60 protein-coding genes (1 of these 60 running past the window's edge) are annotated in these 57,671 nt (G+C 36.7%); 52 read left to right on the top strand and 8 right to left on the bottom strand.

What is annotated here, in order from left to right; translation table 11 throughout:
* Nucleotides 1–17 precede the first annotated feature (17 nt).
* The 5 genes from B4D49_RS08710 to B4D49_RS08730 are packed head-to-tail and all read left to right on the top strand — an operon-like array spanning nucleotide 18 to nucleotide 1,757.
* Nucleotides 18–200, top strand: a complete 183-nt coding sequence (locus tag B4D49_RS08710) for a hypothetical protein (protein WP_286784130.1) — start codon at nucleotides 18–20, stop codon at nucleotides 198–200.
* Nucleotides 201–236: 36 nt separating this feature from the next.
* Nucleotides 237–482 (top strand): hypothetical protein, encoded by a 246-nt coding sequence (locus B4D49_RS08715; RefSeq protein WP_286784132.1) that lies wholly within the window; start codon nucleotides 237–239, stop codon nucleotides 480–482.
* A gap of 56 nt (nucleotides 483–538) precedes the next feature.
* Nucleotides 539–1,006 carry a hypothetical protein gene (locus tag B4D49_RS08720; protein ID WP_132869095.1) on the top strand — a complete coding sequence of 156 codons (468 nt, stop codon included), beginning with the start codon at nucleotides 539–541 and terminating at the stop codon, nucleotides 1,004–1,006.
* Nucleotides 1,007–1,033: 27 nt separating this feature from the next.
* Nucleotides 1,034–1,537, top strand: a complete 504-nt coding sequence (locus tag B4D49_RS08725; RefSeq protein WP_199543139.1) for a DUF2975 domain-containing protein — start codon at nucleotides 1,034–1,036, stop codon at nucleotides 1,535–1,537.
* 10 nt (nucleotides 1,538–1,547) lie between these two features.
* Nucleotides 1,548–1,757 carry a helix-turn-helix domain-containing protein gene (locus B4D49_RS08730; RefSeq protein ID WP_014335241.1) on the top strand — a complete coding sequence of 70 codons (210 nt, stop codon included), beginning with the start codon at nucleotides 1,548–1,550 and terminating at the stop codon, nucleotides 1,755–1,757.
* A 47-nt stretch (nucleotides 1,758–1,804) separates the two neighbouring features.
* Here B4D49_RS08730 and B4D49_RS08735 read toward each other — a convergent pair whose 3' ends face one another.
* Nucleotides 1,805–2,767 carry an asparaginase gene (locus B4D49_RS08735; RefSeq protein WP_199543137.1) on the bottom strand — a complete coding sequence of 321 codons (963 nt, stop codon included), beginning with the start codon at nucleotides 2,765–2,767 and terminating at the stop codon, nucleotides 1,805–1,807.
* A gap of 70 nt (nucleotides 2,768–2,837) precedes the next feature.
* On the opposite strand from B4D49_RS08735, the gene B4D49_RS08740 reads away from it, so the two are divergent.
* Nucleotides 2,838–4,241, top strand: a complete 1,404-nt coding sequence (locus B4D49_RS08740; protein WP_199543134.1) for a Cof-type HAD-IIB family hydrolase — start codon at nucleotides 2,838–2,840, stop codon at nucleotides 4,239–4,241.
* Nucleotides 4,242–4,318: 77 nt separating this feature from the next.
* Here B4D49_RS08740 and B4D49_RS08745 read toward each other — a convergent pair whose 3' ends face one another.
* Nucleotides 4,319–4,771, bottom strand: coding sequence for a universal stress protein (locus B4D49_RS08745; protein ID WP_074482515.1), 453 nt, complete (start codon nucleotides 4,769–4,771; stop codon nucleotides 4,319–4,321).
* A gap of 318 nt (nucleotides 4,772–5,089) precedes the next feature.
* On the opposite strand from B4D49_RS08745, the gene B4D49_RS08750 reads away from it, so the two are divergent.
* From B4D49_RS08750 to B4D49_RS08875, 26 genes are all read left to right on the top strand, one after another.
* Nucleotides 5,090–6,856, top strand: a complete 1,767-nt coding sequence (locus tag B4D49_RS08750) for a glycerophosphodiester phosphodiesterase (protein ID WP_286784134.1) — start codon at nucleotides 5,090–5,092, stop codon at nucleotides 6,854–6,856.
* Nucleotides 6,857–6,892: 36 nt separating this feature from the next.
* Nucleotides 6,893–8,107 (top strand): pyridoxal phosphate-dependent aminotransferase, encoded by a 1,215-nt coding sequence (locus tag B4D49_RS08755; RefSeq protein WP_132869385.1) that lies wholly within the window; start codon nucleotides 6,893–6,895, stop codon nucleotides 8,105–8,107.
* A gap of 205 nt (nucleotides 8,108–8,312) precedes the next feature.
* The gene (gene codY / locus B4D49_RS08760; RefSeq protein ID WP_003066268.1) at nucleotides 8,313–9,098 is read left to right on the top strand and encodes a GTP-sensing pleiotropic transcriptional regulator CodY; all 786 of its coding nucleotides are present in this window, start codon (nucleotides 8,313–8,315) and stop codon (nucleotides 9,096–9,098) included.
* Nucleotides 9,098–9,646: a cysteine hydrolase family protein gene (locus tag B4D49_RS08765; protein ID WP_004233137.1), complete on the top strand. Its 549-nt coding sequence runs from the start codon at nucleotides 9,098–9,100 to the stop codon at nucleotides 9,644–9,646. The genes codY and B4D49_RS08765 overlap by 1 nt, the downstream gene beginning before the upstream one ends.
* Before the next feature lie 177 nt (nucleotides 9,647–9,823).
* Nucleotides 9,824–10,129 carry an Asp-tRNA(Asn)/Glu-tRNA(Gln) amidotransferase subunit GatC gene (gatC, locus tag B4D49_RS08770; RefSeq protein ID WP_286784135.1) on the top strand — a complete coding sequence of 102 codons (306 nt, stop codon included), beginning with the start codon at nucleotides 9,824–9,826 and terminating at the stop codon, nucleotides 10,127–10,129.
* Complete coding sequence (gene gatA, locus B4D49_RS08775; protein ID WP_286784136.1) at nucleotides 10,129–11,595, top strand: Asp-tRNA(Asn)/Glu-tRNA(Gln) amidotransferase subunit GatA; 1,467 nt, start codon at nucleotides 10,129–10,131, stop codon at nucleotides 11,593–11,595. The genes gatC and gatA overlap by 1 nt, the downstream gene beginning before the upstream one ends.
* On the top strand, nucleotides 11,595–13,037 hold the full coding sequence (gene gatB / locus B4D49_RS08780; protein WP_286784137.1) for an Asp-tRNA(Asn)/Glu-tRNA(Gln) amidotransferase subunit GatB: 1,443 nt from the start codon (nucleotides 11,595–11,597) through the stop codon (nucleotides 13,035–13,037). The genes gatA and gatB overlap by 1 nt, the downstream gene beginning before the upstream one ends.
* Nucleotides 13,038–13,279: 242 nt before the next feature.
* Entirely contained in the window at nucleotides 13,280–14,188 is a 909-nt protein-coding gene (locus B4D49_RS08785; RefSeq protein ID WP_286784138.1) for a DMT family transporter, read from the top strand.
* 119 nt (nucleotides 14,189–14,307) lie between these two features.
* Nucleotides 14,308–14,835: a YqeG family HAD IIIA-type phosphatase gene (locus B4D49_RS08790; RefSeq protein WP_199543116.1), complete on the top strand. Its 528-nt coding sequence runs from the start codon at nucleotides 14,308–14,310 to the stop codon at nucleotides 14,833–14,835.
* Nucleotides 14,835–15,953 (top strand): ribosome biogenesis GTPase YqeH, encoded by a 1,119-nt coding sequence (yqeH, locus tag B4D49_RS08795; protein WP_286784139.1) that lies wholly within the window; start codon nucleotides 14,835–14,837, stop codon nucleotides 15,951–15,953. Before B4D49_RS08790 ends, yqeH begins: the two co-directional genes overlap by 1 nt.
* A 114-nt stretch (nucleotides 15,954–16,067) precedes the next feature.
* Nucleotides 16,068–16,382 carry a ribosome assembly RNA-binding protein YhbY gene (gene yhbY / locus B4D49_RS08800; protein ID WP_074482503.1) on the top strand — a complete coding sequence of 105 codons (315 nt, stop codon included), beginning with the start codon at nucleotides 16,068–16,070 and terminating at the stop codon, nucleotides 16,380–16,382.
* A gap of 66 nt (nucleotides 16,383–16,448) precedes the next feature.
* Nucleotides 16,449–17,087, top strand: a complete 639-nt coding sequence (locus tag B4D49_RS08805; RefSeq protein WP_199543098.1) for a nicotinate-nucleotide adenylyltransferase — start codon at nucleotides 16,449–16,451, stop codon at nucleotides 17,085–17,087.
* Nucleotides 17,077–17,676, top strand: coding sequence for a bis(5'-nucleosyl)-tetraphosphatase (symmetrical) YqeK (gene yqeK / locus B4D49_RS08810; RefSeq protein ID WP_286784140.1), 600 nt, complete (start codon nucleotides 17,077–17,079; stop codon nucleotides 17,674–17,676). Before B4D49_RS08805 ends, yqeK begins: the two co-directional genes overlap by 11 nt.
* Nucleotides 17,673–18,185: a cysteine hydrolase family protein gene (locus B4D49_RS08815; protein ID WP_199543079.1), complete on the top strand. Its 513-nt coding sequence runs from the start codon at nucleotides 17,673–17,675 to the stop codon at nucleotides 18,183–18,185. The genes yqeK and B4D49_RS08815 overlap by 4 nt, the downstream gene beginning before the upstream one ends.
* Nucleotides 18,186–18,539: a ribosome silencing factor gene (gene rsfS / locus B4D49_RS08820; protein ID WP_003066240.1), complete on the top strand. Its 354-nt coding sequence runs from the start codon at nucleotides 18,186–18,188 to the stop codon at nucleotides 18,537–18,539. It begins immediately after the preceding gene.
* Nucleotides 18,540–18,599: 60 nt separating this feature from the next.
* A complete protein-coding gene (locus B4D49_RS08825; RefSeq protein WP_199543077.1) occupies nucleotides 18,600–19,337 on the top strand; it encodes a class I SAM-dependent DNA methyltransferase in 738 nt (245 codons plus the stop codon).
* Between the two features lie 31 nt (nucleotides 19,338–19,368).
* Nucleotides 19,369–20,292, top strand: coding sequence for a hypothetical protein (locus tag B4D49_RS08830; protein WP_286784141.1), 924 nt, complete (start codon nucleotides 19,369–19,371; stop codon nucleotides 20,290–20,292).
* Nucleotides 20,289–21,383, top strand: a complete 1,095-nt coding sequence (locus B4D49_RS08835) for a nucleotidyltransferase (RefSeq protein WP_286784142.1) — start codon at nucleotides 20,289–20,291, stop codon at nucleotides 21,381–21,383. The genes B4D49_RS08830 and B4D49_RS08835 overlap by 4 nt, the downstream gene beginning before the upstream one ends.
* A gap of 218 nt (nucleotides 21,384–21,601) precedes the next feature.
* Nucleotides 21,602–22,318, top strand: a complete 717-nt coding sequence (locus tag B4D49_RS08840) for a YebC/PmpR family DNA-binding transcriptional regulator (protein ID WP_024343611.1) — start codon at nucleotides 21,602–21,604, stop codon at nucleotides 22,316–22,318.
* A gap of 174 nt (nucleotides 22,319–22,492) precedes the next feature.
* A complete protein-coding gene (locus B4D49_RS08845; RefSeq protein WP_199543073.1) occupies nucleotides 22,493–23,179 on the top strand; it encodes a gamma-glutamyl-gamma-aminobutyrate hydrolase family protein in 687 nt (228 codons plus the stop codon).
* 25 nt (nucleotides 23,180–23,204) lie between these two features.
* A complete protein-coding gene (locus tag B4D49_RS08850; protein ID WP_286784143.1) occupies nucleotides 23,205–24,002 on the top strand; it encodes a transporter substrate-binding domain-containing protein in 798 nt (265 codons plus the stop codon).
* Nucleotides 24,003–25,151 carry an amidohydrolase gene (locus B4D49_RS08855; protein ID WP_286784144.1) on the top strand — a complete coding sequence of 383 codons (1,149 nt, stop codon included), beginning with the start codon at nucleotides 24,003–24,005 and terminating at the stop codon, nucleotides 25,149–25,151.
* 104 nt (nucleotides 25,152–25,255) lie between these two features.
* Nucleotides 25,256–26,095 carry an amino acid ABC transporter substrate-binding protein gene (locus B4D49_RS08860; protein ID WP_286784145.1) on the top strand — a complete coding sequence of 280 codons (840 nt, stop codon included), beginning with the start codon at nucleotides 25,256–25,258 and terminating at the stop codon, nucleotides 26,093–26,095.
* Between the two features lie 107 nt (nucleotides 26,096–26,202).
* Nucleotides 26,203–27,084: a MetQ/NlpA family ABC transporter substrate-binding protein gene (locus B4D49_RS08865; protein WP_286784146.1), complete on the top strand. Its 882-nt coding sequence runs from the start codon at nucleotides 26,203–26,205 to the stop codon at nucleotides 27,082–27,084.
* Nucleotides 27,085–27,290: 206 nt separating this feature from the next.
* On the top strand, nucleotides 27,291–28,355 hold the full coding sequence (locus B4D49_RS08870; protein ID WP_199543066.1) for a methionine ABC transporter ATP-binding protein: 1,065 nt from the start codon (nucleotides 27,291–27,293) through the stop codon (nucleotides 28,353–28,355).
* Nucleotides 28,356–29,048 (top strand): methionine ABC transporter permease, encoded by a 693-nt coding sequence (locus tag B4D49_RS08875; protein ID WP_132869949.1) that lies wholly within the window; start codon nucleotides 28,356–28,358, stop codon nucleotides 29,046–29,048.
* A gap of 30 nt (nucleotides 29,049–29,078) precedes the next feature.
* On the opposite strand, the gene B4D49_RS08880 is transcribed toward B4D49_RS08875, so the two are convergent.
* Nucleotides 29,079–29,519 carry an Rrf2 family transcriptional regulator gene (locus B4D49_RS08880; RefSeq protein WP_132869948.1) on the bottom strand — a complete coding sequence of 147 codons (441 nt, stop codon included), beginning with the start codon at nucleotides 29,517–29,519 and terminating at the stop codon, nucleotides 29,079–29,081.
* A gap of 184 nt (nucleotides 29,520–29,703) precedes the next feature.
* Here B4D49_RS08880 and B4D49_RS08885 point away from each other — a divergent pair, with 184 nt between their 5' ends.
* The gene (locus B4D49_RS08885; protein WP_199543063.1) at nucleotides 29,704–30,333 is read left to right on the top strand and encodes an NAD(P)-dependent oxidoreductase; all 630 of its coding nucleotides are present in this window, start codon (nucleotides 29,704–29,706) and stop codon (nucleotides 30,331–30,333) included.
* A 46-nt stretch (nucleotides 30,334–30,379) separates the two neighbouring features.
* Here B4D49_RS08885 and brnQ read toward each other — a convergent pair whose 3' ends face one another.
* Complete coding sequence (gene brnQ, locus B4D49_RS08890; RefSeq protein ID WP_286784147.1) at nucleotides 30,380–31,753, bottom strand: branched-chain amino acid transport system II carrier protein; 1,374 nt, start codon at nucleotides 31,751–31,753, stop codon at nucleotides 30,380–30,382.
* 317 nt (nucleotides 31,754–32,070) lie between these two features.
* On the opposite strand from brnQ, the gene sstT reads away from it, so the two are divergent.
* The 4 genes from sstT to B4D49_RS08910 all read left to right on the top strand — a co-directional run bounded on the left by sstT (nucleotide 32,071) and on the right by B4D49_RS08910 (nucleotide 36,642).
* Nucleotides 32,071–33,291 (top strand): serine/threonine transporter SstT, encoded by a 1,221-nt coding sequence (sstT, locus tag B4D49_RS08895; RefSeq protein WP_199543057.1) that lies wholly within the window; start codon nucleotides 32,071–32,073, stop codon nucleotides 33,289–33,291.
* Between the two features lie 181 nt (nucleotides 33,292–33,472).
* Nucleotides 33,473–34,021 carry an ECF-type riboflavin transporter substrate-binding protein gene (locus B4D49_RS08900; RefSeq protein WP_074482484.1) on the top strand — a complete coding sequence of 183 codons (549 nt, stop codon included), beginning with the start codon at nucleotides 33,473–33,475 and terminating at the stop codon, nucleotides 34,019–34,021.
* A 121-nt stretch (nucleotides 34,022–34,142) separates the two neighbouring features.
* Nucleotides 34,143–35,819, top strand: a complete 1,677-nt coding sequence (locus tag B4D49_RS08905; protein ID WP_286784148.1) for an ABC transporter ATP-binding protein — start codon at nucleotides 34,143–34,145, stop codon at nucleotides 35,817–35,819.
* Nucleotides 35,812–36,642 (top strand): energy-coupling factor transporter transmembrane component T family protein, encoded by an 831-nt coding sequence (locus B4D49_RS08910; RefSeq protein WP_199543050.1) that lies wholly within the window; start codon nucleotides 35,812–35,814, stop codon nucleotides 36,640–36,642. Before B4D49_RS08905 ends, B4D49_RS08910 begins: the two co-directional genes overlap by 8 nt.
* A 42-nt stretch (nucleotides 36,643–36,684) precedes the next feature.
* Here the strand turns inward: B4D49_RS08910 and ktrA are convergent, their stop codons facing one another.
* The 3 genes from ktrA to rsmG are packed head-to-tail and all read right to left on the bottom strand — an operon-like array spanning nucleotide 36,685 to nucleotide 39,532.
* Complete coding sequence (gene ktrA, locus B4D49_RS08915; RefSeq protein ID WP_132869523.1) at nucleotides 36,685–37,356, bottom strand: potassium uptake transporter gating subunit KtrA; 672 nt, start codon at nucleotides 37,354–37,356, stop codon at nucleotides 36,685–36,687.
* A 12-nt stretch (nucleotides 37,357–37,368) separates the two neighbouring features.
* Entirely contained in the window at nucleotides 37,369–38,760 is a 1,392-nt protein-coding gene (locus B4D49_RS08920; RefSeq protein ID WP_286784149.1) for a TrkH family potassium uptake protein, read from the bottom strand.
* Nucleotides 38,761–38,818: 58 nt separating this feature from the next.
* Nucleotides 38,819–39,532: a 16S rRNA (guanine(527)-N(7))-methyltransferase RsmG gene (rsmG, locus tag B4D49_RS08925; protein WP_286784150.1), complete on the bottom strand. Its 714-nt coding sequence runs from the start codon at nucleotides 39,530–39,532 to the stop codon at nucleotides 38,819–38,821.
* 307 nt (nucleotides 39,533–39,839) lie between these two features.
* Here rsmG and B4D49_RS08930 point away from each other — a divergent pair, with 307 nt between their 5' ends.
* The 15 genes from B4D49_RS08930 (at nucleotide 39,840) to greA (ending at nucleotide 57,012) form a co-directional block, all read left to right on the top strand.
* Nucleotides 39,840–40,391 (top strand): LemA family protein, encoded by a 552-nt coding sequence (locus B4D49_RS08930; protein WP_132869960.1) that lies wholly within the window; start codon nucleotides 39,840–39,842, stop codon nucleotides 40,389–40,391.
* A 117-nt stretch (nucleotides 40,392–40,508) separates the two neighbouring features.
* A complete protein-coding gene (htpX, locus tag B4D49_RS08935; protein ID WP_132869959.1) occupies nucleotides 40,509–41,408 on the top strand; it encodes a zinc metalloprotease HtpX in 900 nt (299 codons plus the stop codon).
* Nucleotides 41,409–41,554: 146 nt separating this feature from the next.
* A complete protein-coding gene (locus tag B4D49_RS08940) occupies nucleotides 41,555–42,088 on the top strand; it encodes a YceD family protein (RefSeq protein WP_286784151.1) in 534 nt (177 codons plus the stop codon).
* Nucleotides 42,089–42,329: 241 nt separating this feature from the next.
* Entirely contained in the window at nucleotides 42,330–43,022 is a 693-nt protein-coding gene (locus tag B4D49_RS08945; RefSeq protein ID WP_199543042.1) for a response regulator transcription factor, read from the top strand.
* Nucleotides 43,022–44,491, top strand: coding sequence for a sensor histidine kinase (locus tag B4D49_RS08950; protein ID WP_288941083.1), 1,470 nt, complete (start codon nucleotides 43,022–43,024; stop codon nucleotides 44,489–44,491). Before B4D49_RS08945 ends, B4D49_RS08950 begins: the two co-directional genes overlap by 1 nt.
* 181 nt (nucleotides 44,492–44,672) lie before the next feature.
* On the top strand, nucleotides 44,673–45,167 hold the full coding sequence (gene nrdR, locus B4D49_RS08955; protein ID WP_199543028.1) for a transcriptional regulator NrdR: 495 nt from the start codon (nucleotides 44,673–44,675) through the stop codon (nucleotides 45,165–45,167).
* Complete coding sequence (locus B4D49_RS08960) at nucleotides 45,154–46,305, top strand: DnaD domain protein (protein ID WP_286784153.1); 1,152 nt, start codon at nucleotides 45,154–45,156, stop codon at nucleotides 46,303–46,305. The genes nrdR and B4D49_RS08960 overlap by 14 nt, the downstream gene beginning before the upstream one ends.
* 10 nt (nucleotides 46,306–46,315) lie before the next feature.
* Nucleotides 46,316–47,218: a primosomal protein DnaI gene (gene dnaI, locus B4D49_RS08965; RefSeq protein ID WP_132868745.1), complete on the top strand. Its 903-nt coding sequence runs from the start codon at nucleotides 46,316–46,318 to the stop codon at nucleotides 47,216–47,218.
* Between the two features lie 137 nt (nucleotides 47,219–47,355).
* Nucleotides 47,356–48,666, top strand: a complete 1,311-nt coding sequence (der, locus tag B4D49_RS08970) for a ribosome biogenesis GTPase Der (RefSeq protein WP_132868746.1) — start codon at nucleotides 47,356–47,358, stop codon at nucleotides 48,664–48,666.
* Between the two features lie 145 nt (nucleotides 48,667–48,811).
* Nucleotides 48,812–51,904 carry a DEAD/DEAH box helicase gene (locus tag B4D49_RS08975; protein WP_286784154.1) on the top strand — a complete coding sequence of 1,031 codons (3,093 nt, stop codon included), beginning with the start codon at nucleotides 48,812–48,814 and terminating at the stop codon, nucleotides 51,902–51,904.
* 249 nt (nucleotides 51,905–52,153) lie between these two features.
* Nucleotides 52,154–52,747, top strand: coding sequence for a hypothetical protein (locus tag B4D49_RS08980; protein ID WP_132868748.1), 594 nt, complete (start codon nucleotides 52,154–52,156; stop codon nucleotides 52,745–52,747).
* 33 nt (nucleotides 52,748–52,780) lie between these two features.
* Nucleotides 52,781–54,112, top strand: a complete 1,332-nt coding sequence (murC, locus tag B4D49_RS08985; protein WP_286784155.1) for a UDP-N-acetylmuramate--L-alanine ligase — start codon at nucleotides 52,781–52,783, stop codon at nucleotides 54,110–54,112.
* 54 nt (nucleotides 54,113–54,166) lie between these two features.
* The gene (locus tag B4D49_RS08990) at nucleotides 54,167–54,661 is read left to right on the top strand and encodes a GNAT family N-acetyltransferase (RefSeq protein ID WP_286784156.1); all 495 of its coding nucleotides are present in this window, start codon (nucleotides 54,167–54,169) and stop codon (nucleotides 54,659–54,661) included.
* A gap of 96 nt (nucleotides 54,662–54,757) precedes the next feature.
* Nucleotides 54,758–56,446 carry an endolytic transglycosylase MltG gene (gene mltG / locus B4D49_RS08995; protein WP_286784157.1) on the top strand — a complete coding sequence of 563 codons (1,689 nt, stop codon included), beginning with the start codon at nucleotides 54,758–54,760 and terminating at the stop codon, nucleotides 56,444–56,446.
* An 83-nt stretch (nucleotides 56,447–56,529) separates the two neighbouring features.
* Nucleotides 56,530–57,012, top strand: a complete 483-nt coding sequence (greA, locus tag B4D49_RS09000) for a transcription elongation factor GreA (RefSeq protein WP_132868752.1) — start codon at nucleotides 56,530–56,532, stop codon at nucleotides 57,010–57,012.
* Between the two features lie 162 nt (nucleotides 57,013–57,174).
* Here the strand turns inward: greA and yidC are convergent, their stop codons facing one another.
* Nucleotides 57,175–57,671, bottom strand: partial view of a membrane protein insertase YidC gene (gene yidC / locus B4D49_RS09005; RefSeq protein WP_286784158.1) — the 3' portion only. The gene runs 418 nt beyond the window's last position; the window shows 497 of its 915 coding nt (coding positions 419–915); the start codon falls outside the window, past its right edge — the gene reads right to left on this strand; the stop codon is at nucleotides 57,175–57,177.

A 57,671-nucleotide genomic window follows, 5' to 3' on the forward strand; every position in this document is an offset into this window, starting at 1 on the left:
TTTTTAGGAGATTTATCATGAACACAAAAACTATCGAAAACATCGTCAAAACAGTTGCTAAAGTTGCTATTAATCTTACAAATGTCGTTTTAGTCTTAACAATTTTGGCAGATTTAATTTCACATATTTATGGATATGATACAGTCAATGTTGGTCATTACGTGATTGATTGGACAATTGGAAAAGAAACGAATACTTGATTAGTAACAGCTCTGACAATTGTAACAAATAGCGCTATGATTTATGGATTGACACAACTCAAACACTTTATTGCCAACTTTACAGTAAAAGATATTTTGGCTGATAAAACCTACCGTTTCTTAAAACAAGCTAGCCTTTATACATTCTTTGTATCATTTCTTCAAAATATGCTATCAACATCAATGCATCAAGCACATCTTATTTTTGATTTTTCAATTTGCGCTTATTTCGTTCTTGTTTATCTACTTGTTAAATACCTACGTGCACGTCGCACGGCTTAAACCAAAGATCATTTTCGTTATACCTATCATTTATTAATATAAAAAGGAGATTTATTATGAATACAAAAACTATCGAAACTGCTGTCAAAACTGTTGCTAAAATTGCTATCAACATCACTGTTGTGAGTCTTGTTTTAATCATTCTTGCTGACTTTGCTTCACATTTTTACGGTTACGATAAAATGGCTCTAGGTCAATACGGTATGATTGAGTGGGCAATTAGTAAGAGCCAACATACTTGGGGCATTACATTTTTGACTTGTCTGGTAAATGGTGCCATTATTTACGGACTTACTAAATTAAAAGCTTTCCTTTCTGATTTGACAGTTGCTGATATTCTTTCAGACCGTACTTATAGCTTTTTGAAAAAAGCAACTCTTTACACATTTGTGGTATCAGTTTTCCAAAACATCTTGACAAATGCTTCTAATACAAGTAATATGACAGTTGACTTTTCAGTTTGCGGCTTTTTGGTCCTTGCTGTTGTGATTAGTAAATGGCTTCGTGCTCGTCACTTAGCTTAATGGGAAAATATTTTTAAGGAGACAATCATGAAAAAAACAAACTATAAAGCTTTGAAAGTTGCTAATGTTATTATTAATGTTACGATTGCTTTAATCATCTTATCTACAATAGTCGGAATTACTCTTTCTTTAACACAACCTCATATAGATTTGACTAATCAAGCTGGAAATGGTTTTTCACTTAACGTTGATATTCCGGAAAAGCTCTTGCATTCGCCATCATTTCTTAGTTTGTTTGCTGTTAATTCATGCCTTTGGATTGCGCTCCTTATTTTTGTGAAATTATTTTTCAAAAATATCATCGATAATAATATTTTTACACCAGAAAATGTAAAACTAGCTCGTTATGTTGAGTACAATTTTATTGCCCTTGCATTTTTAGATAGTTGGTTCCAAAGTTTGTGTTCTGGTTCAGGAGTTTTGACTTTTGTTAACTGGGCTTATCTGGTAGCTGCATTTGTTGTTTGGGTATTTTCAATGATTTTAAAAGAAGCTAATATCATTGCTGAAGAAAATGAATTTACAATTTAGAGGTAGTCATATGATTCAAATTAATCTTGATGTTGAATTAGCAAAACGAAAAATGAAATCAGGTGAATTAGCTGAACGTATCGGTATTACAAATGCTAATCTCTCTATCCTAAAAACAGGTAAAGCAAAAGCGGTTCGTTTAACGACACTAGATGCGATTTGTCGTGAGTTAGGCTGCCAACCTGGTGATATTTTAGAATACATTCCTGATGAAGAGTAAAAAAGCTGAAGTCCAGATTCGGATTTCAGCTTTTTTGTGTGGATTTTTTATCCTTCGATATATTCTTTTAGTTCTTGTCCTTTTAAGCCTGCGTTTAAGGCGATAAGGAGTTTTAAGCGGGCTTTTTGGGCATTGAGTTCTTTGACGAACATAACCCCAGCATTAGCGAGTTGAACGCCGCCTCCTTCGTAGGCATAAACAGGTTCAGTAATACCGTTAAAGCAACGTGAGACAAGGACAACAGGAACTCCTTGCTTGATGAGGTCATAGATTTCTTCAGCAGCGCGTGGTGGCATGTTTCCAGCACCAAGTGCTTCGATGACCACACCTTGAACGTTGCTTGGATTAAGGAAACTAATGATACCATCGCCTCCCATACCAGCGTAAGCTTTGATGATAGGAACTGTACCTGAGATATCTTGCAAATCAAAGCGAACACGAGGTTCTGCGGTACGGAAAAAGAGAATATCGTGTTTCATGATGATGCCAAGTGGCCCATGAATGGGTGTTCTGAAGGTTGAAACGTTAGTAGTGTGTGTTTTTGTGACGTATTTTGCAGCATGAATTTCATCATTCATAACGACCAAGACACCTTTGCCGATGGCTTTTTCATGGCTAGCAACGCGAAGGGCGCTAAGATAGTTATAAACACCATCACTACCTAACTCATTTGATGAGCGCATGGCACCAGTAAGGACGATTGGAATGTTAGGAACTTCCATTGTATCGAGAAAATAGGCTGTTTCTTCAAGGGTATCAGTACCATGAGTGATGACAACACCATCATAGTTTTCAGCTTCTTCTTTTATTTTTTGATAAAGCTTTAACATGTGTCTTGGTGTAATATGGGGACTTGGAACATTAAAAAAATCAAGTGCTGTCACTTGAATGTTCTCAAGATTGACACCGACATGGTTCATCGGATTATCATTTTCTGGGCGGACATGACCAGCTTCATCAGCCTGCATTGAAATGGTGCCACCCGTGTGCAAGACAAGGATTTTTTTCATGACAATAAAACTTCCTTTTAAAAATGTGATATAATCTATTTTAACATAAAGAGGGAGGGCGAGAAACGGTTTGGCAATAAAAGCAGTATTTTTTGATATTGATGGGACACTTTTGAATGATCGTAAGAATGTGCAACAATCGACCTTGAAAGCTATAAATAGTTTGAAAAAACAAGGAATTTTTGTGGGAGTGGCAACGGGACGTGGTCCAGGTTTTGTGCAACCATATCTAGAAAATCTTGGTTTGGATTTTGCTATTTCTTATAATGGTCAATATATTTTTACACGAGATCAGGTGCTTTATCATAATCAAATGGCTGTGTCGACGGTTTATCGTTTGATTCGTTATGCCAATGATCATCGCCGTGAAATCTCTCTGGGAACAGCTTCAGGTTTGCTAGGCTCTCGTATTATCAACATGGGGACAAGTCGCTTTGGTCAAGTTGTCAGCACCCTTGTTCCGAAACGTTGGGCAAAAGCGGTGGAGCGCAGTTTTAAACACTTTATCCGACGTTTCAAACCACAAAATTTAAATGGGTTATTGGCGATTATGCGTCAACCGATTTATCAAGTGGTGTTTGTGGCAACTGAAGGTGAAACAGCTAATATTCAAAATGCTTTTCCTTATATTAAAGTCACACGTAGTAGCCCTTATTCAGCTGACTTGATTTCAAAGGGACAATCCAAAGTCAAAGGAATTGAGCGAGTCGGTGAGATGTTTGGCTTTAGCCTAGATGAGGTCATGGCCTTTGGTGATTCTGATAATGATATTGAAATGTTATCTGGTGTCGGTATTAGTGTTGCTATGGGAAATGCTATCGAGTCTGTCAAGTCCGTAGCAACTTATACAACAGATACTAACAACAATGATGGTATTTCAAAAGCCTTAGCTCACTATGGTTTGATTCACGTTGAAGTTGGTGAACGCTTTGATAGTCAAGATGACAACTTCAATAAAGTCAAAGATTTCCACCATCAAATGGACGGTGAAACTTATGAGACTCCTAGATTATATGGGGTTGAGGAAGCTGACCATCGCTCTGATTTCAAAGTTGAAGAGATTGTCGAATTCTTGTATGCGACAAGTAAAGGAAATCCAGAAGCTTTCCAACAATCTGTAGCTAATTTGCATGAAGCTGTGGATAAAGCTGTTCATAAAATTAAAAGTAAAGAACATCCTGAGACACCACTTGTTGGTCAGGTGGATGCTTTGACGGATTTGTTGTATTTGACTTATGGTTCCTTTGTTTTGATGGGGGTTGACCCAAAACCATTTTTTGATATTGTTCATGAGTCAAATATGGGTAAAATATTCCCTGATGGTCAAGCGCACTTTGATCCAGTTACACATAAGATTTTAAAACCAGATGATTGGGAAGAAAAATTTGCACCAGAACCTGCAATTAAACGTGAGCTGGACCGACAAATTCAAAAATCGTTAAATCGTAAAAAAAGAAACCAAGCTAGTCATTAGACTAACTTGGCTTTTTTCGTAATTATAGAATAGTTGATTAAAAATTATTATTAAAGAGAATTGATATTACTCAAGACTTAGAATGTCTTTTCGCTATCACGAACAACTAGCAAATCGACTTTTGCATGGCGCATAATGTATTCTGATGAAGAACCAATAAGAAGTCGTTCAAATGTGTTAAGACCAGTAGCCCCAACCATAATCAAATCAGCTTTTTCTTTATCAGGAATATCACGAGCTAGGAGTGTTTTTGGATTGCCAAATTCAATGATTTGTTTGATTTTTGTCAATCCTTTATCGCGAGCTTGTTTTTCGTAGTCATCCAATACTTCTTTAGCTTCTTGTTCGAGTTTTTCATAGACGTAAGTATCGAAAGTAGCTACGCTTTGCAAAGCGCGTGTATCAATGACGTGTGTAAGTAGTAACTCTGCGTTGTTGCGTAGTGCAACATTTACCCCTTTTTCAAAAGCCAATTCTGATTCATAAGAACCATCAATAGCAATTAGGATTTTTTCATAATGATGTGACATAAGCTGCCTCCTTAATTATGCTAGCAAGAGCGTAAAAGTGAGCGAAAATGTAGGACTGGTAAGAAATCTTGGTTTATCGAGAACTAAGGTTAGTTATCTGTCAGCTGTTAATAAGATAACAGCATTCCGCATTCCAAACTTCCTGCCCATATCAATAATTTTAATAAGCTAGTCGGGATAAGATAATCAAACGTTAACCGCTTACAATTATCATGAGAAATATCCCTAAAATTATTATACTCTATTTGGGTAAAAAATGAAAGCGTTTAAGGAATTTTTCTGAATATTTTTGCTATAATGGTAAAAGTGAGGAAAAGTATGATTAAAGATATCAAAAATGTTTTAAAGGACTTAAACAGACACAAGTATACTTATATCTTAAGGGCAAGTATTCTCCAGTTGTTGATGACGACAGTTGGAGCTTATATGTTGTCTTTACTTTTAAGAGTTATTTTGGTTAATTCAAATATCCCAGGAATTACTACAGATAATTTATTGAGTTTTTTAACCAACCCTCTGACTTTGCTTGTACTTTTTTTATATCTTTTACTGCTAGCCTTTTTAGTTTACCTAGAGTTTTCTTTATTAGTAGAAATTATTGAGTGCAAGGAATCTAAGCTTGGAGTGGGATTCTCTTATTTCAAGGAGAGAAGCCGTAATTTCTTTAAATTGATTTCTGGTTGGCATTTTTTGGCTTTCCTATTATATTTGATTTTGACCATTCCATTTGTTGAATTTTTGGTATCATCATCTTTGCTAGAAAATCTCTATATTCCTAATTTTATTTCAGGAGAGTTGGTGAAATCTACAAATGGCAAAGTGATTTATTATGGCTTATATATTATCTTGGCTTATCTCAATCTACGTTTTATTTATGCTCTTCCTTTAGCGGTCTCTCAAAATGAACAACGTTTTGCTCATCATATGAAGACATCTTGGCAGTTGACTCAGGGAAAGAAATTCTTTAGATTATTTGGAATTGGTATCATAGCTCTAGCGGTTATAGCAATTGTTGGGCTGTTAAGTGGATTTGGAATTACTTTAGCTGCTCTTGTCGATGGCAGTGATAAAACTTTTTGGGTTGAAACCTTATTTTTATCATATGTCTGGGGTGTCCTTTTTGCAGGACGTTTGGCATTTAAGCTAACCTCCCTCTCATATCTGTTAAAGGGATTTGAACATGAGAAAATTCAGAATCAGTTTACTGATGAAAGGAAAAAGCAACATCGCTTGTTAGCTTTGACTGGACTTTTGGTAGCTATTGGTGGTATTAATTTTACATACAACGCTTTGAAAACTTCTGGGGAACCGTCAAAAGATTTAGCGATTATTGCCCACAGAGGAATGGTTTCTCAAGGTGTTGAAAATTCTTTAGAGTCTTTAGAAGCAGCTGCTAAGGCAGGAGCAACTTATTCAGAAATGGATATTATTTTATCAAAGGATGGTCACTTTATTGTTAGCCATGATGATAACCTTAAACGTCTAACTGGAAAAAATATTAGTATTTCCAAATCTCAGGCTAAAGATGTCCTTGGTTTAAAAATAAAACAATCTGGACACCAATCAAAAATAGTTTCATTTGAAGAGTACGTCGCTAAGGCTAAACAGTTAGGAGTTAAGTTGTTAGTTGAACTAAAACCAGCTGGAAATGAGCCTGATAATTATGAACAACTTTTTGTGGATAAAATGAAAGAGCTAAATATCGTTTCTTCTTATCTGGTTATGTCCGCTGATTTAAAGACTATTGAGAAAGTCAAACAGCTTGATCCTACTATTCAGTCTGGTTATACGATTTCATTTCAACTTGGTGATTTCACAAGTCAAAAAGTGGATTTTTATGCAATTGAGGACTTTTCTTATAATGAATTTTTAGCTCGTAGGGCGCATCAAAATGGTAAGAAAATCTATGTTTGGACAGTTAATTCTAGAGATGATATTCAAAGGTACCTAGAAACTAGTACCGATGGGATTATCACAGACTACACAGCTACCGTTCGGAAAATTGAAAAAGAACTATCCTCTGATGATAACTATCTTGATTATTTTTTACGATTAACGGACCTTTCTTGGATTGAAAAATTATAAAGGAAAGTTTATAATATTTGAAACGAGGTAAAATCTATGAAAATATTTGATAAATCTTCAAAGCTAGAACACGTTGCATATGATATTCGTGGCCCAATTCTTGATGAAGCAAACCGCATGATTGCTAATGGGGAAAAAATTCTTCGCCTCAATACTGGGAACCCAGCAGCTTTTGGTTTTCAAGCACCAGACGAAGTTATTCGTGACTTGATTGCTCATGCACGAAACAGTGAAGGGTATTCTGATAGTAAAGGAATTTTTTCTGCCCGTAAGGCTATTATGCAATACTGTCAATTAAAAGGTTTCCCACATGTGGATATTGATGATATTTACCTAGGAAACGGTGTTTCTGAGTTGATTTCAATGTCGTTGCAAGCTCTTCTTGATGACGGTGATGAAGTTTTGGTTCCTATGCCAGACTATCCATTGTGGACAGCTTGCGTTAGCCTAGCAGGAGGAAATGCGGTGCATTATCTCTGTGATGAACAAGCTAATTGGTATCCTGATATTGATGACATCAAGTCAAAAATTACATCAAATACTAAAGCGATTGTTATCATAAATCCTAATAACCCAACGGGTGCTTTGTACCCAGATGATTTGTTAAAAGAGATTGTAGAAATTGCTCGTCAAAATGACTTAATCATTTTCGCAGATGAAATCTACGATCGCTTGGTAATGGACGGTAAAAAACATACAGCAATTGCTAGCTTAGCACCAGATGTTTTCTGCGTGTCAATGAATGGTTTATCAAAATCACATCGCATTTGTGGTTTCCGTGTTGGTTGGATGGTTCTATCAGGTCCTAAGCATAACGTTAAGGGCTATATTGAAGGGCTTAATATGCTAGCTAATATGCGACTTTGTGCCAATGTACTGGGGCAAAATGTTGTGCAAACTTCTCTAGGTGGTTACCAATCAGTTGATGAACTTTTGATTCCTGGAGGTCGTATCTACGAACAACGTAACTTCATTTATAAAGCAGTTAATGAAGTTCCAGGTTTGTCAGCAGTGAAACCAGAAGCAGGGCTTTACATTTTCCCTAAAATTGATCGTGATATGTATCAAATCGATGACGATGAACAATTCTGTTTAGAGTTATTGAAACAAGAAAAAGTGATGTTGGTTCCTGGTAAAGGATTTAACTGGAAAGAACCAGATCACTTCCGAATTGTATATTTGCCACGTGTTGAAGAATTGGCAGAGGTCCAAGAGAAATTAACACGTGTTCTAAGTCAATATAGACGATAGGAACTAATCATTAGAATGTTATCGCTTTTTTAGCTTGGTAAGGCTTAAAAAAACGAACGTTCTAATGATTTTTTTGATTAAATTCAGGTTGAAAAGTATCCGCTTACAAAGTTATCAGAAGATACAGAAATTTTCTGATAATTGTTTGCAAAATAAGGGTTCCTTTGATATAATTGTAACGCAAATAACGCAAAGGAAGTAGAAAATGCCGAATTTATTAGAAAAAACACGAAAGATTACATCAATTTTGCAACGCTCTGTTGACAGCTTAGACACTGAATTGCCATATAATACAATGGCTGCTCAATTAGCTGATATCATTGATTGTAACGCTTGCATCATCAACGGAGGAGGTAACCTTCTTGGTTATGCAATGAAGTATAAAACAAATACTGACCGCGTAGAGGAATTCTTTGACGCTAAACAATTCCCAGAAAGCTATGTTAAAGCGGCTAGTCGTGTTTACGACACAGAGGCAAACTTGTCTGTGGATAATGAATTGACTATTTTCCCAGTAGAATCAAAAGATATCTACCCTGATGGCTTGACAACTATTGCACCAATTTATGGTGGTGGTATGCGTCTAGGTTCTCTTATCATTTGGCGTAATGATAAAGAGTTTTTAGAAGATGATTTGATTCTTGTTGAAATTGCCTCTACAGTAGTTGGTATCCAATTACTTAACCTTCAAACTGAAAATCTTGAAGAAACTATTCGTAAACAAACAGCTGTTAACATGGCCATCAACACTCTTTCTTACTCAGAAATGAAAGCTGTATCAGCTATTTTGGGTGAATTAGACGGTACAGAAGGTCGCTTAACTGCATCAGTTATTGCTGACCGCATTGGTATCACACGTTCAGTTATTGTTAATGCCCTACGTAAATTGGAATCAGCAGGAATTATCGAAAGCCGTTCATTGGGTATGAAAGGTACTTACCTTAAAGTCATCAATGAAGGTATCTTTGATAAATTAAAGGAATATAATTAATGACAAAAGCTCTTATTTCAATTGATTATACCTACGATTTTGTAGCTGACGATGGTAAATTGACTGCTGGAAAACCAGCGCAAGCTATTGAAGATGATATTGTCCGAGTAACTAAAGAAGCGTATGAAGCTGGAGACTATATCTTCTTTGCCATTGATGCTCATGATGAAGGTGATGATTTTCATCCAGAAGCAAAATTGTTCCCGCCACATAATATCAAGGGGACAAGTGGACGTGATTTGTATGGTAAACTAGCCGACTTGTATGAAACAATCCAGTCAGATCAACGTGTCTTTTGGATGGATAAACGTCATTATTCAGCTTTTTCAGGGACTGATTTAGATATTCGACTCCGTGAACGTCGTATCACAACAGTAGTTTTGACAGGTGTTCTAACGGATATTTGTGTATTACACACAGCTATTGATGCCTATAATCTTGGGTATGATATTGAGATTCCTGCTGCGGCAGTAGCGAGCTTAACACAAGAAAATCATCAGTTTGCTTTAAATCATTTCAAAAATGTTTTAGGTGCAAAGATTATTTAAGTTGAAAGAAGTGGATGACCACTTCTTTTTTTGCTTTAGAAGAAAAGTGTGAAAAATTCTCTGGAAAGAGCTTTCTCACTTTCTTTTACATGTTAAAGAGTCTTAAATTGTGGTATAATTTTAAGGACTATATTGTAAATTTGGTTTACGATTTAATTTTATCAAGGAGAGATAGAGATGAAAATTTCTGAAGAAGAAGAAGTTCGTCATGTGGCAAATCTGTCAAAATTGTCATTTTCTGAAGAAGAAACAACAGAATTTGCGACAACTTTGTCTAAGATTGTAGATATGGTAGAACTCTTGAATGAAGTTGATACAGAGGGAGTCCCTGTAACAACTACAATGGCAGATCGTAAGACTGTTATGCGTGAAGACGTTGCAGTAGCTGGCGATGATCGTGATGAGCTCTTTAAAAACGTGCCTCAATCTGAAAATTACTATATTAAAGTTCCTGCTATCCTAGAAGACGGAGGAGATGCTTAATGTCATTTAATACAAAATCAATTGATGAGTTGCATGACCTTCTTGTCAATAAAGAAATTTCAGCGGTTGAATTAACAAAAGCAACCCTTGAAGATATTAAAGAACGCGAAGCAGCCGTAGATTCATTCATCACTGTTTCTGAAGAAGCTGCGCTAGCTCAAGCAGCAGCTATTGATGAAAAAGGAATTGATGCTGATAATGTGATGTCAGGTATTCCTTTGGCTGTTAAAGATAATATTTCAACTCGTGGTATTTTGACTACAGCTGCATCTAAAATGCTTTACAACTATGAACCAATTTTTGATGCGACTGCTGTTGAAAAACTTTACGGTAAAGATATGGTGGTTATCGGTAAAACAAATATGGATGAATTTGCCATGGGTGGTTCAACTGAAACATCATACTTCAAGAAAACTAAAAATGCTTGGGATCAAACTAAAGTCCCTGGTGGATCATCTGGTGGTTCTGCAACAGCTGTTGCCTCAGGTCAAGTTCGTTTGTCACTTGGTTCTGATACTGGTGGTTCTATCCGCCAACCAGCAGCCTTCAACGGTGTCGTTGGTTTGAAACCAACTTATGGTCGTGTGTCACGTTTTGGTTTGATTGCCTTTGGTAGCTCACTTGACCAAATTGGTCCATTTGCTCAAACGGTTAAAGAAAATGCCCAATTGTTAAACGTTATTGCTGGACACGATGCTAAAGATGCGACATCATCTGACCGCAAAGTTCCTGACTTTACTGGTAAAATCGGTCAAGATATTAAAGGGATGAAGATTGCTCTTCCAAAAGAATATCTTGGTGAAGGTATTGACCCAGAAGTTAAAGAAACAATTCTTAATGCTGCAAAACATTTTGAAAAACTTGGAGCTACTGTTGAAGAAGTTAGCCTTCCACACAGTAAATATGGTGTAGCGGTTTATTATATCATTGCCTCATCAGAAGCTTCTTCAAACTTGCAACGCTTTGATGGTATTCGTTATGGTTACCGTACTGAAAACTATAGCAACCTTGAAGATATTTACGTGAACACTCGTAGCGAAGGATTTGGTGATGAAGTGAAACGTCGTATCATGCTTGGTACATTTAGCTTGTCTTCAGGTTACTATGATGCTTACTTCAAAAAAGCTGGTCAAGTTCGTACATTGATTATCCGTGATTTCGAAAAAATCTTTGCTGACTACGACCTCATCTTAGGTCCAACAGCACCAAGCGTTGCATTTGATTTGGATTCACTTAACCATGATCCAGTTGCGATGTATTTGGCTGATATTTTGACAATTCCTGTTAACTTGGCTGGTCTTCCAGGTATCTCAATTCCTGCAGGATTTGCTCAAGGTCTTCCAGTTGGTATGCAATTGATTGGTCCTAAATACAGTGAAGAAACAATCTATCAAGCTGCTGCAGCCTTTGAAGCAACAACTGATTATCATAAACAACAACCCGTTATTTTTGGAGGTGACAAATAATGAACTTTGAAACAGTCATCGGGCTTGAAGTCCACGTTGAGTTAAATACAAATTCAAAGATTTTTTCACCGACATCAGCACACTTTGGTAACGAACAAAATACCAATACAAATGTTATCGACTGGTCATTCCCAGGTGTTCTTCCAGTGATAAACAAAGGTGTTATTGACGCTGGTATCAAAGCGGCTTTAGCCCTTAACATGGACATTCACCAAAACATGCACTTTGACCGTAAAAACTATTTCTACCCAGATAATCCAAAAGCTTATCAAATTTCACAATTTGATGAACCAATTGGATACAATGGTTGGATTGAAATTGAACTTGAAGATGGTTCAACTAAGAAAATTCGTATCGAACGTGCTCATTTGGAAGAAGATGCTGGTAAAAACACTCACGGTACTGATGGTTACTCATATGTTGACCTTAATCGTCAAGGTGTGCCACTTATCGAAATCGTATCTGAAGCTGATATGCGTTCACCAGAAGAAGCTTACGCTTATCTAACTGCTCTTAAAGAAGTTATCCAATACACTGGTATTTCTGATGTTAAGATGGAAGAAGGTTCTATGCGTGTGGATGCCAATATTTCTCTTCGCCCTTATGGTCAAGAAGAATTTGGTACAAAAGCTGAGTTGAAAAACTTGAACTCATTTAACAACGTGCGTAAAGGTCTTATCTATGAACAAAAACGTCAAGCACAAGTACTTCGTTCAGGTGGTCAAATTCAACAAGAAACTCGTCGTTATGATGAATCAACTGGTGAAACAATCTTGATGCGTGTCAAAGAAGGTTCATCAGATTACCGTTACTTCCCAGAACCAGATCTACCACTTTACGAAGTGTCTGACGAATGGATTGAAGAAATGCGTCAAACTCTTCCAGAGTTTCCAAAAGAACGTCGTGCTAAATACATTAATGAATTTGGCTTGACAGCTTACGATGCTGCTCAATTAACTGCAACAAAAGCAACTTCTGATTTCTTTGAAAGTGCAGTAGCTCTTGGTGGTGATGCTAAACACGTTTCTAACTGGTTGCAAGGTGAAGTGGCTCAATTCCTTAACAGCGAAAACAAAACACTTTCTGAAATCTTGTTAACACCAGAAAACCTTGTTGAAATGCTTGCTATCATTGCTGATGGTACAATTTCATCAAAAATTGCCAAGAAAGTCTTTGTTCACTTGGCTAAAAATGGTGGTTCTGCGCGTGAATACGTTGAAAAAGCTGGTTTGGTTCAAATTTCTGACCCTGCGGTGCTTATTCCAATTATCCACCAAGTCTTTGAAGACAATGAAGCTGCCGTTGCTGACTTCAAGTCAGGTAAACGTAATGCTGACAAAGCCTTCACTGGATTCTTGATGAAAGCCACAAAAGGTAAAGCAAACCCACAAGTTGCCCTTAAATTATTGGCACAAGAGTTGGCAAAATTAAAAGAAGAATAAGATAACTAAGAAATCATCCTTCGGGGTGATTTTTTTAATTCCATATAGCATGGCTTGACAATCTAGTCGGAGAAGTATTAAAGCTATTTTTAATTTATTTTACTCCCTTTTTTAATCTCCAAAAATAATAGAATTTTTAGAAAGATTACTTTACAAAAAGTGTCATAAATGGTGTGTTTTATGACCAGTAAATGTGTTATACTTGGAGCTGAATTTTATTTGGTAAGGTAGATGGAGTTAAGATGAATAAGATGTTTAAGGGAACTATTATGGTTCTTATTGCAGGGATATTCTGGGGGATTTCTGGGGTTTCAGGGCAATATTTGATGGCCCATGGAATTAATGTCGACTTATTGTCTTGTGTACGTTTAATTACAGCTGGTGTGATAATGACGACTATTGCAGCACTCAATCAGTGTGAGACGTTTTTGAAGGCTGTGACGTCACTAAAAGCACTTGGTGGTATTGCCATTTTTTCACTGATTGGGCTTGTGATGAATCAGTATGCTTATCTAAGAGCAATTGAAAGCACAAATGCAGGGACAGCAACGGTTATACAGTATATGGCGCCAATTCTTGTTTTGGCCTATGTCTCTTTGAGAAAGAAACAACTGCCAAGAGGAAGTGAAATATTGGCGATTATCTTAGCGGTTTTAGGAACTTTTATCATTGCAATGCATGGGCGCCTTGATGGGCTAGCTATCACGCCATGTGGTTTTGCTTGGGGATTGTTTTCAGCGGTAACTTATTCGTTTTATATTATTTTACCGGCGAAATTAATTCGTGAGTATGGTAGCTTCACAGTTATTGGTCTTGGCATGATTATGGGTGGAATTGTTTTTCCGATTTTGGTACATCCATGGCAATACACTCTAGTGCTAAATGTTGGCAATTGGATTGGTTTGTTTGGAATCATCATTGTTGGAACGGTTTTTGCCTATAGCTTATTTTTAAAGGGAACAGCTATTGTTGGCGCGGTTAAGGGAAGTTTGCTTGCCTGTGTTGAACCAATTTCTTCAGTTTTCTTTTCTTTGACTATTATGCACGAAGTCTTTTATCCGATGGATTTTCTAGGAATGATTTTTATTATCGGTGCGGTTCTATTAATTTCTTTACGAGATTTAGTAGTCGTCAAAAAACAATTGCAATAACAATTTCATTAAAGAGTGGTTTTCCACTCTTTTTTATTAAATTAAGGTATTATCCAATTCGCCATATTGGTCTAAATATGTTAAAATAAATAGTAAAATATATTTTTTTGGAGAGTAATTTGAGTATAGACGATTATAGGCCGACCTTCGTGGTTGAGGCAGTTTATGATTTAAAAGCAGACGATTTGTTGCGACATGGAATTCATGCCGTTTTAGTAGATTTAGATAATACCTTAATTGCATGGAATAACCCAGATGGGACACCTGAAGTACGCGCGTGGTTGGATGAAATGACCATGGCTGACATTTCAGTTGTTGTTGTATCAAATAATAGTCATTCACGTGTTGATCGTGCGGTATCACGCTTTGGTGTGGATTTTGTTAGCCGTGCCATGAAGCCTTTCACACGTGGTATTAATAAAGCCATTAAGCGTTATGGATTTGACCGTGACGAAGTTATCATGGTTGGTGACCAGTTGATGACAGATATTCGTGCGGCACACCGTGCAGATATTCAATCTGTTTTGGTTAAACCTTTGGTTAAATCTGATGCTTGGAATACTAGAATTAATCGTTGGCGTGAACGTCGTGTTTGGGCTAAACTTGAAGAAAAATACGGAAAAATCCAATATCAAAAAGGAATTTAATGGAAGAATTATTATGTATTGGCTGCGGAGCCAAAATTCAAACAGAAGATAAAGAACAAGCAGGATACACACCAAAAGCAGCCCTTGAAAAAGGTTTAGAAACTGGTGAATTGTATTGTCAAAGATGTTTTAGATTACGTCACTATAACGAAATCACTGATGTTCATATCACAGATGATGAGTTCTTAAAACTTCTACATGAAGTTGGTGATAGTGATGCTCTTGTGGTTAATGTTGTGGATATCTTTGATTTTAACGGATCAGTTATCCCAGGAATGTCACGCTTTGTCTCTGGCAATGATGTTCTTCTTGTCGGAAACAAAAAAGATATTTTGCCAAAATCTGTAAAAACAGGAAAAGTGACACAATGGTTGACTGAGCGTGCTCACGAAGAAGGACTTCGACCAGTTGACGTTATCTTGACAAGTGCACAAAATCACCAAGCTATCAAGGACTTGATTGATAAGATTGAAAAATTACGTCGTGGACGTGATGTTTATGTGGTAGGTGTGACTAACGTTGGTAAATCAACACTTATCAATGCTATCATCAAAGAAATTACTGGTGAAAAAGATATTATTACAACTTCTCGATTCCCAGGAACAACTCTTGATAAGATTGAAATCCCATTGGATGACGGTAGCCATATTTTCGATACACCAGGTATCATTCACCGTCACCAAATGGCGCATTACCTTAGCGATAAAAACTTAAAATACATTAGTCCTAAGAAAGAAATCAAACCAAAAACTTACCAACTCAATCCTGAACAAACTTTGTTCTTAGCTGGTTTGGGTCGCTTTGATTTTGTGGCTGGTGACAAACAAGGTTTCACAGCTTATTTTGATAATAATTTGAAATTACACCGTACTAAATTAGCTGGTGCCGATGCCTTTTACGATAAACACGTTGGTAGTCTTTTGACACCACCAAGTGATAAAGAATTGGCTGAGTTTCCAAAACTTGTCCGCCATGAATTTACCATCAAAGATAAAATGGATGTGGTTTATTCAGGACTTGGTTGGATTCGTATTAAAGCCTCACAAGCTAATCCAGTGAAGATTGCAGCTTGGGCACCAGAAGGTGTGGCTGTTCTTCTTCGTAAAGCGTTGATTTAAGGAAAATAAAAAGAAAGGAAGTTCAAGTCAATTTTACTTGATTTGAGCCTGGGCTAGCAATCAGATGACTATCTAGTGACATCTGCTTTTGAGAATGCCCTTAGAGTTATAGATATGTTAACATCAAAACAACGTGCTTTTTTGAAATCACAAGCACATTCAATGAAACCAATTGTTCAAATTGGTAAAAATGGTCTTAACGACCAAATTAAAACAAGTATTCGTAATGCACTAGATGCACGCGAATTGATTAAAGTAACACTTCTTCAAAATACTGATGAAGATATTCATGAAGTTGCTGAAATCTTAGAAGATGAGATTGGTTGTGATACAGTACTAAAAATCGGTCGTATCATTATTCTTTACAAAGAATCATCTAAAAAACAAAACCGTAAAATCTCACCAAAAGTAAAAGAACTTAATAAATAGTCTGTTTCTAATATAGACAATGTAGTTAAAAGAGCTGGGCGTAATGCCTATCTCGGAGGTAGTCGTATGGCATTAGAATTAGTTACTCCATTTACCAAAGTGGAACTGGAGAAAAAAGAAAAAGATAAAAATCGTAAGCAAATTGGTATTTTGGGCGGAAATTTTAACCCTGTCCACAATGCTCATCTCGTGGTTGCTGACCAAGTCCGCCAACAATTAAGTTTGGACAAAGTTCTTCTTATGCCCGAATATGAGCCACCACATCTTGATAAAAAAGAAACGATTGATGAAAAACACCGCTTGAAAATGCTTGAATTAGCTATTGAGGGTGTTGAAGGCTTGGACATTGAAACTATTGAGCTAGAACGTAAAGGTGTCAGTTACACTTACGATACCATGAAGCTTTTGATTGAAAAAAATCCGGACGTGGATTACTATTTCATTATTGGTGCTGATATGGTTGATTACCTTCCAAAATGGTACAAAATTGATGAATTGATTAAAATGGTGCAGTTTGTTGGTGTTCAACGTCCTAAATATAAGGCTGGAACATCATATCCTGTCATCTGGGTAGATGTGCCAATGATGGACATCTCATCAAGTTTAGTTCGTCATCATTTTGAAATGGGTTGTCGTCCAAACTTCTTGACGCCACCTGCTGTTATCGACTACATTGAGAAAGAAGGGCTTTACCGTGACCTATGAGACATACACTGCGGGAATTGAACGTGCTGAGCTTTTAGATAAAGTATCAGCTGTTATGAGCGAGAAGCGTTTCAAACATGTTCTTGGTGTGGAAAAAGCTGCTATTGAACTAGCTGAGCGTTATGGTTGTAATACTGAAAAAGCTGGACTTGCTGGCTTGATTCATGATTACGCCAAAGAACTCTCTGATCAAGAATTTTTGGATTTGATTGATAAGCATCAGCTTGATCCAGAACTCAAAAAATGGGGAAATAATGTCTGGCATGGCATGGTCGGCATTTATAAGATTCAAGAAGATTTGGGTATCACTGATAAGGAAATCTTGCGTAGTATTGAAACACATACCGTTGGTTCAGGTGACATGTCACTGCTTGATAAAATTATCTATGTAGCTGATTACATCGAGCCAGGGCGTCGCTTTCCTTTGGTGGAAAAAGCGCGTGTGATTGCTAAAGAATCGCTTAATAAGGCAGTGGCTTATGAAACGGTTCATACCGTTGAGCACCTTGCACACCAAGCTTTTCCAATCTTCCCACAAACCATTGAAACTTATAATGCGTATGTTGGGTTTATGAAAGATGACAAATGAAAACAGCTCTGTTAGTGATTGATATTCAAACAGCCTTGATAGAGGCTAAACCGTATGTAGTTGATAACTGCTTGTCTGTCTGGCAAAAAGCAATCGCCACTTGTCGTGAGAAAAACATTGAGGTGATTTACGTCCGCCACAATGACGATGAACTACTAACAGGAAGTCATGGCTGGAAAATTTACGACGGTGTTGCTCCGAAAGCAGGAGAAAAAATCTTTGATAAGCAATATAATAGTGCTTTTAAAGAAACTCATTTACAGACTTATCTGGATAGCCAATCTATTGAGCGGCTGATTATCATTGGCATGGCAACGAATTATTGCATTGATACGACTGTTAAGGTGGCGTTTGAGTTTGGCTATGATTTGGCAGTTATTAAAAATGGCACGACTACCTTTGCTGAAAGAGAAATTACAGCAGAACAATTAATACAGCATTATGAAAGCACTTGGAATGGACGTTTTGCCCAAGTGGCTGATTTAGAAGAAATTTTAAAAGAGGATTAAATGGATAAAAAAGAATTACTAGAATTGGTTGTTAAAGCAGCTGATGAAAAACGTGCAGAAGACATGGTTGTTTTGGACCTTTATGGTTTGACTAGTGTGACAGATTATTTTGTAGTGGTTAGCGCTATGAACACACGTCAACTGGACGCTATTGCAGAAAACATCCGTGAAAAAGTTAAAGAAGCTGGTGGCGACGCTAGCCATGCTGAAGGTGATAGCCGTACTGGTTGGGTACTACTTGACCTTAACGACGTTGTTGTTCACATCTTCTCAGAAGACGAACGCGAACACTACAACATCGAAAAATTGTGGCACGAAGCACCTATGGTCGATGTGTCAGAATACCTTGCTTAAGGATAATCTTACCTTGCCTTGCCATTTGGCAAGGTTTTTGAAACTTGAAGAGAAACGAAAATGAACAAAAACTACGAAAAATTTGCAGCGGTTTATGATGCCATCATGGACGACAGCCTTTATGATAAATGGACAGACTTTTCGCTCCGCCATTTTCCAAAAGATAAGAAAAAGCTCTTGGAATTAGCCTGTGGAACTGGGATTCAGTCAGTACGCTTTTCTAAAGCTGGCTTCGACGTGACAGGGCTTGATTTGAGCGAGGATATGCTTGAAATCGCAAGAAAACGTGCAACAGCTGCTGGTGAAGATATCGAGTTCAAGCAAGGCAACATGCTTGATTTGTCGCAAGCTGGTAAATACGACTTGGTGACATGCTACTCAGATTCTATCTGTTATATGGCTGATGAAGTTGAAGTCGGTGATGTCTTCAAACAAGTCTATGACAGCTTAAATGACGGCGGTGTCTTCATCTTTGACGTACACTCAACTTATAAGACTGACACTGTCTTTCCTGGTTATTCTTACCATGAAAATGCTGAAGAATTTGCCATGGTCTGGGACACGTACGCTGATGATGCACCGCACTCAGTTGTCCACGAATTGACTTTCTTCTTGCAAGACGAAGACGGACGCTTCACACGCTACGACGAAGTCCACGAAGAACGCACATATGAAGTCTTGACTTACGACATCCTCTTGGAACAAGCAGGTTTCAAATCATTCAAACTCTACGCTGATTTCGAAGACAAAAAACCACGCAAAAAATCAGAACGCTGGTTCTTTGTGTGTCAGAAGTAGGGGAGAAATAAAGTATGTAGGAAGTATTTTTATGCTCCAATTATTGTTAATTTTTATTACAGTAGTTCTAGAATTTTGGGTGTTAAAAAATATCTTATCAGTAAATTTAAGAGAGTATCAAGGTTTTAACACTCGCTTTTTTTCTCACAGTAATAATACTATAAGTACTAATAGCGTTATTTTTTGGATTTTTATATCGCCTGTTTTTTCATGTTTTACTTACCTTGTGATATGGTTTTTGAATGATAATTTGGAAAATTTGATGATTGGCTTTAATAAGCTTTGGCTGATTTCACTATTCTTTTGGTTAGGTGAGTATTTACTTGTTATTCTGTTGGGTAGACGAAAACTGGTGAATGGAATTTTTATTTTTGCTATAGCAATAAGTTCTTTGATGTTAAATTACTATTTATCAGTGATAGCTTTTACAGGTAACATTGGGGATATTTTACCTAATGCTAGCAATACCACTTTTCAATTGTATTTAATATTGGGAATGTTTATTGTGTCAGCTATACAAGTAACCTATGAAAATGATAACTATACATTGAAGCGTAATGAATTTATTTTACGAAAATTTGAAAGTTATTTATCGAAATTTGATATATTATTAAAATTAGATGACTCATTACTTTATTTAGTTTCATCAATTTTATTAGTAGAGGATTTTGAGAGACCAAAAGTTATAAGGATTTTTGAAAGGATAGTAAATTCATCTACTCGAAATATCGCGCAAAATGATTCATTAAATGATTATCATAGTGTTTTTTTACTTACTCAGAATATACAAGAACTGTACAATAATCATTCTGAATTAGGAGATTGGATTTATGAGATTGCTTATGAGTATAATCATTCTGAGCAATATGCACATGATGTGGAGGGAATATACTATACATTACAAAATCTAGATGCGCGATATTCTATCTCTAAAATATATAGGAGCACAATATGACTATCACTGGTATTATTGCTGAATTTAATCCTTTTCATAATGGGCATGAGTATTTGTTGTCACAGGCTGAAGGAGTAAAGGTTGTTGCCATGTCTGGGAATTTTGTGCAGCGTGGAGAGCCTGCGGTTGTGGACAAATGGACGCGCGCAGAAATGGCTCTGAAATGCGGTGCTGATTTGGTGGTTGAGCTGCCATTTTTGGTGGCTGTTCAGTCAGCGGACTACTTTGCGCAGGGTGCGGTGGACATTTTAGAGCGCCTTGGTGTGGATAACTTGGCATTTGGAACGGAAGAAAATCTGGATTATCAACACTTTTCACAGATTTATGCGGATAATCAACAGAAAATGGTGGATTACTTGCAAAATTTGCCAGATAATTTGTCTTATCCACAGAAAACGCAGAAAATGTGGGAGACATTTGCTGGTGTCAACTTCACAGGCAACACGCCAAATCATATTTTGGGGCTTTCTTATGCTAAAGCTTGCGCAGGAAAATCAATCAAGCTTAGCCCAATCATGCGTCAGGGAGCAGGTTATCACTCGCTTGATACTGATGTGGCTTTTGCCTCCGCGACAAATTTGCGTATCCACAGACAAGACAAAGATTTTGTGGACAAATTCATGCCGCAAGCTGACCTTTTCCTAAGCGCCCCTCAAGTGACTTGGGAGAATTATTTCCAATTGCTCAAGTACCAAATCGTGACAAACCCTGATTTGACAAGGATTTTCCAGGTTAATGAAGAGTTAGCTAGCCGTATCAGCTCAGCTATTAGGAGCGTAGCGACTGTGGACGAATTGGTGGATAAAGTCGCCACGAAGCGCTACACGAAGGCTCGAATCCGTCGCATTTTGGCTTATATCTTGGTCGGAGCTGTGGAAAAGCCCTTGCCAGAAGCGGTTCACGTGCTCGGATTTACCGAAAAAGGGCAAAAGCACCTCAAAACAGTGAAAAAGTCTGTGGATATCGTCGCTAGAATCGGTGCAAAACCGTGGGACGTGGTAACCCAACAAGCCGACCAAGTCTATCAACTTGGAAATCCACAGATTCAAGAGCAAACTTGGGGAAAAGTGCCGATTGGAATCACAAAATAAGCGTTTACATAAACAAACTAAAAACTGGGCTTTTGTTGAGCTCAGTTTTCGCTTTTAATTTTTAGGAACATTTTACACAGGCTTGTCAAAGTGCTATAATAAAAAGGATTACGAATTTAGCTCTGCTAGTTCAGTAGTTCAAGAATTTGGCTATTTTTTATAGTTCAAATCATTAATCATGCTAAAACAAATAATAATCTTTACAAAGGAGACTACCCATGGGACGTAAGTGGGCCAATATTGTTGCCAAAAAAACTGCCAAAGATGGTGCTAACTCTAAAGTTTATGCTAAATTTGGTGTTGAAATCTATGTTGCTGCTAAAAAAGGTGAACCAGATCCAGAATCAAACTCAGCTCTTAAATTTGTACTTGAACGTGCAAAACAAGCGCAAGTACCAAAACACGTTATCGACCGCGCAATCGATAAAGCAAAAGGTAATACAGACGAAACTTTCGTTGAAGGTCGTTACGAAGGATTTGGACCAAACGGTTCAATGATCATCGTTGATACTTTGACAAGTAATGTTAACCGTACTGCTGCTAACTTGCGTACTGCATTTGGTAAAAACGGTGGTAACATGGGAGCATCTGGTTCTGTATCTTACATGTTCGATAAAAAAGGTGTTATTGTCTTTGATGGCGATGACGCAGATAGCATTTTTGAACAATTGCTAGAAGCTGATGTTGATGTTGAAGATGTTGAAGCAGAAGATGGTGTGGTAACTGTTTACACAGCTCCAACTGACCTTCACAAAGGTATCGAAGCTTTGCGTGCTAACGGCATCGAAGAATTCAAAGTTACTGAACTTGAAATGATTCCTCAATCAGAAGTAACACTTGAAGGTGAAGACCTTGAAACATTTGAAAAACTTGTTGACGCTCTTGAAGATGATGAAGACGTTCAAAAAGTTTACCACAATGTATCAGATTTCTAATTTAATCAGATAAAAAAGAGAAGCACCTAGCTTAGTAAAGCTGGGTGTTTTTGTGTTATAGATAGAGACTATCTCTCTGATAAAAAATAACTATTGGCATTCTCTTTTCTTTTGTTTTACAATAAATCTAATTACAAGAGATAATGCTATTCTAAAAGAAAGAGAGGCGTTCCTATGGAAAAAGTTATCGTTGGCATTTCGGGAAATATTCAAGAACTCCCAGCTCGATCGGGCTTAGAATATGATGTTGTTTCACGACATCTTTCTGATGGCGTCAAAGAAGCTGGTGGACTTCCGATTATTATTCCAGTTGGTAGTCCAGATTTAGCTAAATCTTATATTGATATGATTGATAAATTAATCCTATCAGGTGGTCAAAATGTGACACCAAAATTTTATGGTGAAAAACAAACCATTGATAGTGATGATTATAGTTTAGAGCGTGATGAATTTGAACTAGCTTTGATAAAAGAAGCACTCAAGCAAAATAAACCTATTTTTGCGGTTTGCCGTGGTATGCAATTGTTGAACGTGGCTTTGGGTGGAACACTGAATCAAAAAGTTGAACACCACTGGCAAAAAGACTTTTCTGGAACGTCACAAGAAGTGGAAATTGTACCCAATAGCCGTGTGAGTCAATTGGTCTCAACAGGTGCTTGGGTTAATTCGTTTCATCAACAAAGTGTGAAAGATTTAGCACCAAGTTTGGTTGCGACAGCGCGAGACCCTCGTGATGGTACAATTGAAGCTTATGAAAGCAAAGATGGTGCTCCAATTTTGGGCTTCCAATGGCATCCAGAATTACTCCTAGAAAAAGCAGAAAGTCGTAGAATTTTTAGTTACTTAGTACAGCAATTGTAGTGTTAACAGCGTTTGAGGAGTGAAAATGAAAAAAGTTTTATTAGGATTAACTGTTTTACTAAGTGCTGGTTTGGCTGTTAATGTTGAAGCGGCTGATCAAAAAGCAGTCATTGCAACAGCTGGTGATATCAAGCCTTTTTCGTATCAAAATGCAAAAGGTCAATTGACTGGCTATGATATTCAAGTGATCAAATCAGCTAGTAAATACATTGATGATTATGAAATTAGTTTTAAAAAGACTGCCTGGGATTCTATCTTTGTTGGCTTAGATAGCGAGATTTATCAGGGTGCTGCTAATAATCTTTCTTATACCAAAGAACGTGCAAGCAAGTATTTATATTCTGTGCCAATTGCTAAAAATCCCTTGGTTTTAGTCACTAAGAAAGATTCTAAGATTAAATCTTTAGATGATATTGGTGGTAAAAAGACACAAGATGACACTGGGACATCAACTGCAAAATTTGTTGATGATTGGAATAAAAAGCATAGTGATTCTCCATCGATAATTGAATATTCAGGAGAAGATGTAACGAAACGATTATTAGACTTGGATAGTGGAGAATTTGATTATCTCATTTTTGATAAAATCTCTGTCGATACAATTATCAAACAAAAACAACTAGATTTGAGGGTTATTGATTTAAAGACAGATGATAATCCAAATAATTATATTATTTTCTCAAGTGACAGTGAGAAGTTACAAGGAGAATTTAACAAGGCGGTTAAAAAACTTTATGATAATGGCACTTTAGAAAAATTGAGCCAGAAATATCTAGGTGGTAGTTATTTACTTACCAGAAAAGTCGGCAGTAGAGGCAAATAAATGACAAAAGATTTTTACACAAAATTAGCAGAGATTCGTCATCATATTCATGCGCATCCTGAGGTTTCGGAGAATGAATTTGAGACGACAGCCTTTTTGAAAGAATACATTTCAAATTTAGGGATTCGTATTCTTGAAACAGAGTTACCAACGGGTTTTATTGCCGAAATTGGACATGGTAAGCCCGTTATTGCTTTGCGTGCAGATATTGATGCTTTACCAATCAAGGAGCGAAATACTTTTGAATATGCTAGCAAGAATGGCGCTATGCACGCCTGTGGGCATGATTTCCACCAGACAAGTCTTCTTGGTGCTGCTGAGCTTTTAAAGGCTCAAGAAGGGCAGTTAAACGGAACGATTCGATTGATTTTTCAGCCAGCTGAGGAAGTTTCAGTAGGGGCTTATCAAGTGATTGAAAATGGTGGCCTTAAGGATGTTTCAGCTATTATTGGCTATCATAATTACCCACATCTTAAACCTGGCGAAATAGGACTTCGTTCAAAAGCAATCATGGCAGCTGTTGATAAATTTAAAGTGACTATCAGCGGAGTGAGTGGGCATGCGGCTCGCCCTGATTTTGGGACAGATGCGGTTCTTGCTATCACAACAATTGTTAATAATGCGCAAGCTATTATCAGCCGTACAGTCTCTCCTTTTGAGTCAGCTGTTTTGTCGGTAACACATATTGATGTGGGAAGTACTTGGAATGTTATGCCTGAATCAGGCTATTTTGAAGGAACAATGCGCTCATTTTCACCAGAAACTCGCCAGCACTTGCGTGATGCTTTCATTAGGGTTGTGGAAAATACAGCTGATCAATTTAATGCGTCAGTCGAGATTGAGTGGGGGAGAACCCCAACGGTGACCTTTAACGACGAAATTTTGACACCTCTTATTTTTGAGCATTCAAAACAATTTGCAAAAGTCGTAGAAGTGGAACCACTCACCATAGGGGAAGATTTTGCAGCTTATCAAGAGAAAATTCCAGGTATTTTTGCCTTGATTGGAAGTAATGGTGATGCTGATGCGGCAGACCTTCATCATGATACATTTACGGTAAAAGATGAGGCTCTTCCAACGGCTGTTCAGTATTTTGTGGAAAATGCTCTTTATTTGTTAGATTATTTTGCAAAGACACAAAAGGCCTAGGGTGATAAGATTTCTTTATCGCGGTGATAGAATTTAAGTATTTGTTAAGAAGCTTATCTGATGTTAAGATGTAAACAACTCTAAAAGAGAAGGTAGGAAACGATATGACATTAGTTAAAAAAATGATAGGAATAACAGGACTAGCACTAGCGTCAGCTGCTTTTTTAGCAGCTTGTTCATCGGATCCCTCTTCAAAGGCCTCTTCTGGTAAAGAAGAAGTGACCTTTGCGACAGTAGGGACAACGGCTCCATTTTCATACGAAGAATCTGGGAAATTGACTGGTTATGATATCGAGGTGGCAAAAGCTGTTTTCAAAGATTCTGATCAATATAAAGTGAATTTTAAGAAAACAGAATGGTCATCTATTTTCACAGGACTTGATTCTGGGAAATATCAGCTTGGCGGCAATAATATCAGTTATACCAAAGAACGTTCAGCTAAATACCTATATTCTTATCCTATTGGTTCAACCCCATCGGTTCTAGTGGTGCCAAAAGACTCTGATATCACGTCTTACGACGATATAGCAGGACATTCAACGCAAGTTGTTCAAGGGACAACAACAGCAGCGCAGCTTGAAAAATTCAATACAGAAAATGATAGCAAGCCTGTTGAACTTAACTACACTAATGAAAATATCACTCAAGTTTTGACAAACTTGAATGACGGTAAATTTGATTTCAAGATTTTTGATGCCCCAACGGTAAATACTATCATTAAAAATCAAAAATTAGATAATTTGAAAACCATCGAATTGAAATCTGATGAACAACCATTTATTTATTTCATTTTGGGACAAGATCAAAAAGACTTGCAAACATTCGTTAACAAGCGCTTGAAAACCTTGCAAAAAGATGGCACTTTGTCAGAATTAGCACAAAAATATCTTGGCGGAGATTATACACCAACTGCTAAAGACTTAAAAGTTCCATCGGAAAAATAATTTAGTTATAGTTTAAAACTATAACTAAACCTTGATTTTAACAATTTGAAACCTATAACTAATTAGGTTAGAATGATATCACGAGTTAAAGGAGAGAGGAAATAGATATGAAATTAAAAAAATTATTTGGATTAGCTAGTGTAGCTCTTGCATCAACTGTATTGTTGACCGCTTGTGGTGGTTCTTCAAAATCTGCTTCAGATGATTCAAAACTTAAAGTTGGTATCATGACTTTGGATGATGCAACTGAACCACTTTGGGATAAAGTCAAAGAATTGGCTAAAGATAAAGGTGTAGAAATTGAATTGGTTGAGTTCACTGACTACAACCAACCAAACGAAGCGCTTCAAAATGGTGAGGTGGATGTCAATGCCTTCCAACACAAATATTTCTTGAATAACTGGAATTCAGAAAATAAAGGAACTTTGGTTGAAGCAGCTGACACACTTCTTAGTCCAATTCGCATCTTCTCAGGTACAGAAAATGGCAAAGCAAAATACACTGATGTCAAAGACATTCCTGAAAAAGCTACTATCTCAGTTCCTAACGATGCTTCAAATGAAAGTCGTGCCCTTTACCTTCTTCAATCAGCTGGTTTGATTAAATTGGATGTTGATGGCAAAGAATTGGCAACTATCAAAAACATTTCATCAAATCCAAAAGATTTAGATATCAAAGAAGTTGATGCTGCGCAAACTGCTTCAACATTGTCATCAGTTGATGCAGCTATTGTTAATAACTCATATGCGCAAGCAGCAAAAGTAGATTACAAAACAACACTTTATAAAGAAGCTGTTGATAAAAACTCAGACCAATGGGTTAACGTCATTGCTGCACAAAAAGATTGGAAAAAATCAAGCAAAGCTAAAGCTATTAAGAAATTGATTTCAGTTTACCAAACTGATGAAGTTGGTAAAGTAATTCAAGAAGCTTCAAATAACGTTGATATTCCAGCTTGGAAAGGTGCTAAAGTTTCTTCAGAAGAATAAGAGATTATTGAAAAATTAAGTGATTTGGCGTGTTTTTAAACACGCCAAATTCTATTTTGAAAATGCTTTTAAATTTACCAGAATATGGTAGAATATTAAGTTGGAAAGTTTAGAAAAATAAGTCTTTTTAACTTTCAAGAGTTGAAAAGGATGCTAGTTATGGATAAAAGATTAGATTGAAATGACTGAGGAGTTGAGTAAGAGTTATGACAAAACCGATTATTAATTTGGAGCATATCGACATTACTTTTCGTCAGAAAAGACGTACTGTAGAAGCAGTAAAAGATGTTTCGATTGCTATTAACAAAGGTGATATTTATGGGATTGTTGGTTATTCTGGGGCAGGAAAATCAACATTAGTACGTACGATTAATCTTTTGCAAGCCCCAACAGCAGGGAAAATCACGATTGGTGATGATGTTACTTTTGCCGATGGTAAAGTTCAACTAAAAGGAGCTGCCCTTCGTCAAAAACGTCAAAAAATTGGGATGATTTTCCAACATTTTAATTTAATGGCGCAAAAAACAGCGCGCCAAAATGTGGCTTTTGCGCTTCGCCATTCAAAATTATCAAAAGAAGAAAAAGACAAAAAAGTCGCTGATTTGCTTGAATTAGTAGGCTTGTCAGATCGTGCTGAAAATTATCCGTCACAATTATCAGGTGGTCAAAAACAACGTGTGGCAATTGCGCGTGCGTTAGCGAATGACCCAGAAATTTTGATTTCTGATGAATCAACATCTGCACTTGACCCAAAAACAACAAAACAAATTTTGGCACTTTTGCAAGAATTGAACCAAAAACTTGGTTTGACAGTAGTTATGATTACTCACGAAATGCAAATCGTCAAAGATATCTGTCACCGTGTGGCCGTTATGCAAAATGGTCACTTGATTGAAGAAGGATCAGTTCTAGATATCTTCTCAAATCCTAAAGAACCATTGACGCAAGAGTTCATCAAAACAGCAACTGGTATTGAGGATGCCTTGGTTAAAATTGAAAAACAAGCTATTGTGAAAAATCTTCCAAAAGATGATTTACTTGTTCAATTGAAATATGCTGGAACATCTACTGATGAACCAATTCTTAACCAAATCTACAAAGAATTTGAAGTAACTGCCAATATTCTTTACGGAAATATTGAAATTCTAGACGATACACCAGTTGGTGAGATGATTGTTGTCTTGTCTGGTGATGCTGATGCTCTTGCAGGTGCACAAGAAGCTATTCTTGCTGCGGGAATTGAATTAACAGTATTGAAACGAGGTGCCTAAATGATTGAATGGATTGCTACAAATATGCCTGATGTATACCGTATCGGCTGGGAAGGGACAAATTCTTGGTCTGATGCCTTTTCAGCAACTATTTATATGACAGGATGGTCGTTTGTAATTGGTGGTCTTTTAGGGCTTGTTATGGGGCTATTCTTGGTATTAACAGGACCAAGCGGTGTGCTAAGTAATCGTTTTGGCTTTAAAGTCTTGGATATTTTTACGTCAATCGTTCGTGCCATTCCTTTCATCATCTTGTTGGCTATTTTAAAACCTTTCACATATACAATTGTTGGAACAAACCTAGGTCGAACAGCGGCGCTAGTTCCGCTATCAGCAGCGACATTTGCCTTCTATGCTCGTCAGGTTCAAGTTGTCTTTTCAGAAATGGATAGAGGTGTTATTGAAGCCGCACAAGCTTCAGGAGCTACTCTTTGGGATATTATCAAAATTTACCTTAGCGAAGGTTTGCCAGAACTTATCCGTGTCTCAACAGTAACGCTCATCTCACTTATCGGTGAAACAGCTATGGCGGGTGCGATTGGAGCTGGTGGACTTGGTTATATTGCTATTTACTATGGTTATAACCGCTCAGCAACAGATGTCACTATCGTTGCAACAATCTGTATCCTTATCCTAGTCTTTATTATCCAATTTATCGGAGACTTCCTCACTAAAAAACTAAGTCATAAATAGAAAAAAGCACTTCTGTGAAAACAGAAGTGCTTAATGATTGTTTTGTGCTATTTTATTGTCCATGTCTGTAATGAGACTAGCAAGAGTGATATTCTCGAGAGAAGCTTTAAAATTTTCTTGAACCTCATCAATACGTGGTTGTAAAACGGAGTTCACCACGCGACCAACTGGGCAATTTGGGTTGGTATCATCATTAGCTTTAAAAATAGGTTTATCTTTATCTTCGACAGCTTGGAAAATATCCCAGAAAGTGAGCTCTTTAGGATCTTTGGTCAAATGTGCTCCGCCAACACCAGCTTCGACTTTGACTAAGTCAGCTTTTTGCAATTTTCCTAGTAAGTTACGCACAATAACAGGGTTAGTCTGGATACTTTTAGCTAGAAAAGTAGAAGTCACTTTTGCTTCATTTTCAAAATGATAAATGGCTAACAGAATATGAACGGAAGTTGCTAGTCGAGTTGAATAGGGCATTTTTTCTCCTTGTACTAATCTAATTTGTTAAGAGTATTATAGCATATTTTTGTTGTCATTAAAAAAGTTACAACTTTTTGTTGTAACTCTTGACATTACATCTAAAGAGGAATATACTATAGATATAGTTGTAACAAAATATGTTACAACAAAAAGAAATTATTTATATTTTGGAGGAATCATTATGAAAATTGCAGTAGTTGCCGCAAATGGTAAAGCAGGTCGATTAATTGTTGAAGAAGCGCTTAATCGCGGACATGATGTCACAGCAGTTGTTCGTAGTTCTAATAAATCAAAAGCTCAGAAAGTTATTGAAAAAGACTTATTTGACTTAACAAAAGAAGATTTGGCTGGCTTTGATGTGGTTGTGGATGCTTTTGGGGCTTGGACAGAAGACCAGCTTCATCTTCACAGCGATTCGCAAAAACATTTGGCTGATTTGCTTTCAGGTACTGACACACGTTTGATGATTGTCGGTGGTGCAGGAAGTCTTTATGTTAACCCAGAGCACACGGTGCAATTGGTTGACACACCAGAATTTCCAGAAGCATTTAGACCACTTGCTAGTGCTCAACGTCAGTCCTTAGCAGAAATCCGTGAACGTCATGATGTCAAATGGACTTTCATCAGTCCAGCCATTGATTTCCAAGCAGATGGTAAACGTACAGGAGAATACATTCTTGCTGGTGAAGAATTGACATTCAACGACAAGGGTGAAAGTGCTATTAGCTATGCGGATTATGCTCTTGGATTTGTTGATGAGATTGAAAATGCCAAACACATTCAAGAACGTATTAGTTTACTTGGAAAATAAACAACAAAAAAGCCAACCCTCGTTATGAAGGTTGGTTTTGCTATTATTAAGCTTTTTTAGTCTTGTGTAGGATAAATCCAACAATGAATCCAACGATGGCAAAGCTAATCCATTCAAGGGAGAATTGTCCAAGTGGAACGAATCCATTGAAGAAATTAACAAGGCTTGCTGGTAGGCTGAAAAGTCCAGTCATTTTAGCAAGTGTTGAGAGGGCATCGTAAAGAGCAGGAATGGCTGCAAAGCCAATGGTAATTTGGTAAACGATGCGATCTTTCTTGAAGAATTTTGATAGCAAGGCTAAGAAGATAATAACGACTGTTAATGGATAGAGCAAGTAAAGTACTGGAAGTGACCATTTGATCAATTCAGAAAGACCACCGAAGTAGAAGAATAGTGCAATCAAAGTGAAGAGAGTTGCCCAAGAAACGTGAGAAACTTTTGGTTGCAATTTGTGGAAGTACTCTGCACAGGCAGTAATCAAACCAGTTGCTGTTGTTAAGCAAGCAAGGAAAATAGCTGCAGCAAGGATGATTTGTCCGATACTTCCAAGATAGAAGTGAGCAGCTTGTCCGAGGATGTTACCACCATCAATGGCTTCCCCTTTGAACATGAAGTGTCCGTTAGCAAAATCAAAAAGACTTTGTGATGAAGCACCGATACGTGCAACAAAGATATAAATAAGTGCAAGTAGTACAGTAGCAATTAGTCCTGATTTGAATGTCAGTCTAGCAACTTCAGCTTTTCCTTTTGCACCGTGTGATTTACTAGCATCAATAACGATAATGGCAAAGGCAAGTGAAGCAAGTGCATCCATTGTTCCATAACCTTGAATAAGCCCTGCAACGAACGGAACATCTTTAAAGGCATTGCTGATGTCATTAGCAGCGTTATGAGCCACTCCGATTTCACCAGCAGGTTTAACAAATGATGCAACGATCAAAATTGCAATGATAATCAAAAGAGCGGGTGTTAGGTATTTCCCGATACGGTCTGCGATTTTATTTGGTTTAATCGCTAAAAAGTAAGAAATCCCAAAGAAAACCAAACCGTAAACTGCTTTTGCAATCAGATTGTCACCAAAGATTGGTTCGATACCAATTGAGAAAGATGTGGCTCCCGTTCTTGGAATGGCAAAGAATGGCCCGATAGATAAGTAAAGCGCGATTGAAAATAGCAAAGCATAATGGCGCGAAACTGGGCGAGCAAAATCTTCAATGTCACTAGCACCAGAATAGGCTACAGCGACAACCCCTAAAAGAGGAAGTGTGACACCAGTTAAACAGAAACCAAGAATGGCTAATGCTAGGTTGCTTCCAGAATATATCCCTAAAAAGGCGGGATAAATCAGATTACCTGCCCCAAAGAATAAAGCAAATAACATGAAACCGATGATAATATAGATATTTTTGACAGGTTTCATTAATGTCCTCCTAATAAAAAACGATATAGCATTTTGCTTAGTTAAACTCTCTCATAAAGCAAAATGATGCGCAGATTATTATATCGAACTCCATTTCTAACGTCAATAGAAGAAAATCGCTGTTTTTTTGCTAAAAAACTGACATTTGTTGTCATATCGGGGACAAGCCATGTTAGAAATAATCACAAAATTTTCAAAAAATTGAAAAAAACTGCATTTAAAGCGCTGTCATGGCATAAAATATACCATAATTAGTTTGACGAAGAGCCTGTTTTATATTATGATTAAAACCGTTAATATTTTTTTGAGGAGCTACCATGAAACGATTTATTAGTGTTTGGAATAGAACTAGTCTCATCAAACGAATCATCATCGGAGTCATTATTGGATTTATTTTAGGAATGACTCTTCCTAAGGTTTCTGCAATTGGTATCCTAGGAGATTTATTCGTTGGTGGTCTTAAAGCGGTAGCGCCATTACTTGTCTTTGTTTTGGTTGCTAGTGCATTGTCACAAAATGAAAAGGGACAAAAGACCAATATGTCAACGATCATTGGGCTTTACCTTGTTGGGACCTTAGCAGCTGCTCTTGTTGCTGTTGTGGTGAATTACATTTTCCCAATTACTCTCACCTTGGATACTGCCACGCAACCAAAATTGTCATCTCCTGAAGGAGTTGGGCAAGTTTTCCACAGTCTATTGTTAAAAATGGTTGATAACCCAATTAATGCTTTGGGCTCAGCTAACTATATCGGTGTATTGACTTGGGCTGTTATTTTTGGACTAGCTTTTAGAAATTCTAATGGAGCAACTAAAGAGCTTTTGCAAACAATGGCAGAAGTCACTTCACAAGTGGTTCGTTGGATTATTAATTTGGCACCATTTGGTATTTTAGGACTTGTTTTTAAGACAATTTCAGATAATGGGGTTAAAATTTTAGCCAATTATGGTTTCTTGATTTTGGCTCTTGTCGGGACAATGTTCTTTGTAGCTTTGGTCGTTAATCCATTTATTGCCTTTATCTTTATGCGCAAAAATCCATACCCATTGGTTTTCCGTTGCTTGAAAGATTCTGGATTGACAGCCTTCTTCACACGTAGTTCAGCTGCTAATATTCCAGTTAATATGAAACTTTGTGAAGATTTAGGCTTGAACAAAGATACTTATAAAGTGTCTATCCCACTTGGGGCTACTATTAATATGGGTGGTGCTGCGATTACAATCAACGTCTTGACGCTTGCTGCTGTTAATACGCTTGGTATTCATGTTGATTTTCCAACAGCTTTCTTACTAAGTGTCTTGTCTGCAGTATCAGCTTGCGGTGCATCTGGTGTTACTGGAGGCTCACTTCTTCTAGTACCAGTCGCATGTAGCTTGTTTGGTATTTCAAACGACCTTGCAATGCAAGTAGTTGGTGTCGGATTTATCGTCGGTGTCGTTCAAGACTCATGTGAAACAGCCTTGAACTCTTCAACAGATGTTCTCTTTACAGCAGTTGCTGAAAAATCTGTTTGGGGCAAAAAGAAAAAAGCTAATTAATAATAGATAGCTGAGTGAAAGCTCAGCTTTTTTTGTATAAAGTTCTCTTATGGCTAGCTCAAAAAATAAGCATCTTTAAAATATCCCTTATTTGTGGTAAAATAAAACGGCATTAAAGTAAGGTTTCTAAAGCATTTTACTTAGAAAAAATAGATAAGTTTATTATAAAGGAGATTGAGTCATGAAAAATAATTCAATCAAGACTGTTGTGGCTACTGGGATTGGAGCTGCACTGTTTATTATCATCGGGACATTGATTAATATTCCAACCCCTATTCCAAATACTAATATTCAATTGCAATATGCTGTTATTGCTTTGTTTGCAGTTATTTACGGTCCGACGGTTGGATTCTTTTCGGGCTTTATTGGACATGCTTTGAAAGATGCTCTTCAATATGGTTCACCATGGTGGACATGGGTTATTGTGAGTGGATTGATTGGTTTAGCTATCGGTCTTGTGGCTAAAAAAATCAATATTGAAAAAGGTAAACTGACTAAAAAAGATTTTGCATGGTTTAATGGTGTACAAATTTTAGCTAATGTGATTGGCTGGGGAATTATTGCACCATATGGTGATATTTTGATTTATAGTGAACCTGCAAGTAAAGTCTTTACGCAAGGGATTTTATCAGCAGTTATTAATAGTTTGACCATTGCTATTGGTGGTTCATTGCTTTTAGCTGTTTATTCAAAAACACGTACACAATCAGGTAGCCTAACAAAAGACTAAGTCTCTTTTGAAAAGCAGGACTGGAAAGTCTTGTCTTAGCTATAATGATAGCATTCTAGTATTATAACGGGGTAGGATGACAAGGTTATCCTACTCTTAATCATTTCTTAGGAGAAGAATCATGGAACCCCTTATTCACTTTAAGGATTTCACTTTTAAATATGATGCTCAAGCAGAGCCAACATTAAAATCCCTCAATCTCTCCATTGAGAGAGGGCAAAAAGTCCTGATTGTTGGACCATCAGGGTCAGGAAAATCAACTATTGGACAATGTTTAAATGGGATTATTCCAAATATTAATCATGGAGAAAAAAGCGGTCAACTTTTGATTGATGGCAAGGATGCCTTTGACTTGTCGATTTATGATAAGTCACATCTTGTTTCTACTGTATTACAAGATCCAGATGGTCAGTTTATTGGTTTGACGGTGGCAGAAGATTTAGCTTTTGCACTTGAAAATGATTGCCTTCCTTTGTCTCAAATGACTGATAAAGTTAATTATTGGGCTGAGAAACTTGATTTAACAGCTTTTCTAGATAGTCGTCCTCAAGATTTATCAGGCGGTCAGAAGCAGCGCGTGAGTTTAGCTGGAGTTTTGATTGATGAAAGTCCAATCTTGCTTTTTGATGAGCCACTGGCTAATTTAGATCCGAAATCTGGGCAAGAAACGATTGAGCTCATCGATCGTATTCACCAAGAAGGAAAAACAACAACCATTATTATTGAACATCGACTTGAGGATGTGTTATATCGTCATGTTGATAAAGTGATTTTGGTAAATGACGGTCAGATTTTGTTTGATGGGCATCCTGATGATTTGTTAAAGAGTGACTTATTGGTTGAAAACGGGATTCGTGAACCTCTTTATGTGACTGCTTTGAAAGATTTAAATGTAGATGTGACAAAAGCAGAACATTTATCTGATTTGAATCAACTGGATTTGTCAGATATTACCGTTACAGGTTTAAGTCAATCTGGTGAAGTGGTGGCAAAGGATCCGATTTTAGAAGTTAAGCAATTGCAATTTGCTTACCAAGATAATTGCCCTATTTTAAAAGATGTTAGCTTTGCTATTCATAAGGGAGAACGAATTGCTATTGTTGGGAAAAATGGTGCTGGTAAATCAACCTTAGCTAAAGCACTTTGCCAGTTTATTAAACCTGCTGGAGATATCTGTTACCAAGGACAGTCTATCATGCAGGATTCTATTAAGGAACGTGCTGAAAAAATTGGTTATGTGCTTCAAAATCCAAATCAAATGATTAGTCAAACCATGATTTTTGATGAAGTAGCACTTGGTTTAAGATTACGAGGTGTAGATGAGTCAGAAATTGAAAAACGAGTTTTGGAAACTTTAAAAGTTTGTGGCTTATATGAATTTAGAAAATGGCCAATTTCAGCTTTATCTTTTGGTCAAAAGAAACGTGTCACGATTGCTTCTGTTTTAGTCATGAATCCAGAAATTATTTTATTGGATGAGCCAACAGCTGGTCAGGATAAGCGTCATTACACCGAAATTATGACATTCCTCAATCAATTGAATCAGGCTGGACACACTATCATTATGATTACGCATGATATGCAACTGATGTTAGAGTACTCAGATCGTAGTATTGTCGTGAGTGATGGTAAAATCATTGCGGATTGTTCACCAGTTTCCCTCTTTAATCAAGTAGAGATTTTAGAGCAAACTAATCTCAAAAAGACAAGTCTTTTTGATTTAGCTGAAAAATTAGGGATAAATCCGATTGATTTGACGCATTATTACATTAAACAGCAGGGAGGATGTCATGACTAATCATTTTATTGGTTATCAAAGTGGCCGAGGCTTCTTATATCAATTGTCTGGAGCTAGTAAATTAATCTTCTTCATTTTGGTATCAGTAGCTTGCATGACAACTTATGATACACGCTTGATTGTACTTGTCGGGCTTTCTTCGTTGGCTTTGTTTAAAATGGCAAACATTCGTTGGCAGCAAGTGTCGTTTGTGATTAAATTCATTGCTTTCTTTGCTCTTTTAAATGTTTTGATGGTTTATTTATTTGAGCCAAGTTATGGTGAGACTATTTATGGCGTAAAGACTGTCCTATGGCAAGGTTATGGTCGCTTTTATCTCACAAGTCAGGAATTATTTTACTTGTTTAATTTGGCTCTAAAATACTTCTGTACGGTACCTTTGGCAGTCCTGTTTTTGATGACAACACACCCCAGTCAATTTGCTTCAAGCCTTAATCAAATTGGTGTTCCTTATAAGGTGGCTTATGCCGTTAGTTTAACACTACGCTACATTCCAGATGTTCAGGAAGAATTTTACATGATTCGAATGTCTCAAGAAGCGCGTGGACTTGAATTATCTTCAAAAGAAAAATTGATGAAGCGTATAAAAGGAAATCTACAAATCGTTATCCCTTTGATCTTTAGCTCTCTTGAGCGTATCGATACGGTTTCAACAGCAATGGAATTACGTCGCTTTGGTAAAAATAAAAAGCGTACTTGGTACACTTATAAAAACTTTACCATAGCTGATATTTTGACAATTGTTTTAGCTATTGTGATTGTCTTTATCACATTATTCCTTTTCAAATGGAATAATGGACGTTTTTACAATCCATGGCAATAAAATAAAAAGCGTATTGCTTTAAAAGAGCAATACGCTTTTTATTTATTTCAAATAACCAAGATAGTCAAATTTTTCAAAAGTATCATCACTAGCAATCGCAATGACTTCTGTATCGGCTTCAAAAGCACGTGTTGGGTCAACGTGAGTATCGATAGCAGAAGAATTATCTCGGCGAATACCGATAATGTTAATTTCGTATTTGTTGCGAACGTCCAATTGGATAAGGTTCTTACCTACCCAAGAATCAGGAACGGAGAATTCCACCATGGCTAATTTTTCTTCTAAATGAACAATATTTTCAATATGGTGACGAAGCATGTTAGCTGCGACGTGTTTACCAGAATCACGCTCTGGCATAATCACTTTACTTGCTCCAATACCGTAAAGAACTTCTTCATAAGTTTTGGTTTTAGCTTTAGCGATAATGTTTTTGACACCAAGTTTTTTACAGTGCATAACAGCTAAAACAGATGATTCTAGGTTGTTACCAGTTGCAACAACTACTGTATCACATTGATTAATACCGAGAGCCTTCAAAAAGTCAATATCAGTAATGTCTCCTACAGCAGCTTTTTTGACCACATCTGAAACATTTTGAACGAGACTTGGGTTGATATCGATTGCGATAACATCTTGTTCGAATTTACTAAGTTCTTTGGCAACATTTCGTCCAAAAATTCCAAGTCCAAGAACACCAATAATTTTTTTTCTCATAAATTTCCCTCTCTAACCGACTGTAATATTTGTCTGTGCGTATTGAATATCTTTTTCTTTCTTTTGAAGAAGACTAAGGAGAACGGTAAGCGGACCGACACGTCCGATGAACATCATTGCCATGATAATAAGTCTTCCACCTGTCGATAATTGTGGTGTCAAATCCATAGAGACACCTACTGTCGCAATAGCAGATACTGATTCGAATAGTAAAGCCATTGGCGTGTGGTTAGGTTCAAATTCAAGTAAAAGAATGTAGCCAACAATTAAGACAGAAAAGAAGAAAATTAAAACTGTCAAGGTTTGTTTGATTACTCGATTTGGAATAATGCGGTGACGGAAAGTTACTTCTGTTTGACCAGCTAACTCTGACTTAAAGAGTAAGAAAGTCATGGCTACGGTCGTTACTTTTACCCCACCGGCAGTACCACCAGGTGCCCCACCGATAATCATTTGAATCATGTAAAGGATATTGGTAGCAGGATGCGTATCTAAATAAGAAATTGTTGCAAAACCAGCAGTCCTCATTGTGACTGTTTGAAATAGGCTAACCATAAATTGTTGGAAAAGATTGTAGTGACCAATTGTTTTAGGGTTATTAGCTTCAAAGAGCCATGTTATCACAGTCCCAAGTAAGAGAATAACAGCTGTTGTTATTAGCACTAGACGCGTTTGATTACTTAATTGACGAGTAAAAGTCTTCAGACGACGAGGTCTATCAGTAAAGAATTGTTTAATAGCTCGTTTGATATCAACCCAAACAGTAAACCCGATTCCCCCTGATACAATTAAGGTCATAAAGAGAAGGTTAAGGAGTGGATTTAAAACGAACGGTTTTAAACTATCTCCGCCAAGATTATCAAATCCAGCATTACAAAAAGCGGAGACTGCCAGAAAGATAGCATTGAAAATTCCATGCCCTAGTCCAAATCTCGGAATAAAGTCAATGAGAAATAGTGCTGCAATCAAGGCTTCGATAATAAAAGTAATTTTATAGACGTTAAATAAATAACGTTTAAGATGACCACTATTGTCATAGTTTAGAGCAGATTGTAAAATGTTTTGCTCAGATAAATTCATTCGTTTTCTAAGAATATAGGTGCTAACAGCCAGTAATGTAACCAGTCCAAGCCCACCGATTTGCATCAAAATGACAGCGATAACTTGTCCAAGTCCGTTGTAGATATCAGCAACAGGAAAGACAGACAAGCCGGTCACACAAACCATAGAAACTACAGTAAACAAATGATCGAGATAAGTTGTTGCTGGGGCATTTTGGTAATGCGTAATAGGAAGTGACAGTAAGATACTACCTACTAAAATAACAATCAAGAAGCTAAAAGTTAGCCGTTGGGTACCAGATAGCCGTTTTAAAAATCTAGTCAATTGAATATCCCTTTCCATAAAGAATAGTAATTAAGTGGCCATTAAATAGAGCCACTTAATTTTCAATATTATCCCATTAAAGAGGTTTTTTATTTGGCATACCCGCCTTACGTGGGTATTTGTTTGGAGTTTCTTTTTTCTTTTCAAGGATTGTGATTTGACGACTATCACCATTTGGTAATTCATAATGATAGTTTTCAATGAGTTTTGAAAAGAGAACTGACATGGCATTTTTAGCATCAGCCAATTCTTCTTCAGCAGCAGATGCTTTAAGAGCAATTAACTGACCACCAACTTTTAAGAAAGGAATGGTTAATTCAGTCAAAACTTGAAGACGAGCTACTGCACGTGCTGTAACGATGTCATAGCTAGCGCGGAATGCTTTATCTTGTCCATAATCTTCAGCACGGCCATGGTAGAAATGAACGCCATCTAGACCCAGCTCTTCTGCTAAGAGATTAAGGAAATTGATGCGTTTGTTTAGAGAATCAATGATTGTAACATCAATATCTGGACACAAGATTTTAATAGGAATACTTGGAAAACCAGCGCCAGCTCCAATGTCCAAAAGTCGAATGGCTTGATTAGTGATTTTACCTTGCAAAACGGGTGCGATAGAATCATAAAAATGTTTGAGGTAGATGCCTTCTTTATCTGTGATGGCTGTCAAATTGATTTTTTGATTCCATTCAACCAAAAGTTCAAAGTAACGTTCAAATTGTTTCTTTTGAGTATCAGTCAAGTCAAAACCTTGCTGATGAAGTCTGTCATAAAATTCTTCAGGTGTCATGTGTTAAATTTAAAGAAAGTGATTAATCAAAATCGTATTTCTTTAAGTGTCCTTTCCATTTCAATCTATATCATCTTATTTTACCATAAAAAATTTAGGAGTGATATCTAGGACCTATTTTGGTCTAAGGGGGAAATTGTCAGAGTATTTTAGTATTCTATAGCTATTTTCTTTTAGAATGACATGAAAATTGATATAATGGTCTTGGAAGGATTTAAATCGTTTTCGTAGGAAGCTTTTTACCTAGAGCCTAGGGGTTAGAAAGCTTAATTCAGTTAGAATGGGTGTCATACCCGAGGAGGAATTTATGATTTTTATTATTATTGCTATCGTTGCTGTCCTAGTACTCTGGGGAGTTACTGCTTATAATGGACTTGTTAAAAGCCGCATGCAAACCAAAGAATCTTGGAGTCAAATTGATGTTCAACTAAAACGTCGTAACGATCTTATCCCAAATTTGATTGAAACAGTTAAAGGATATGCTGCTTACGAAGAAAAAACATTTGCTAAAATTACAGAATTACGTAGCCAAGTAGCACAAGCACAAACTCCTGCAGAAGCTATGCATGCTTCAAACGCTCTTACAAAACAATTGTCAGGTTTGATTGCGGTAGCTGAAAATTATCCTGAATTAAAAGCAAACAATAGCTTTATTAAATTGCAAGACGAGTTGACAAATACTGAAAATAAAATTTCTTATTCACGCCAATTGTTCAACACAACTACAGCAAACTACAACGTGAAATTGGAAACATTCCCAACTAACATTATTGCAGGTCTTTTCGGATTTAAACCAAGTCAATTCTTGGAAACACCTGAAGATGAAAAAGAAACACCAAAAGTGTCATTTGATTTTTAATCAATTGTATTATGCGACAATTTTTTAAGACAATTATCTTAAAAGAAAGGAATAGTAAGGAGTCTCTTTAGGTAGTTGATAAGGCTTAAAGGGGCTCTTTCAGTTAGAAAGAACATTATGTTATATGATCAAATTGCTAGCAACAAACGTAAAACGGTTGTTTTGCTATTTGTTTTCTTCTTGATTTTGGCTGCGATTGGTGCAGCCGTGGGTTATCTTTGGTTGGATAGCTTAAGCTTTGGTGTTGTTATTGCTTTGATTATTGGTGGCATTTACGCAGTGAGTATGATTTTTCAATCAACTAATGTCGTGATGTCTATGAATAATGCGCGTGAGGTAAGTGAAGAAGAAGCACCACAACTTTATCATATCGTTGAAGACATGGCCATGGTTGCCCAAATTCCAATGCCACGTGTTTTTATTGTGGAAGATGACTCGCTTAATGCTTTTGCAACTGGATCAAGTCCAGAAAATGCAGCTGTAGCAGCAACCACTGGTTTGTTAGCTTTAATGAATCGTGAAGAACTTGAAGGTGTTATTGGACACGAAGTTAGTCATATTCGCAATTATGATATTCGTATTTCAACAATTGCAGTGGCTCTTGCTAGCGCTGTAACCATGATTGCTAGTTTTGGTAGCCGAATGATGTGGTTTGGTGGTGGCAATCGTCGACGTTCTAATGATCGAGATGAAGGAGCAATGGGAATTATTGTGCTAATATTATCATTGATTTCATTGATCTTGGCTCCTCTGGCAGCGACTCTAGTTCAACTTGCTATTTCACGTCAACGTGAATTTCTTGCTGACGCTAGCTCTGTTGAATTGACTCGTAACCCAGAAGGCATGATTAAGGCACTTCAAAAGCTTGAAAATTCTTCACCAATGCATCATCCAGTAGACCAAGCAAGTGCTGCATTGTATATTAATGACCCACTTAAAAAAGGTGAACGCCTAAGTTCTCTATTCAATACACACCCTTCTATTGCAGATCGTATTGATCGTCTCCGTCATATGTAAAATAGTGAAAGCTCGCATTTATTGTGAGCTTTTTATAAAATAATAAATAATTTTTTTACGATAGTGGATTTGACATCAATAACATAAAGACAAGAGCTAAAAAAGCTGATATAATGGTATGGAAATTTAAAAGGGGTAGAATGTTGATGATAGCTATTTCAGAAATAAAGAAAAATACTGAGGGGATTGCTTTTAATGAATCTTTGAATATTAAAGAAAAATTAATGCAACGCTCAAGTGAAGTTTTAGATGTAAAAGAAGTTTCAGTAAACGGAATTGTTTCATATGATGATGGATTGTATCTTTTGAACTATCGATTGGATTATACTATTACATTGCCATCTAGTCGCTCTATGCAACCTGTGGATGTTCACCAGGTTGAAGAAGTATCAGAGGTTTTTGTTGAGTCTGCTGATCTTCACGCTAAAGAAGATTTAGTTAAAGAAAATCTTGCTTTAGTACTAGAAGATGATTTTATTGATTTGGAAGAAAGTGCAATCGATAATATTCTTTTGACAATTCCAATGCAAGTTTTGAGTGACGACGAACGTCAATCAGATGATATGCCTTCAGGTCAAAATTGGTCAGTCATGACAGAAGATCAATATGAGGCATTACAAAATGAAAAGAAAAAGGAAAATAACCCATTTTCTGCCTTAAATGGCTTGTTTGAAGATTAATATAATTTTCATTAAAAAGATAAAATTTTCTTGAATTATCGTTTACACTTTGATATACTTTTAGAGCAATATAGTATACTTGGCTGAGTAGGTCATTTTTGAGAATTGTATTAAAAAGGGATAGAGTGATGGATGATTTTTTTCTCATAAATTGAACGAAAATTAAAACGGTAACGATAGCTGTGTACTAGGCAAATTATTAGATTTTATAATCTTTACATTAAATAAAAGGTTGGTGACAATGAGTAAAAAGATTTTAATTATTGAGGATGAAAAAAATCTTGCGCGCTTTGTGTCTTTAGAATTACAACATGAGGGGTATTCAGTAGTTGTTGAGACAAATGGACGTTTGGGGCTCCAAACAGCTTTAGATGATGATTTCGATTTGATTCTATTGGACTTGATGTTGCCTGATATGGACGGATTCGAAATCACACGTCGACTTCGTTTAGAAAAAGACACTTCAATCATCATGATGACAGCTCGTGATTCTATTATGGATATTGTTGCTGGTCTTGACCGTGGAGCAGATGATTACATTGTAAAACCATTTGCAATTGAAGAATTATTGGCTCGTGTTCGTGCTGTATTCCGTCGTCAAGATGCTAATTCTAAACAAGACAAAGAAGGTCAAGCAAAAGAAGGTCTATTAGGACTTCGTTTAAATCCACAAAATCGTTCTGCAGTACGTGGTGATGATGAAATTTCATTAACAAAACGTGAATATGATTTGTTAAGCGTACTTCTTTCAAATGTTAATCGCGTGATGACACGTGAAGAACTTTTGGCAAGTGTTTGGCGTTATGATACTGACATTGAAACAAATGTCGTGGATGTTTACATCCGTTACCTTCGTGGTAAGGTAGATATTCCTGGTAAAGAATCATATATCCAAACTGTTCGTGGAATGGGTTATATTATTCGAGAAAAATAATGATAAAGTGCTTTAAAAAGTCATTATCTAAAAAAATTTCCTTAACGTCTCTTCAGTGGGTCTTGCTCATTTTATCGGTCTTTAATTTGCTTGTTTATATCGGGGTGACTCGAGTTTTTCTTGCACAAGACCGCTACAACACTGAACAAGCTATTGAAGTTGTTAGGGAGTTTTTGTCTAAAGAAACCTCTTTAACAGAGGGTAATTTATTAGACTTGTTGGAACAATTCAATGTAACCGGTTCACTTGTTGAAGATGGCAATAAAACCTATGTTTTTGACAAGCAAGGTGGTATTGATGATTTGATTTTTGATAATCAAGATGTTTCTATTTATGATAAAAATAAACAATTAGTTTTGACAACCAATAAAGTGTTATCAACAATAAAAATCGGAAAAGTTGGTGAAACGACTACACATCGTTCACCAGCTTTTAGTGGTTTTTATCAAAGTGAAAAGGTTTATTCTAAAGATAGTCGCGAGGTTATTGGCTACGTAACAGTTTACCAAGGCTTTGCTTCTTACTATATGGCACGTCACGCTTTAGTCGCGATTTTACTGGTTTCTGAACTGATTGAAGCTTGTTTGATTTTTAAACTATTAATGGTAGTTTCTCACCGTTCGTTAAAACCGTTGAGAGATTTTCAAGCGTTTTTAGAAGAGCTTTCTGAAAATCCAAGTGATTTAGCCTTGAGATCTGATATTAAATCTGGTGATGATATTGAGAAATTATCAGCAACTTTTGACAATATGTTGGAGCAAATTGAAGGATATGCGAAGCGGCAAACACGTTTTGTTAGTGATGTTAGTCACGAATTGAGAACGCCGATTGCTGTTATTAAAGGACACCTAGGGTTGCTACAACGTTGGGGGAAAGATGATCCTGAAATATTGTGTGAAAGTCTTGATGCTGCATACCATGAAGCTGATCGAATGTCTATTATGGTAAATGATATGTTGGATATGGTTCGTGTGCAAGGAAGTTTTGACCTTCACAAGGGAGAAATTACTGATTTAAGACAGGCAATCGAAGTTGTTTTAGGTAATTTCCGTATTCTGTATCCAGATTTTCGTTTCTCATTGACATCGACAATTGATGATTGTATTTATGCTGAAATTTACAAGCATCATTTTGAACAGGCTATTTTGATTTTAATTGATAATGGCGTTAAATATTCTTCAGGTAGTAAAAATATCCATGTGACTTTGGATGTTTTAGGTGATGATGCGATTGTTAAAGTTCGAGATGAGGGTGAAGGTATTTCACAAGATGATTTAAATCATATTTTTGAACGTTTTTATCGCACGGATAAGTCACGAAATCGTGTTTCGACACAAGGTGGGCTTGGGATTGGTTTAGCCATTCTTAAGCAAATTGTAGATGCTTATAACCTTAAAGTTAGTGTCAGCAGCGTTGTTGACGAGGGGACTGAGTTTACTTTAGTTATCCCGAGAGTTATGGCAGAATAACATTAAAAGACAGACTGAGCTCTCTTCTCGGTCTGTTCGTTTTTCTAATAAAGTATGACATGATATTTTCTTAGAAAAGGGAAAGCGACAACTGAGCCAGGTAGGACTGGTATTACTTTCATAATGATTGAATTTATGTTAAAATTAAGTATTAGAATAATTGGTAGAATGGGGTGTTTGTATGCGTTGTCCAAAATGTAATTATAATAAATCGAGCGTCATTGATAGCCGTCAAGCTGAGGATGGTAATGCTATTAGACGACGCCGTGAATGTGAAAATTGTCATGCGCGTTTTACAACCTTTGAACGCGTCGAAGAACTACCCTTGTTAGTCATTAAAAAAGATGGAACGCGTGAACAATTTTCTCGAGAAAAAATCTTAAATGGCATTTTCCAAAGTGCACAAAAACGTCCAGTATCCAGTGATGATATTGAACAAGTCGTGTCACGTATTGAACAAAGAATTCGTAGTGAATACGAAAGTGAAGTTCCAAGTACTGTGATTGGTAACCTTGTGATGGATGAGTTAGCTGAACTTGATGAAATTACTTATGTTCGCTTTGCCTCAGTTTACAAATCATTTAAAGATGTTGATGAGATTGAGGAACTTCTTCAGCAAATTACGAATCGCGTGCGTAGTAAGAAGAAAAGAAGTAAGCTAGATGAGACCGATTGATGAATTTTCTTATGTCAAAAATAACAAGGTTTTGTTGGATTCAGATAGTTTAACTCAGCTCTATCATCCAGTCATTGGAAATCATGCGGTTTTGTTGTATGATTATCTTTTGGCTTTCTTTGATGATGGTGTAAAACGTCACAAGTTTAGTGAAATTCTCAACCATTTACAACTTAGCATGCAGGAAGTTGAGGAAGCTTTGGCGATTTTAACAGCGGTGGATTTATTGGTTTTATACCAAACACGTGACGCCTATGTCTTGAAGTTACAGCCTGCTTTGAATCGCGAAACTTTTTTGGCTAATCCCATTTATCGCCGTTTATTGGAACAAAGAATTGGCGAAGTAGCTGTAGCAGAATTGGATGTGACATTACCTGATAATGCGCGTGATGTTTCAAAAAAATTCTCTGATATTTTTTCAGTGGATGAAAATCCTTCTGTTCCAAAGACAGTATCAAAGAATCATTTCGATTTAGATAGTTTTGAACGCTTGATGTTACGCGATGGCTTACAATTTAAGGACGAAAAGGCTGATGTTGTCTTAATTTACAGCCTAGCTGATAAATACACAATGAATTGGTTTGATACCTATCGTTTAGCAAAGAATACAGCTATTAATGGGAAAATTTCCCCACAACGAATGACTGTACAACTTGAGCAAAAAAAATCTGGTAGTGCGCAAAGTAAAGACCAATTTGATGCTAAAGAACAAGTGATTATCCGAGAAGCTAAGCAAGCGAGTGCTAAAGAATTTCTCGAAAAAATCAAGGCACCTCGTCGTGCGGTGGTTACCGAGAGTGAGCGTAAAGTGTTAGAAGAGTTAGCTAATATGAATTTCCTAGATGAAGTGATTAACGTTATGGTTCTTTACACTTTAAACAAAACACAGTCGGCAAATATCAATAAACCTTATATTATGAAGGTAGCAAATGATTTTGCTTTCCAAAAAATTGCTACAGCTGAAGCGGCAGTTCTTAAAATGCGTAGTTTTGCACAACGAAACAAAGAACGCAAGGCGAAAGCGAAAGTTACTAAAAGCAATGTCCCTGAGTGGACAGCTAAAGAATACAAGCATGTTGCGACAGCTGAAGAAAAAGCGAAACTTGAAGAGCTTAGACGTAGCATGTTAGAAGATTAAGGAGTGAGTGATGGAAAAAATCGGACAAACCTTGGCTAAACAGCTTCGCCAAAGTCGAATTGATCTTAATGAATTGACTCAAGCTATTTTAGCGGATAAGGAAATTGCTGATTTTATCACGTCAAATGGCTTGACTCAAGAGCAGATTAATCGTAGTCTTCCTAAGTTTAATCAGTTCATGGTAGAACGTGAGAAGTTTCAAAATCAAGATGCTTCTTATGTAGCAAAAGGCTATAAACCAGCTCTTAGTATGAATGAAGGTTACGCTGATGTTATTTATCTAGAGACTCGTGAATTGGTAGAAGCTAAAAAACGTCAGGATATCAAAAATCGTGTGACATTGATTGGTTTGCCAACAAGTCTTAAGCATATTTCAACTGATGATATTGACCTTGGGGATCCTAATCGTATTGAGATTTATAATTATTTGAATGATTATATTAAAAATCTTGAGGACAAACCACAAAAAGGACTCTATGTCTTTGGAACTTTTGGTGTCGGGAAATCATATTTGATGGCCTATTTGGCTAACCGCTTGTCAGCTAAGTATGGTAAATCAACAACTCTCTTGCATTTTCCAACTTTTTGTGTGGATATCAAAAATGCTATCAACACAGGTACCGTAAAAGAACAGATTGACCAAATTAAGCAATCTGAGATTCTTGTTTTGGATGACATCGGTGCTGAACAACAAAGTTCTTGGATTCGTGATGATGTCCTTCAAGTGATTCTTCAGTATCGTATGCAAGAAAATCTTTTAACGTTCTTCACTTCTAACCTTGATTTTAAGGGACTTGAAGAACATTTCTCAATCTCACGTTCTGGTGATGAAACTTGGCAAGCCAAACGTGTGATGGAACGTATTCGTTATTTAGCTCGAGAAATTCATCTTCAGGGTGAAAATCGACGTTAATTGTACAAATCATTAATAGTGATAATAGATAAAAGAATGTGAAAGGAATATCGGCGAAGGCATTTGTGATGTTTTCGTGTGGCAAACAGCCACTTAAGGCAGTGATAAACTGTTTTACCGAACAGGTATTAAGAACTATGGCTTTACCTACAGTTGCTATTGTCGGACGTCCTAACGTCGGCAAATCGACTTTGTTTAACCGTATCGCAGGTGAGCGTATTTCAATTGTTGAAGATGTCGAGGGTGTTACTCGTGACCGTATTTATACAACAGGTGAATGGCTTAACCGCAAGTTTTCATTGATTGATACAGGTGGTATCGATGATGTTGATGCTCCATTTATGGAACAAATCAAACACCAAGCTGATATCGCCATGACAGAAGCAGATGTTATTGTTTTTGTTGTATCAGGAAAAGAAGGGGTAACTGATGCAGACGAGTACGTTTCAAAAATTTTGTACCGTACTAATAAACCAGTTATTCTAGTTGTCAATAAAGTGGATAATCCAGAAATGCGTAATGATATTTACGATTTCTATTCACTTGGTCTTGGTGATCCATATCCAGTTTCATCTGTTCACGGGATTGGTACAGGGGATGTTTTGGATGCTATCGTTGAAAATCTTCCAGTCGAAGAAGAAGATGAAAATCCAGATATCATTAAATTCAGTTTGATTGGTCGTCCAAACGTTGGTAAATCAAGTTTAATTAACGCTATTCTTGGTGAAGAACGTGTTATCGCAAGTCCAATTGCCGGTACAACACGTGATGCTATTGATACAAACTTTACTGACAGCGAAGGTCAAGAATACACAATGATTGATACCGCTGGTATGCGTAAATCTGGTAAAGTTTATGAAAACACTGAAAAATACTCAGTGATGCGTTCAATGCGTGCTATCGATCGTTCAGATATTGTTCTCATGGTTATTAACGCTGAAGAAGGCATCCGTGAGTATGATAAACGTATTGCTGGTTTTGCTCATGAAGCTGGTAAAGGGATTATTATCGTTGTTAACAAATGGGATACCATTGAAAAAGATAATCATACAGTTGCTAAATGGGAAGAAGATATTCGTGACCAATTCCAATTCTTGTCATATGCACCAATTATCTTCGTATCTGCTGCGACAAAACAACGTTTGAATAAATTGCCTGAAATGATTAAGAAAATCAGCAAAAGCCAAAACAAACGTATCCCATCAGCTGTTCTTAACGATGTTATCATGGATGCGATTGCTATTAACCCAACACCAACAGATAAAGGTAAACGTTTGAAAATCTTCTACGGCACACAAGTTTCCGTTAAACCACCAACGTTTGTTATCTTTGTTAACGAAGAAGAGCTTATGCACTTCTCATACATGCGTTTCTTGGAAAATCAAATCCGTGCAGCTTTCGGTTTCGAAGGTACACCAATCAACTTGATTGCCCGCAAACGTAAATAATAAAATTTAAAGCACCCTAATGGGTGCTTTTTTTGATGTATTTTGATAAATTTCACTAAAAATAAAATCAAAAAGTCATTTTTTCAAGCTAAAGAGAGCTGAATTTGATATAATTAAAGGATAAGGAAAAAGGTGGTGGCTTAGATTGGGTAGAATGATTCCAGGTCGAATTCGCAATCAGGGTATAGAACTTTACGAACAAGGTTTGGTTGAAATTATCAGTAAGCGAGAAGATTTAATTCAGGCAGAGGTGGGCACACATCATCTACAATACTCATTAGAAGATGAACAAGTGAGATGTGATTGTGACTTTTTTGCCAAGAAAAAATATTGTGAGCATTTAGCAGCCGTAGAATATTATCTAAAGAATAATACGGAGGGAAAAGAGTTATCAGACGAACTGAGCTCACATCAAGAAATACAACAAGAAACCAAGAAGAATACTTCATTTGGCAGTGTTTTTTTGGATGGTTTGCTTATCAACGATGATGACACAACAAAATATCGCCTAGCAGCTCATGGCAATCAAAGTCCCTATTCATCCGATTATTGGTGGACTTTAAAGATTAACCGATTACCAGATGATCGTGCTTATGTCGTTCGTGACATCAAAGCCTTTTTGACTGTTGTTAAAAATGAAGGCTACTATCAGATTGGTAAAAATTATTTTGAACCTTTGTCTTTGATTCAATTTGATGAACCTAGCCAGGAGTTAATTCAATTTTTATGGCGAATTTTGCCAGATGGTGATCATCTTGATATTGATTACATTTTGCCAAATCATGGTCGAAATCTATCATTAACAAGTGGGACTTTTGAAGAAGGTATCAACCTTTTCAATGACCTGTACGATTTTTCATTTGAATACAATCATCAAACTTATGGGCAGCTGATTTTTAGACCACTAAGTGGTTCAGAAAACTTAATTCAATTTAAAGTGGTGGTTCACCGTCAATCGATTGAATTAATCATTAGTGAAAAAGAATATCAACCGCTCTTTAATAATGCCTTTTTGTTCATAAATGGGTTTATTTTCAGTTTGAATTTGAAGCAACAAAAGATTTTAACGGCTATTCGTAGTTTGCCAATTGAAGCGGATTTGGCGAAACATTTGTTCTTTGATTTAGACGACCAAGCAAAATTAGCTGCTAGTCTTTTAGATTTTAAAGAGCTTGGTAAGGTTGAAGCGCCGAAGAGTTTTGATATTCGTGATTTCAAAGTAACTTTTTATTTAGAACTCAATGAATATAAGGAAGTAGCTCTACATGTGACTTTTGATTATGGCGACGTTAGTGTCAAAAGTAAACGTGAACTAGAAGAGTTGCCTTTTGCTAGTCATTTTAAACATGAAGAAAAAGTCTTTAGAACTCTGGAAGCTAATGGTTTTTCAGCTTCATTCTCGTCTTATCATGCGCCGCTAGCTGATAAGGATTTGTACGATTTCTTCACACGAACTTTGGGACAATTAGCACGGCTAGGTCAGGTCACTTTATCTGATGAATTAGAAGAAATGCGTCAGTTTGAAGAACCCCAAGTTTCTGTTCATACTAAAGGTGGTTTGCTTGATATCTCATTTGATTTTTCAACGATTTTTGAAAATGATATTGATGATGCCTTAGAAGCACTCTTTAAAAATCAGCCATATTTTGTTAATGGTGCTGGTAAGTTAGTTGTTTTTGATGAAGAAACTCAACGTGTCAGCAGTACGTTACAAAATCTTCGTGCCAAACAGCTAGATAATGGGCATTTGCAACTGGATGCTATTTCAGCCTTTCAAATCTCAGATTTATTCCAAGGAAATGAACGCATTTCATTTTCAAAAGAATTTGAGCAGTTAGCGCATGATTTAACCCATCCTGAAAGTTTTGAGGTCACTTTGCCACCTTTACAAACACAATTACGTGATTACCAAATGACAGGTGTGCGATGGATGTCCATGCTTGACCACTATGGATTTGGTGGTATTTTAGCTGATGATATGGGACTTGGTAAAACACTTCAAACCATCGCTTTTCTAGCATCTCAGCTAAAAGAAGAAACACGCATTTTGATTTTGTCGCCATCAAGTTTAATTTATAATTGGAAAGATGAATTTACACGTTTTGCTCCTGAGATAGATGTGGCTGTTTCTTATGGTTTAAAAGCAGTGCGTGATGAGATTATTGCTGAAAATCATCAGGTGGTGATTACAAGCTACTCTTCTTTCCGTCAAGATTTTGCAGAATACAATCAGTTGAATTTTGATTACTTGATTTTAGATGAAGCACAAGTGATGAAAAATACTCAAACCAAGATTGCCCATTATTTACGCCAGTTTGAAGTTAACAATTGCTTTGCTCTTTCTGGAACACCGATTGAAAATAAATTACTTGAAATCTGGTCAATTTTTCAAATTGTTCTACCGGGTTTACTACCAGATAAGAAGCGTTTCTTGAAGATGGATGCTAAACAAGTGGCTCGGTTCATTAAGCCATTTATCATGCGTCGTCGAAAAGAAGAAGTTTTACCAGAGTTGCCTGATTTGATTGAAATTAATTATCCGAATGAATTAGGTCGTAAGCAAAAAGCTATTTATCTCGCTCAACTTCGACAAATGCAAGAAACCATCGCTGGTGCTTCTGATGCGGATATTAACCGCCGTAAAATTGAAATTTTGTCAGGAATTACTCGTTTACGTCAAATCTGTGATACGCCAGCTTTGTTTATGGATTATGATGGTGAAAGTGGTAAGCTTGATAGTTTGCGCGATTTGTTGACACAAATCAAGGAAAATGGTCACCGAGCACTTATCTTCTCACAATTTCGCGGAATGCTTGATATTGCTGAAAAAGAAATTGAAGAACTTGGTTTAACATCCTATAAAATTACGGGCTCAACGCCAGCTAACGCACGTCAAGAAATGACCCGTGCCTTTAACAACGGGTCAAAAGATACTTTCTTGATTTCCTTGAAAGCAGGAGGTGTCGGTCTTAACTTAACAGGAGCTGATACGGTTATCTTGATTGACCTTTGGTGGAATCCCGCGGTTGAAATGCAGGCCATCAGCCGAGCTCACCGTATTGGACAAAAAGAAAACGTCGAAGTCTATCGTTTAATTACACGTGGAACTATTGAAGAAAAAATCCTTGAGATGCAAGAAAGTAAGAAAAATCTTGTGACTACTGTTCTTGATGGTAATGAAACAAGAGCAAGTATGACAATAGAAGAAATCAAGGAAATTCTAGGATTAGAACATTAAATGAACAGTCAGTCTGCCCTCGAGAAAGACTGACTTTCTTTTTATGAAAACTTTGAAAAATAGGATGAATTAGTTTATAATAAAAATGCTACAAAGTTGGAGCTGAGTATAAAGATTGTGGTGCTTAGGCCTGCTTTTTAACTTGGCATTTAGTTACTAGGACAAGGGGTTATCAAGGATAAGTTCCCTATATTTCTTAGTGAGTAATGATAATTAATAACATAACACGTTAAGAAAGGATGTGACACTGTGACTAGAAATCAAAGACGCTTCCCTCTCGTTGCAGATGGGGAGCCAGTAAGCAATCCACCTAAAGTAATGGCTTTATATGAAAATGAAGATTTGATTACCAATATTCACGGAACTTATCAAGATAAAAACTATGATGATGTTACTAGAGACTATGATTTTGTTGGCAAAGATGAAAAAGATGCCAGTCGATTAGAGTCAGTATCTCAAGGTAAATCTTATGCTGAGTTAGCGCGTGAAGAAGCAAGACGTGATATTCGAAGAAAACGTCAAGCTTATCTTTCAAAAGAAGTTAAAGCGCCTTCTAAAGCTGCTTTACAACAGCAACTTAAGGCAACTTTGCCTAAGAAATCAGCAAAGCCTACTAACAGTTTGAGTCACTTGACTGAAAAGTTGCATCAAGATGATTATATCTTGGCAGAGATTCCCGTAACTTATAAAAAGCCAGATAATTCATCAACAGTAAAACCTAAGAAAAATAATTATGACTTCTTAAAACGTAGTCAAATTTATAATAAGGAAGCCTTGCAAAGTCAAAGAGATTATAAAATAGCTCAAGAGTTGAATTTAACACGCTTTGACGATGTAAAATAAACTGCTATGCAGTTGATATATAGAGGAGAAAAAATGTCTAAAACCTATCATTTTATCGGAATTAAAGGATCTGGTATGAGTGCTCTTGCTTTGATGTTGCACCAAATGGGACACAAAGTTCAAGGGAGTGACGTTAATAAATACTATTTCACACAACGTGGTTTAGAACAAGCTGGAATTGAAATTCTTCCATTTTCTGAAGACAATATCACATCAGATGTTGAATTAATTGCCGGTAATGCATTCCGTGAAGATAACAACGTCGAAATTGCCTATGTTGTGAAAAATGGCTTTAAATTCAAACGTTATCATGAATTTCTTGGTGATTTCATGCGCCAATTCACAAGTTTTGGTGTAGCTGGTGCACACGGAAAAACATCAACAACAGGTTTGATGGCACATGTTCTTAAAAATATTACTGATACATCATACTTAATTGGTGATGGTACTGGACGTGGTTCAGCTAACAGTAACTACTTTGTATTTGAATCAGATGAATACCAACGTCACTTTATGCCATACCATCCAGAATACTCAATCATTACGAATATTGACTTTGATCACCCTGATTATTTCAAGAGTATTGATGACGTCTTTGATGCCTTTAACGATTATGCAAAACAAGTTCAAAAAGCATTGTTCTTGTTTGGTGATGATCCATATCTTCGTAAAATTACTTCTGATGCAGATATTTACTACTATGGTTTCAACGATACAGATGACTTTATGGCATATGATGTTGTTCGTACAACAAATGGTTCAGCTTTCAAAGTAAAACATGGTGATGAAGAACTTGGTTCATTCCATCTCCCAGCTTTTGGTCGCCACAATATCTTGAATGCCACTGCTGTTATCGCTAACCTTTACGTAGCTGGCATTGATATGGAATTGGTAGCAGAACACATGAAGACATTTGGTGGTGTTAAACGTCGTTTCACTGAAAAAGTGATTAACAACACAACTATCATTGATGACTTTGCACACCATCCAACTGAAATCATTGCAACACTTGATGCGGCACGTCAAAAATACCCAAGTAAAGAAATCGTGGCTGTTTTCCAACCACACACATTCACACGTACAATTGCACTTTTAGATGAATTTGCAAATGCTTTGAATCAAGCTGATTCAGTTTACTTGGCACCAATTTATGGTTCAGCTCGTGAAGTTGACCACGGTGATGTTAAAGTTGAAGACTTGGCTGTTAAAATTAATAAATCAGCTAAAGTTATCAATCTTGAAAATGTATCACCATTGCTTGACCATGATAATGCTGTTTATGTCTTCATGGGTGCTGGTGATATCCAAATGTATGAACGTTCATTTGAAGAGTTGTTGGCAAGCTTGGCTAACAATACACAATAATAACCGATTATCTTGAGAAGGAGCGAAAGCTCTTTTTCTTTTGAGGAGGATTCTATGATTATAAGAAATGCGCGCCTTGAGGATTTGCAAGATATTATAACTATTGAACGTGAGAATTTTTCTGCAGAAGAAGCGGCAAGTCTAGAAGACATGAGAGCACGTATTCTGACTATCCCAGACACTTTTTTAGTAGCTGAGATTGATGGGAAGATTTGTGGCTATGTTGAGGGACCTGTTATTTCTAAACGTTATTTAACAGATGATTTATTTTGCCATGTTAATCAAAATCCTGCTACTGGAGGATTTATCGCTATTACAAGTCTATCAGTAGCGCCTGATTTTAAAGGGCAGGGGATTGGTATGGCATTACTTGCGACAATGAAGGATTTAGCGATTGCTCAAAAACGTATGGGGATTAGTTTGACTTGTCACGAGAATCTTATTCCCTACTATGAAAGAAATGGCTTCAATGATGAGGGAGAATCAGAGTCAACCCATGGTGGTTCTAGCTGGTTTAACATGGTTTGGGAGTCACCAGTAGCAGGCTGATATATTATTAAGAATAGATAACAAACCACCTCGTCAGTTGATTTTAGAATGCTTTTAGGTTATAATGGCGATTGATTAAGATTAGGAGGATAAGCTTTGACCGAATTTAACGACGATAAGCCAAAAACTCGAAAAGAAAAAAGTTTTAAGGAGCAGATTTTAGCAGAACTTGAAGAAGCCAATCGCTTACGTAAACAACATGATTTAGAGCTTCGCCAAAAAGAAAAAGAAGCAGAAGAATTTGCCCGTCGAACTGCCCAATTGATGGCTGAATATGAGGCTGAAGATCGCAGAGAGCGCCAAGAGGCTAAGATTCGAGAAGAAAAACGACGCCTTGAAGCAAAAGCTAAATCGGCTTTGGCTGAAAATCAGATTGAGACAACAATAGATAATCAAAAAATTAAGGACGTACTAAAAAATATTGATCAAACCTTTAATCCTGATGGCGCACAATCAGCTGAAGCTGATGAGCAAGAAAGTTATTTTGTGAGAGCGACAGATGGTGTGGGGTATGATGGTAATCCAGATATTTCTGATAAACCTTCAGGTGAGTCTGAATCAAAAGATGACCTTCATTTTGAGCAAGATTCTGAGCAATCAGATGAGACAGAGACAGACTTGGAGAATAAAGTGGGAACAAAACGTAGAAGAAAACGTCAAAAAACAAATAGTCTAGCTGGAAAAATTGCTTTAGTGTTAATTTCAGCAATTATCATTGCCCTACTAGCAACAGGATTCTTTGTATATCGTTACGTTGATAGTTCTATTAAGCCACTGGATAGTTCGTCAACAAAATACGTTACTGTTGATATTCCAGAAGGCTCTGGTAACAAATATATTGGACAAATTTTAGAGAAATCTGGTGTCATTAAGAGTGCAACGGTTTTTAATTACTATACAAAATTTAAAAACTATAGCAATTTTCAGAGTGGTTATTACAATTTGCAACCAAGCATGGATTTAGATGAGATCTGTAAACTCCTAAAAGAAGGAGGAACGGCTCAGCCAGAAAAACCTTCACTAGGTAAAATCTTAGTGACAGAAGGCTATACTATTAAGCAAATTTCTGAAGCTGTAACAAAGAATTCAGCTAAGAAGCATGCTTCTACACCTTATACAGCCGATGATTTCTTGAAAGTGGTTCAAGACGAAGACTTTATTTCAAAAATGTCAGCTAAGTATCCAAAACTTTTAGGAAGTCTTCCTAGTGCTGATAAAGTAACTTATCGTTTAGAAGGTTATCTTTTCCCAGCAACTTATAGTTACTACAAAAAAACAAGTATGGAAGATATTGTTGAAGAAATGATTGCAACAATGGATTCTTACATGTCTAAGTACTATGATACAATTGCTGCAAAAGGAATGACAGTCAATGATGTGCTTACTCTTGCATCATTAGTTGAAAAAGAAGGTTCAACTGATGACGATCGTCGTAATATTGCAAGTGTCTTTTATAACCGCATGAATAACAATATGCCTCTTCAAAGTAACATTGCTATCTTGTATGCGATGGGTAAACTTGGTGAAGAGACAAGTCTTGCGGCTGATGCAAGTATTGACACATCGATTGATTCACCGTATAATGTTTATACTAACACTGGTTTGATGCCTGGTCCGGTTGATGCTCCTAGCCTATCAGCTATTGAAGCAACTGTTAACCCTGCTTCAACAAATTACTATTATTTTGTTGCTGATGTTAAGACAGGTAAGGTCTACTACTCAGAGAACTTTGATGACCATCAAGCTAATGTTGAAAAATATGTTAATAGTCAAATAAATGAATAATTGATGACAAACATGGTGTGATTAACATCATGTTTGTATTTGTAGATTATCCAAAAAATAAATTTTTAGAAAAGAGATAGAAAATGGCAGAAAAAACTTATCCAATGACCCTTGCTGAAAAAGAACAACTTGAACAAGAATTAGAAGAATTAAAATTAGTTCGTCGTCCTGAAGTTGTTGAACGTATTAAAATCGCTCGTTCATATGGTGACCTATCAGAAAACTCTGAGTATGATGCAGCAAAAGATGAACAAGCATTCGTTGAAGGTCAAATCCAAATCATCGAAACTAAAATCCGTTACGCAGAAATCATTGATAGCGATGCTGTAGCTAAAGATGAAGTTGCTATCGGTAAAACAGTCACTGTTCAAGAAGTTGGAACAACTGATAAAGATGTATACCATATCGTTGGTGCAGCTGGTGCGGATATTTTCGCTGGCCGTATTTCTAATGAAAGTCCAATCGCTCAAGCTTTGATTGGTAAGAAAACAGGTGAAATTGTAACAATTGATTCACCTGCAGGAAGCTATGACGTTGAAATTATTAGCGTTGAAAAAACTGCTTAATCATAAAAAAGAGGCTGTTGAGCCTTTTTTATTTTAGGTTTAAGTCACTTCTTTTTGAATTTATAATCACTAAAAAAGATTTTTTTATTCACACTATTAGCTATTTTTTAAAATAAAAAGGGTATCAAAAACAGAGAGTTTGATTACTCTCTGTTTTTTTAATTATTTACGATTACGTTGTTTACCAGCATTGCGGTTACTTTTCTTAGGTTTGCTAAGTTGAGTAGTAGCTGTTGGTGTTACGTCTTTACGTTTTGATGATTTGTATGTTTTTGGAGGGTTCTTTTCAAATTCTTCAGCAATTTGTTTACGAAGTTTTGGTTTGATGATAAACATCGTAATCAATTGTTGAATGATAGAGAAGAAACCGCCGACTAACCAGTAAAGTAGGACACTTGCTGGCATGCTCATACCGAAGAAGACCATCATGAGTGGCATCACGTACATTGTTCCTTTCATGGCTGCACGTTGTTCTTCAGCAACAGCTTGCATTGATAACCATGATTGGAAGAAGTAGAGAATAGCGATGACAGCTGTAAGCGGCATGCTGCGACTTCCAAGGTCAATTCCTAGGAAAGTACTTTCAGCGACACCTTGTGTGTATTGAGCTGCGAAATACATAGCTGAGAAGAATGGCATTTGAACAAGAAGTGGAAGAC

Source organism: Streptococcus sp. UBA4344 (genome assembly GCF_002393675.1).
Classification (GTDB): Bacteria; Bacillota; Bacilli; order Lactobacillales; family Streptococcaceae; genus Streptococcus; species Streptococcus vicugnae.

Coding starts and splice junctions, on each gene's coding strand:
- B4D49_RS08710 (WP_286784130.1), top strand. CDS start 18: ATGAACACAAAAACTATCGAAAACATCGTCAAAACAGTTGCTAAAGTT.
- B4D49_RS08715 (WP_286784132.1), top strand. CDS start 237: ATGATTTATGGATTGACACAACTCAAACACTTTATTGCCAACTTTACA.
- B4D49_RS08720 (WP_132869095.1), top strand. CDS start 539: ATGAATACAAAAACTATCGAAACTGCTGTCAAAACTGTTGCTAAAATT.
- B4D49_RS08725 (WP_199543139.1), top strand. CDS start 1,034: ATGAAAAAAACAAACTATAAAGCTTTGAAAGTTGCTAATGTTATTATT.
- B4D49_RS08730 (WP_014335241.1), top strand. CDS start 1,548: ATGATTCAAATTAATCTTGATGTTGAATTAGCAAAACGAAAAATGAAA.
- B4D49_RS08735 (WP_199543137.1), bottom strand. CDS start 2,767: ATGAAAAAAATCCTTGTCTTGCACACGGGTGGCACCATTTCAATGCAG.
- B4D49_RS08745 (WP_074482515.1), bottom strand. CDS start 4,771: ATGTCACATCATTATGAAAAAATCCTAATTGCTATTGATGGTTCTTAT.
- B4D49_RS08750 (WP_286784134.1), top strand. CDS start 5,090: ATGATTAAAGATATCAAAAATGTTTTAAAGGACTTAAACAGACACAAG.
- B4D49_RS08755 (WP_132869385.1), top strand. CDS start 6,893: ATGAAAATATTTGATAAATCTTCAAAGCTAGAACACGTTGCATATGAT.
- codY (WP_003066268.1), top strand. CDS start 8,313: ATGCCGAATTTATTAGAAAAAACACGAAAGATTACATCAATTTTGCAA.
- B4D49_RS08765 (WP_004233137.1), top strand. CDS start 9,098: ATGACAAAAGCTCTTATTTCAATTGATTATACCTACGATTTTGTAGCT.
- gatC (WP_286784135.1), top strand. CDS start 9,824: ATGAAAATTTCTGAAGAAGAAGAAGTTCGTCATGTGGCAAATCTGTCA.
- gatA (WP_286784136.1), top strand. CDS start 10,129: ATGTCATTTAATACAAAATCAATTGATGAGTTGCATGACCTTCTTGTC.
- gatB (WP_286784137.1), top strand. CDS start 11,595: ATGAACTTTGAAACAGTCATCGGGCTTGAAGTCCACGTTGAGTTAAAT.
- B4D49_RS08785 (WP_286784138.1), top strand. CDS start 13,280: ATGAATAAGATGTTTAAGGGAACTATTATGGTTCTTATTGCAGGGATA.
- yqeH (WP_286784139.1), top strand. CDS start 14,835: ATGGAAGAATTATTATGTATTGGCTGCGGAGCCAAAATTCAAACAGAA.
- yhbY (WP_074482503.1), top strand. CDS start 16,068: ATGTTAACATCAAAACAACGTGCTTTTTTGAAATCACAAGCACATTCA.
- B4D49_RS08805 (WP_199543098.1), top strand. CDS start 16,449: ATGGCATTAGAATTAGTTACTCCATTTACCAAAGTGGAACTGGAGAAA.
- B4D49_RS08815 (WP_199543079.1), top strand. CDS start 17,673: ATGAAAACAGCTCTGTTAGTGATTGATATTCAAACAGCCTTGATAGAG.
- rsfS (WP_003066240.1), top strand. CDS start 18,186: ATGGATAAAAAAGAATTACTAGAATTGGTTGTTAAAGCAGCTGATGAA.
- B4D49_RS08825 (WP_199543077.1), top strand. CDS start 18,600: ATGAACAAAAACTACGAAAAATTTGCAGCGGTTTATGATGCCATCATG.
- B4D49_RS08830 (WP_286784141.1), top strand. CDS start 19,369: ATGCTCCAATTATTGTTAATTTTTATTACAGTAGTTCTAGAATTTTGG.
- B4D49_RS08835 (WP_286784142.1), top strand. CDS start 20,289: ATGACTATCACTGGTATTATTGCTGAATTTAATCCTTTTCATAATGGG.
- B4D49_RS08840 (WP_024343611.1), top strand. CDS start 21,602: ATGGGACGTAAGTGGGCCAATATTGTTGCCAAAAAAACTGCCAAAGAT.
- B4D49_RS08845 (WP_199543073.1), top strand. CDS start 22,493: ATGGAAAAAGTTATCGTTGGCATTTCGGGAAATATTCAAGAACTCCCA.
- B4D49_RS08850 (WP_286784143.1), top strand. CDS start 23,205: ATGAAAAAAGTTTTATTAGGATTAACTGTTTTACTAAGTGCTGGTTTG.
- B4D49_RS08855 (WP_286784144.1), top strand. CDS start 24,003: ATGACAAAAGATTTTTACACAAAATTAGCAGAGATTCGTCATCATATT.
- B4D49_RS08860 (WP_286784145.1), top strand. CDS start 25,256: ATGACATTAGTTAAAAAAATGATAGGAATAACAGGACTAGCACTAGCG.
- B4D49_RS08865 (WP_286784146.1), top strand. CDS start 26,203: ATGAAATTAAAAAAATTATTTGGATTAGCTAGTGTAGCTCTTGCATCA.
- B4D49_RS08870 (WP_199543066.1), top strand. CDS start 27,291: ATGACAAAACCGATTATTAATTTGGAGCATATCGACATTACTTTTCGT.
- B4D49_RS08875 (WP_132869949.1), top strand. CDS start 28,356: ATGATTGAATGGATTGCTACAAATATGCCTGATGTATACCGTATCGGC.
- B4D49_RS08880 (WP_132869948.1), bottom strand. CDS start 29,519: ATGCCCTATTCAACTCGACTAGCAACTTCCGTTCATATTCTGTTAGCC.
- B4D49_RS08885 (WP_199543063.1), top strand. CDS start 29,704: ATGAAAATTGCAGTAGTTGCCGCAAATGGTAAAGCAGGTCGATTAATT.
- brnQ (WP_286784147.1), bottom strand. CDS start 31,753: ATGAAACCTGTCAAAAATATCTATATTATCATCGGTTTCATGTTATTT.
- sstT (WP_199543057.1), top strand. CDS start 32,071: ATGAAACGATTTATTAGTGTTTGGAATAGAACTAGTCTCATCAAACGA.
- B4D49_RS08900 (WP_074482484.1), top strand. CDS start 33,473: ATGAAAAATAATTCAATCAAGACTGTTGTGGCTACTGGGATTGGAGCT.
- B4D49_RS08905 (WP_286784148.1), top strand. CDS start 34,143: ATGGAACCCCTTATTCACTTTAAGGATTTCACTTTTAAATATGATGCT.
- B4D49_RS08910 (WP_199543050.1), top strand. CDS start 35,812: ATGACTAATCATTTTATTGGTTATCAAAGTGGCCGAGGCTTCTTATAT.
- ktrA (WP_132869523.1), bottom strand. CDS start 37,356: ATGAGAAAAAAAATTATTGGTGTTCTTGGACTTGGAATTTTTGGACGA.
- B4D49_RS08920 (WP_286784149.1), bottom strand. CDS start 38,760: ATGGAAAGGGATATTCAATTGACTAGATTTTTAAAACGGCTATCTGGT.
- rsmG (WP_286784150.1), bottom strand. CDS start 39,532: ATGACACCTGAAGAATTTTATGACAGACTTCATCAGCAAGGTTTTGAC.
- B4D49_RS08930 (WP_132869960.1), top strand. CDS start 39,840: ATGATTTTTATTATTATTGCTATCGTTGCTGTCCTAGTACTCTGGGGA.
- htpX (WP_132869959.1), top strand. CDS start 40,509: ATGTTATATGATCAAATTGCTAGCAACAAACGTAAAACGGTTGTTTTG.
- B4D49_RS08940 (WP_286784151.1), top strand. CDS start 41,555: ATGATAGCTATTTCAGAAATAAAGAAAAATACTGAGGGGATTGCTTTT.
- B4D49_RS08945 (WP_199543042.1), top strand. CDS start 42,330: ATGAGTAAAAAGATTTTAATTATTGAGGATGAAAAAAATCTTGCGCGC.
- B4D49_RS08950 (WP_288941083.1), top strand. CDS start 43,022: ATGATAAAGTGCTTTAAAAAGTCATTATCTAAAAAAATTTCCTTAACG.
- nrdR (WP_199543028.1), top strand. CDS start 44,673: ATGCGTTGTCCAAAATGTAATTATAATAAATCGAGCGTCATTGATAGC.
- B4D49_RS08960 (WP_286784153.1), top strand. CDS start 45,154: ATGAGACCGATTGATGAATTTTCTTATGTCAAAAATAACAAGGTTTTG.
- dnaI (WP_132868745.1), top strand. CDS start 46,316: ATGGAAAAAATCGGACAAACCTTGGCTAAACAGCTTCGCCAAAGTCGA.
- der (WP_132868746.1), top strand. CDS start 47,356: ATGGCTTTACCTACAGTTGCTATTGTCGGACGTCCTAACGTCGGCAAA.
- murC (WP_286784155.1), top strand. CDS start 52,781: ATGTCTAAAACCTATCATTTTATCGGAATTAAAGGATCTGGTATGAGT.
- B4D49_RS08990 (WP_286784156.1), top strand. CDS start 54,167: ATGATTATAAGAAATGCGCGCCTTGAGGATTTGCAAGATATTATAACT.
- greA (WP_132868752.1), top strand. CDS start 56,530: ATGGCAGAAAAAACTTATCCAATGACCCTTGCTGAAAAAGAACAACTT.